The organism is Alteromonas sp. S005 (assembly GCF_036864475.1).
Taxonomy (GTDB): Bacteria; Pseudomonadota; Gammaproteobacteria; order Enterobacterales; family Alteromonadaceae; genus Alteromonas.
Map to the genome: position 1 here is coordinate 1 of NZ_JAZETN010000011.1, position 57,671 is coordinate 57,671.

The following is a 57,671-nucleotide window of genomic DNA, read 5'->3' on the forward strand; positions in this document are numbered from 1 at the left end:
CGAAAGCCCAAGCGGAAGAAGAGGCTCGCTTAAAGGCAGAAGCCGAAGCACAGGCGAAAGCCCAAGCGGAAGAAGAGGCTCGCTTAAAGGCAGAAGCTGAAGCACAGGCGAGAGCGCAAGCGGAAGAGGAGGCTCGCGCAAAGGCGGAAGCTGAAGCACAGGCGAAAGCCCAAGCGGAAGAAGAGGCACGCTTAAAGGCGGAAGCTGAAGCACAGGCGAAAGCCCAAGCGGAAGAAGAGGCTCGCTTAAAGGCAGAGGCCGAAGCACAGGCGAAGGCGCAAGCGGAAGAAGAAGCTCGCTTAAAGGCAGAAGCTGAAGCACAGGCGAAGGCGCAAGCGGAAGAAGAAGCTCGTGCAAAGGCAGAAGCTGAAGCACAGGCGAGGGCGCAAGCGGAAGAAGAAGCGCGCGCAAAGGCAGAAGCTGAAGCACAGGCCAAAGCCCAAGCTGAAGAAAAGCCTAAAGAGAAAAAGTCGTTATTCGCACGCTTAAAGGAAAGTCTATCTCGCACAAAAGAGAATTTGGGCAGCGGCATCGTTAGCTTATTTAAAGGCAAAACCATTGACGATGAGCTGTACGAAGATCTCGAAACACAGCTTTTAGTGGCCGACGTGGGCATGGATACTACACAGAAAATTATTGACCACTTGACTGATAGTGCTTCCCGTAAAGACCTCAAAGACGCGGAAGCGTTACTGGAAATCATGAAGCAGCAAATGTCGGGTATGTTGTCTGAAGTTAATCAGCCTCTTTCAGAAGTGATGAAGGCGCACGATTCAAGTGAAGGCCCCTTTGTTATTTTAATGGTCGGCGTAAATGGTGTGGGTAAAACCACCACTATAGGCAAACTTGCTAAGCAATTTCAGCAAGAAGGCAAGAAAGTGATGCTTGCCGCCGGTGATACCTTTAGAGCGGCAGCCGTCGAACAGCTTCAAGTATGGGGGGAGCGCAACGACATTCCCGTTATCGCGCAGCACACCGGAGCTGACAGTGCATCAGTACTTTACGATGCCTTAGAAGCGGCCAAATCTCGCGGCACAGATATCCTTATTGCTGACACCGCAGGGCGTTTGCAGAACAAGAACAACTTGATGGAAGAGCTAAAGAAAGTGGTTCGCGTGATGAAGAAGATCAACCCCAATGCGCCTCACGAAGTGATGCTTACATTAGACGCTGGTACCGGGCAAAACGCTATTAGCCAAGCTAAGTTGTTTAACGAAGCTGTGGGCTTAACTGGTATCACCCTTACCAAATTAGACGGTACAGCAAAAGGCGGTGTTATATTCTCTATTGCCGATAAGTTTAAAATTCCTATAAGGTATATAGGTGTTGGCGAAAGTATCGATGATTTACGCCAGTTTGACGGACAAGAATTTATTGATGCCTTGTTTAGCGAAATGGACACACCTGAAAGCTAAAATCAGCAAAGCGGTAGGGAAAAATAATGATAAAGTTTGAGCAGGTAAGCAAAACCTATCCAGGCGGGCAACGCGCGCTTAGCAAGGTAAATTTTCATATTGCACCGGGCGAAATGGCCTTTTTAACAGGGCATTCTGGTGCGGGAAAAAGTACGCTTCTCAAACTTATCAGCATTATGGAGCGCCCAACAGTAGGGCGCGTTTTCATAAATGGTCACGACCTTAACACCATCACCCGTCGAGATATTGCCTACATTCGTCGCGATATAGGCATGATTTTTCAAAGCCACCAATTATTAATGGATAAATCAGTTTTTGATAATGTCGCTTTACCGTTGGTGATTGAAGGATATACGCACAAAGAAATTCGCAAACGCGTAGATGCTGCCCTTGAAATGGTGGGTCTTAGAGACAAAGCGCGCTGCTTACCCATTACGTTATCTGGTGGTGAGCAACAGCGCGTAGGTATTGCGCGGGCAGTCGTAAATAAGCCTCCTTTGCTGCTTGCCGACGAGCCAACCGGTAACCTCGACCCTAAACTTTCAATGGAAATTATCCGTTTGTTCGAAGATTTCAATCAAGCGGGGGTATCGGTGCTGATTGCGACTCACGACTTAGGACTAATTGCGCGTATGCGCTACCGCACGCTCACCCTTAAAAACGGGCAGATGATTACTGATGGTCTAACCGATGACATAGGCAATGTGGGTTCAAGTGATGGCGAAGGAGAGTGGTCGTGAGTATTTTATTTAAGGGGCGGGCACAAGGCGCATCCTCATCAAAAGTGGGCATGGTACAAACTATTATCATGTTCTTTGTCAGTCATGTGCGACAAGCCCTGTCTAGCCTTGGTGAGCTTTGGCGACAGCCATTAGCCTCGTTAATGACAATTGGCGTGCTGGGTTTAAGTATAACCTTGCCAAGCACCCTTTATATCATGGTAAAAAACACGGAGAAAATTACCGCAGGCTGGGATCAGGCCTCAGAAATTTCTCTTTTTCTAAAGCCTAATATCAATGCTGCAAGCTCACAACAACTCATAGCTAGACTAAATACTTGGTCTGAAATAGATAGTGTAGTTTACATTCCTGCAGATGACGCACTTAAAGAGTTTCAGCACCTATCTGGCTTAGGTGATGCTATCGCATATCTGGAAAAAAATCCGCTGCCGGATGTCGTACTAGTTACCCCTAATGAAAAGCATGCTTCACCTACTGCTGCTAAAGCACTGTTAGACAAGCTGCGCCAACAGCGAGAAGTAGACATTGGCAAGCTCGACATTGAGTGGTTAGAGCGGTTGTATGCGGTCATTGATATCGCAAGAGACTTAGTTACCTTAATTGGTCTGCTCCTGTTTATCGCTGTGGTGCTTATTATTGGTAACACCATTCGCCTGAATATCTTAAATAAGTACGATGAAATTGTAGTAATGAAGCTAGTAGGGGCGACAGATGCATTCATTCATCGCCCTTTCTTATACACGGGCTTCTGGTATGGCCTACTGGGCGGGTTAATGGCTTGGTTTGCCGTAATCATTATTTTATGGTGGATGGACAGCAGCATCACAACGTTTGCTACCATGTACCAGAAAGAATTTAATATCACTGGGCTCACTGGCACAGCATTATTAACCATGTTGGGGCTTTCTGTGCTGCTAGGTTTACTTGGGTCGCTTATCTCTGTCCAACGTCACGTAAAAGAGATTGAGCCCAAATAAAGGTGGTGACGCAAAATGTCTAGTTATGTGCTAATCGGCCTCTTGGAGTTAGCCTAGCGTAAACGCATCGCCTCTATACATAACTTTTTAAGCAATAGCTCGTGGGTAGTGTGAAGATATAGCGCTGCGCACGCCGTTGCCCCAAGTAATCGCTTGGTTATAAAGCATGTGTAGTTGCTTTTGATCAATGTCTAGCAACTTTGCTTGCTTGATAACGTTCATCCACAGTGCGCTCTCGAATGCGCGGACTAACGTCATATAATTGTTCATTTCCAAGTTCTTACCTAATAAGGCGTCATTCACCTCTTCAGACAACGGAAGCTGTTTCACAATGTCTGTCATAGACTGATCGAGTAAACCTTCAAGTAAAGAAAATAGACCAACTAAGAAAGAGATCGGCGGGTTATTTTTAATGCCTCTGCGCTCAGCAAGCAAATCAAAGAATTTCGCGCGCACAAGTGACATATGTATGATCTCAAGAGGTTTCTCGTCGCCTAAGTTAGTTAAGCTTAGTAGTGCAATAAATTTCTTAATCTCAACTTCACCCATGTAATTAAGGGCGTGCTTTAACGATGTAATCTTATAGCGCTTATTGATGGTTGGGTTATTAATGAATTTTAGCAATAAGAAGCTGAGTGTGGCATCGCGTTCAATAATTTGGCTAATGCGTTCTATGTTAAAGTGAGTACTTGAGCTTTCCCCCATCAAATCAACGATATTCATTTTAGAGGCTGGAAGCTGCTTAAGGATGCGCGCTTCAGGCTGAGAAAAGAAATAACCTTGGAAAAAGTCGAAGCCCAAATCTACGCAGGTGGTGAAGTTGTCTTGGGTATCAACTTGTTCGGCAACTAGCTGAACATTTGCATCATGATAGCGGGGGATGTGCTTTTCAATGGTTTCAAAGCGAGTCTTAGCGACGTCTACTTTTACTATATCAATTAGCGGGAAAATATCATGTGTCGCGCCTACCATCATAGGATCGTCAATAGCGAGCTTAAAACCAAGCTGCTTGATGTGCTGGCATGCTTCGAACAGACCGTTGGCGTTATCGGTAGGATCGGCCAGCTCAACAACAACCGACTCAGGGTTAAGCGAAGTGGGAAAGCGTGAAATAATGGTATCAGATGAGAAAGTGATAAAGGATGTTTTCTCACCGCTTATATCGTCAAGCCCTAGTGGGTGAAAGTGCTCTGAAATATATTTAGTTTTCTGATCACTGTGTTCTGGGTATGCACCAGATTTACCATCCCTAAATAATAGCTCATAAGCAAATACATTTTTGCTTTTGTCTAAAATAGGCTGGCGAGCTATGAACGCAAACATAAACTATTCCTGAGGCAACATGGTTTGACGACGTTTCTATTGGTATTGGGTGGGCTTAGAAAATATGTAGCCACACCCTAGTCTATGATATGTAGGCATAATCTAACAACAAATCAATGATTATTTTGATAACTCATTCTTTTACTGTGCTTATTAGTCATCTTTCAAAGCCGAGCTATGAATGTGCTTTGCCCACTTAATTGCTTCATTGTAGTAGCTGTGTAGTAGACTTTGCTTCATTTCATACTTAGCGGCAAATTGTTTAACGCCAGCCCAGTTAGCTCGCTCGAAATACTGAACAAGCGTCAAGCAATTACGTAGCTTGCTGGGTGTCCCGCAAAGTGCGTCTTTAACATCATCGCTGATCGGAACCTTGCTCACTAGGTCGTCAATACGTTGCTCCATCATGGCGTCAAGTAGAGACAACAGCCCGGTGAGGAAGCCTTTAAGCGGGTTGTCAGAAGCCTCAAGCTGGGTAAACACTAATTCACAAAACTTTGCACGAACCAGTGCCATCTGCATCAACTCACTGGGTTGACCATCGCTTAAGTTGGCAAGAGCAAGTAAAGAGATAAACTTCTTCACTTCTACCTCACCCATAAAGGTTAGCGCATGCTTTAGTGACGTTATTTTATGGCGCTTGTTTACCATAGGGTTATTGATAAAGCGCAGCAGCAGGTAGGTAAGCGATGGATCTCTTCCAATAATACTATTCACATCATCGAAATTAAGCTTGGGTTGGCTACTTAGGGTGAGTAGTTCCATCATAGTTAAGCTGCTTGGCCCCAACTTTCTATGTCTTACAATTTCCGGCTTAGCAAGGAAATAGCCTTGGAAGTAATCAAACCCCATATCTTTAAATTTATGAAACTCTTCATAGGTTTCAATCTTCTCAGCAACTAGCTTGATTTTGTTTGATTTAAAACGCGCCACCAAGGCGGGTATTTCATCGTGAGGAATCTCGGTGATATCAATTTTCACGACACTGGTGAAGGGAATAAAAGCTTCCCATTTTCCCTTCATGTCATAATCATCTAAGGCAATTGGATACCCCAATCCGCGGATGTGCTTACAAGCCGCAACCAAGGCGCCATCTACTTCTACCGTTTCAACGATTTCGATCACAACTTTGTCTGCATCTAGCGACGTGGGAAAGCGAAACATTAGCGTATCTCGATGAAAATTGATGAACGCTTTTTTGTCTCCGGTAATTTCTTCAATGCCCAAACTTAAGTGGGTAGAGGTGAGAATTTTCGAGGTGGCCTCGTCGGGGGGGGATATCTGGAAAACAATTTTCCTCGCCCACGCGAAAAAGTAGTTCATAAGCGTAAACCTCTCGGTTTACATCAAATATGGGCTGTCTAGCGACGTAAGCAAACATCAAATTCCTCTTTGCTTTACTTGCCTTACTCCTTCCTTAAGTATTTCCCTTCCAGTTTTTTATTATTCTTGTCTGGAAAATGCCATGCAGCGGTCGTAGTGCAAAATCGATTGATACAATCTAATATTTTCAATTTCCGAAGAGAAAAGCAAGATATAAAATACTCAATTAGTAAACGTATGGCTCTTCTGTAAGATTTTGAGTACCCGTAATAATGCAGGCTGCCAACATTTATGTTCGCGCTGATGTAGGAAGCGTATAAACGTTAGAATTCATATCAGTGAGATTAGCTTTTAATTCTTGCTATGTAATTAAAGTATAATATCGTTATAGTTAAATGACCTACCCAACTCCTACTTAATACAGGTCAGTCATTGAACGTATGTGACGTTAGTGGAGTATGAAGTCAAGAGAGCTTGCGCCCATAAGAAAGGGCGAGAGGTTTTGATTGAAAGAGTGCTAAATAGATAGTTCTTTCTTAAAGTTGAACTTTTTTTCTTATTCTAGGTCTTGATATTGTAGAAATAGTCACTATACCTACATATCGGTTAGACTTCATATCTTAATTAGGTCTCGCGCAGCTTCAGTTACTTTGCTAATATGAAGCGGCAATAAATGAGGTGAACAATGAGCAACAATTTGCAATCTATGGCCCTGTCAGTGCCACACAGCGGTAGCATCGAAGGCTACATTCAAGCTGTAAGCAGCATTGATATGCTTAGCGCTGAGGAAGAGCGCGAGTTGGCAGTGCGCCTTCGCGAAGACGAAGACTTACAAGCCGCTCGTAAGCTAGTAATGTCACACCTTCGTTTTGTAGTGCACATTGCAAAATCTTACTCAGGTTATGGCTTACCACAAGCCGACTTAATTCAAGAAGGTAACATCGGTCTGATGAAAGCCGTTAAGCGTTTCGACCCAACAGTGGGCGTGCGTTTGGTTTCTTTCGCGGTTCATTGGATCAAAGCAGAAATTCATGAATTTGTACTTAAAAACTGGCGAATAGTAAAAGTTGCGACAACTAAAGCGCAGCGTAAATTATTTTTTAACCTTCGTAAGGCGAAAAAACGTCTTGGTTGGTTTACCCATGCCGAAGTGCAAACCGTTGCAGACGAATTGGGTGTGAGTACGAAAGAAGTGCTTCAAATGGAAGCGCGCATGAGCTCTCAAGACCAGGCGTTTGATCTAACTGCGGATGAAGATGAAACAGGTAATTTTGCACCAGTTCAATATCTAGAAGACAAGTCTTCAGACGTTGAAACCGACGTGATTAACAATGATTGGGATACAGCGGCGAGCAAGCGTTTGTATTCAGCCATTAAAACGCTAGATGAGCGAAGCCAAGACATCATTGAAACCCGTTGGTTGGCAGACAACAAAATCACCCTGCAGGACTTAGCTGATAAGTATCAAGTTTCTGCAGAGCGTGTTCGTCAAATTGAAAAGAACGCGATGAAAAAGCTTCAAGCTGCTATGGTCGCGTAGTAGACGCAGTACATAGCTTACAAATAGCTTAGTTACGAAAAAGCGCCTTAAAGGCGCTTTTTTTATGTGTATATTTTTATCGCAAGTGGTAACGCGTCAGCCCGCAACGCTACTCTTCTTCGTTTTTAGAAGGGGGAAGAACGTAGAATACACCTTCAAATTCCGCTACTGGCGTATCGCCATCTAAAATAGCCACACTTAGCTCAAACCGTGCTTTTTTATCGTTTTCTAGCGGCTTAAACTTACCCGATAAGGTTTCGATATTACAGATGGCCCTTGGCTTCATAGTGATGGGCTTGTGGTAATGGATATCACCATCGCCCAATACAATGTCACCGTCTAATCCACGCTCTTTAAGCTGCAAGTAAATCATGCCCCAGCCCGTTAACGTGGCTAAAGAGAATATACTGCCCGCAAACATAGTGCCGTGTATATTAATGTTTTTATTAAGCGACGCGCGGGTTTCTAGAGTACGCCCGGTATATTGGTGTAGCTTGATACCCATGTGTTCGGTGATAGGTATGGTCTCTGACCACGTCTCTTGCAGTGATTTACACCATTTAGGATGTAATACAAGGGTATTGCTTTCAGTGAATTTCTTGACCATTTGCTGGCGTTTTAGCATACCTAATTCGTTAGGGGCTTCACGCTCAATTTCAAAGCCGCAAGCACTAAAAAAGTCGATGGATATTTCGCGGCTATTTGTTACTGCTCGCTCAGCACCTAAGTCTTTGGCCACGTTTTCTAGCGCGGCCATGATCATTTGACCTAAGCCTTTGCGTTGATGTTCTGGGTTCACAGCGATATGACGAATTTGCGCCTCTTCAGCCGTATTCAAATGTACGCGGCCACAGGCTACGATTTCGTTCTTACGATTGGTAATAACGCGGTGCTCGGCAACCTGTTCATATTCGTCTTTTTCAGAACCAGGTGGAAAATTCCATGGTTGGCGTAAGTGCTCCCATCGAAACTGATAATAGGCTTCAAATTCGACGTCGCTTTTTGGCGTAACTACCTTGTACACAATAAACCGACCTTCTTAAATGAGTGAAAGAGTATTTAAACGTAAGAACCCATGAGGTACAAGCTTAATTATGTAAGCATATATGGGGTGATGAATAAGTGACCCGTAATAGCTTGTTCTGCGCTCACTTAACACTTATTTTAACTAAGTGGGTACAGATACCTGTAAACTTAAATGGTGTGTGATGAACCAAGATGTAAAGTGCGGACACCCTCAATGTAGTGCTTTTAAACGTGAAAGTGAAACGTCACAGGGCCATCGTTTATAAGGCCAACTTGCATGTCGGTACCAAACTTACCGGTAGCTACTTTCATGCCTTTATCTTTAAGGGCTTGTACAAATTGCTCATAGATAGCTTGACCATGTTCTGGGGATGCACCGCGGGAGAAACCTGGACGATTCCCTTTTTGAGTGTCTGCAACAAGCGTGAACTGAGATACCACCAGTATTTCGCCATCGACTTGCTCAATATTTAAATTCATTTTGCCGTTTTCATCGCTAAACATACGATAACGACAGAGTTTATTTGCAAGTTTTTCTATTTGCGCTTCGCCGTCATCCTTTTCAACACCTAACAGCACCAACATGCCTTTGCCGATCTCACCAATAACGTTATCGTCTACAGTTACGTTAGCTTCCGATACCCGTTGGATAAGTCCTATCACTTTGATGACTCCTGAATAAAGCGTGACATGTCGCGAGTAGCGCGGCAAAGGGCGTATCCTATACTGGGTTCGGATGTGCTGTGCCCCGCATCTGGGATGATTTGTAACTGGCTTTGAGGCCATGCTTTGTGAAGTGCTTCAGCAGCTTCTGTTTTACAAATCATATCGTAGCGACCGTGAATAATAGTGCCCGGAATATGACTTATTTTGTCAATGTTTTCAAGGATGTAGTTTTCATCTAGAAAGCATTTGTTAGAAAGGAAGTGGCACTCTAACGTTGCTAGGCAAGTGACCAGTTGCATGGGGTAATTGTCAGTAGAGTCACCTACGCCGGGGGGTAAAGTAATACGCGATAATCGCTCCTCCCACTGATACCAGCGCTTTAAGGCTGCGTGACGCAGTACATCGTTGCTAGAGCGTACCATTGCGCTATAAAAACTGCAGACTGCGCTTGATGTCAACGGTGTAGGCACATCCTTGGTGAATTTGCGGTAGTACTCGGGAAATAGCTGCGCAGCGCATCCATTTGGAGATAAAAACCAATCTCTGTCTTCTTGCCTAGCTAAAAATACGCCACGAAGAATGAGACCTGTTACTCGCGGGGTGTACTTTAGAGCATAAAGTAAGGCAAGCGTAGAGCCCCATGAGCCGCCAAACAATAGGAATTCAGGTATTGAAAGGTGTGTTCGTAATGCTTCTATATCTTCAACATTCGACCACGTGTCGTTGTTTATCGTATCAGCGAGAGGGATAGAGCGGCCGCAACCACGTTGCTCATAACCTATAATGCGATACTTGTTGCTATCAAAAAAGCATTTGTAGTTAGGGGGTAAGCCTGCGCCAGGCCCGCCGTGAATAAAAAGCACGGGGATACCGTTTGGATTGCCACTTTGCTCGAAGTAAAGCGAATGCCCACTTCCCACTTCGATAAATCCGTTTTCATAGTAGGTAACATCGGGGTAAAGTCGTTTCATTTTGTTTCTGCGCGTTGTGTGAGTGCCTGTTTTAGTTTAGTTTATTGTTATACAAACGTTTGCGTGTTGACTGCTTCAACGCTGTTTTTGCTTTTAAAATAAGCGATAACTACTAACTCTATACTATAGAACAAGTGTCATTACGTGCTAGCTAATCATATTATAGTCATAAATGCGAGGATGTTGATATGGCAGGTCAAGGATCGGGCGGTAACGTAATCGCCGCAATTTGTAACTTCTTTATTCCTGGGTTAGGTCACCTGGTACAAGGAAGAATTTTAGGTGCATTGTTCTTTTTCATCACAGTAGGCGTATGTTATGCCTTAGCTGCAACTGTGGTACTAGCCATTGTCTTTTGGCCGTTAGGGGCTCTTTTGCATTTGATTTGTATTATAAGCGCAGCACGTTTTAGAGGTGGAGTAACCGCATGAAGTTAATCGCATCCGCATTTGTTGCTATGCTTGCCCTTAGTGGGTGTCAGTCTGCATATTACGCAGCATGGGAAAAGGTGGGCGTTGAAAAGCGCGATATCTTAGTTGACCGCGTTGAAAACGCTAAAGAATCTCAGGAAGATGCACAAGAGCAGTTTAATTCTGCGTTAGAAGCATTCAGTGCTGCAGTTGCGTTCGATGGCGGAGAGCTAGAAGACGTCTACAATCGCTTGAATGGTCAATACGAAGACAGTGTTGCCGCTTCAGAAGAAGTGAGTTCACGTATTGATAAAGTGGAAAGCGTTGCTGAAGCTTTATTTGATGAGTGGGCAGAAGAGCTTGAAAAATATGAGAACGCATCGTTGAAGCGGGATAGCGCAGCAAAGCTTCGCGAAACCAAGCGTCGCTATTCTTCATTAATGACAGCTATGCGTAAAGCTGAAAGCAAAATGCCACCAGTATTAAGCGCACTTCAAGACAATGTGCTGTACCTTAAGCACAACTTAAATGCCAGCGCCATTGGTGCACTGCAGGGCGAACTTTCTACAATTGAAAACAATGTTGCTCAGCTTATCAGACAAATGAATTCAGCTATCGCTGAGTCTGACGCCTTTATATCTTCAATGAAAAACTAGCCGTTAGTTAGGCATCAATTATAAAGAAGGGAGCTTGCAGCTCCCTTCTTTCGTTTTATACGTTTTTTGAGAGCATCTGTGCACACTGGTTTAAAGCCGCCCCGAAAGGTAAATCATTACTACGCCTGTACCCTTGGTCGACTATTCCTTTGGAACCTTGCGCGGCTCGTTTTCTGCTTTACGGTTTTCAAAAGCTTCGCCTAAGCTGCACGTGAATTCTGCACCGAACAGCACAATTATCCACGACAAATACACCCATAAAAACAGGATAGGTACCACCGCAAGGGCACCATAAATTAACTCATAAGACGGAAAGTTTGTTACATAAAGCGCAAAGCCCGATTTAGTAATTTCAAAAGCTATAGTGGCAACAATTGCGCCTATAAACGCATGGCGGGCAAATACTCTTCTATTTGGCACTACCATGTATAAAATAGTGAATGCAAGCATGGCTGCACCGCTGGGTACAAGGCTGAGTAAGAAGGTACCAAGACCTGGCGTGTATTCTTCAGTGAATGCCGCTAATCCAGTCAAATAGGAACTGACCACTACACTAGAGCCAATCAACATAGGGCCAAGCGTGATTACCATCCAGTAAATAGCGAAGGTATACACAATAGGTCTGTCACTTTGCGTACGCCAAATTCTATTTAAGGTTTTATCCACGTTTGATATCAGCATTAGCGCAACGACCAGTAGTGACAAAATGCCAATGGCGCTCATTTGTGAGGCGTTGCCCACAAAATCAGTCATGTATTTGTGTACCACATCGCTGGCGGTGGGAACAAAGTTACTAAATACAAAATGCTCTAGTTTGCTTCTTACTGATGCGAAGGCAGGAAAGGCCGACATTATAGTGAAGGTCACCATAATAAAGGGTACTAAAGATAACAAAGTTACATAAGCCAAGTGCCCAGCAGAGATAGTAATGTTGTCCTCTCTGCAGCGTTTTATAAAGATGCTGAAGAGTTCCCTTAGTTGAGGGGTAACATTGTTATATAAGGCTTTAACCTTGTCTAAATCCACTCGACTTCTCCTGGCGATACCCTCTGGCCGATAAACAGTGCGATCTCTTGATGGGAGACCTTACGGTATCAATAGTTCAATTCATATTACAGCAAATGGTAACTGGCGTTGGCGTTACTGGCAAAAGGTTAATGTATTCTTTATACAACAAAGGCGCATGAAGTGCGCCTTTAGTCATCTACTCGTGTAGTCTTGTTACCGCTATACAAAATCAATCGCCTGAGCGTACACCCAACATGTGGCAGATAGCATAGCTTAATTCACTGCGATTTAAGGTATAGAAATGGAAGTGCTTAACCCCTTCTTTTGCTAAAACTTTCACTTGGTCCATAGCAATGTTAGCGCCGATTAGATTGCGGGTGGCTTGGTCGTCGGCATCAAGGCCGTCGAACATTTTGTGCAACCATCCCGGTACATGAACATTTGTGAAGCCCGCGAATTTCACAAGTGTTTGGTAGTTGGTTACCGGCAATATACCCGGAACGATATCTAAGTCGACACCAGCTGCGGCAGCGCGGTCTCTAAATCGCAGGTAAACACTTGTGTCGAAGAAGAACTGGGTTATCGCTTCGGTAGCGCCAGCTTCGGCCTTGCGTTTAAGGTTTAGCAAGTCGAATTGCGCATTTGGCGCTTCAGGGTGTTTTTCCGGGTAGGCAGCAACTGAAATATCAAAATCGGCAACGTCTTTTAGTAAGGCAACAAGGTCAGAGGCATACATTTCTGTTTTGTCGACCCCTGGGGGTAAATCGCCACGAAGTGCAACAATACGGCGAATGCCTGAGTCCCAGTAGTCTTTAGCAATTTGCTTCAGTTCGTCACGGCTTGCATCAACACAGGTCAAGTGAGGAACGGCAGCAACACCAGTCTGCTGTTGAATGCGTTTTACAACGTCGTGGGTTCTGTCACGCTCACCGCTGTTGGCACCGTAAGTCACCGACATATAGCTTGGCTTTAACGGCGCTAGACGTTCAACCGACTTCCACAGGGTTTGTTCCATGGCTTCCGTTTTAGGCGGAAAGAATTCAAAAGATACATCAATATCACGCAGTTCCGACAGGGACTGGTTTAATGCATCGATACCTTGTGCGTAAGAAACCATGGTTTATACTCTCAAAAATGTAATCTTATAGACGTTTAGACGTCTAAATTAAAGAATATATGTCTAGACGTCAAGAGGTTTACACTGCTCAATTGACCTTTTCGTGAACTTGTTTAGAATTTCTCTTCATAATATAAAAAGAGTAGACCGAGTTAGTACAATGGCAGAATGGAACGGTAAATATATTCACCCCTACGCAGAGCATGGGAAAAAGAGCGAACAGGTAAAGAAAGTCACTGTCTCTATACCTATTAATGTGCTTAAAGCGCTTACTGATGAGCGTACCCGCCGCCAAATCAACAATTTGCGCCACGCCACTAATTCGGAACTGTTGTGTGAAGCATTTTTACACGCGTTTACCGGGCAACCTTTGCCTAACGACGATGACCTGCGTAAAGACAACCCTAATCGCGTGCCGGCTGAAGCTAGGCGCATTATGGAAGAAATGGGTATTGATCCAAGCTTCGAAAATGATGTGTCTGAAGACGACTGATATCTAGTATTAAAGAGAAACGGCCCTGTGTTGTATGTTAGCGGATGTAAGTGATAATCTTCAACACAGCGCCGTTTTTTATTTACTTTTATTCTTCTGGGCTTTCAGGCACTCGTGCAACGCCCGACTCAATAGCCGCCTTAGATACCGCAGTAGCGATACGTTCACATAAACGCGGGTCCATAGGTTTAGGAATAATGTACTCCTTACCAAATGTCAGGCTATCGCTTTTGCTCGCAGCTAATACTTCTTCTGGAACGGGTTCTTTTGTGATAGAGCGAAGGGCTTCAACCGCCGCCACTTTCATCTCATCATTAATGGCCGTCGCGCGAACATCAAGGGCGCCGCGGAAAATGAACGGAAAGCACAGTACGTTGTTTACCTGATTAGGATAGTCTGAACGTCCAGTTGCCATAATTAGGTCTTTACGTACTTCGTGAGCGAGCTCAGGCTTTATCTCTGGGTCAGGGTTAGAGCATGCAAATACAATTGGGTTTTCAGCCATCAAAGAAAGCGCTTCTGGCGGTAAAACATCAGGGCCTGATACACCGACAAAGATATCTGCGCCTTCCATAACGTCTTCAAGAGTGCGCTTATCGGTATTGTTAGCAAAAAGCTTCTTATGCTCAGTCAAGTCTTCGCGACGAGTGTGGATAACACCTTTTCTATCTAACATGTAGATACGCTCGCGTTGGGCTCCACACTTAATCAATAGCTCCATACAGGCAACCGCTGCTGCGCCAGCACCCATGCAAACGATTTTAGCGCTCTCTATATTTTTGCCCTGAATCTCCAGCGCGTTAAGCATACCTGCTGCGGTTACAATAGCGGTACCGTGCTGATCATCATGAAATACTGGAATTTTACAGCGTTTAATTAGCTCTTGTTCAATCTCAAAGCATTCAGGCGCTTTAATGTCTTCTAAGTTAATGCCGCCAAATGTATCGGCGATATTCGCTACCGTATTAATGAACTCTTCGGTCGTACGATGCTTCACTTCAATGTCAATGGCATCCAGGCCAGCAAAACGTTTAAACAGAAGGGCTTTACCTTCCATAACAGGTTTCGATGCCAGTGGGCCTAGGTTACCCAATCCTAAAATTGCCGTTCCGTTACTAATAACAGCAATAAGGTTGCCTTTACCCGTATACTTATAGGCATTATCTGCATCTTCGGCGATTTCTCTCACCGGTTCGGCTACGCCTGGGCTATAAGCAAGAGCAAGATCGTCGACGCTATCGGCAGGTTTAGATAGCTCTACGCGGATCTTTCCAGGTGTGGGTTTGGCGTGATAATCGAGTGCGCGTTGTCTAAAATCTGACATGTAAAAAGGTATCCTTAGATGTAGGGTTCATCAGTGTTTTCGTTCACGCTCTGTAGCTATTTTATTATTGTTATAGTTATGGGTAGATAAACGTAAGCGCGTTACAACCAACTAATGACAAAAGTGATTATAAATAGTTGTTAGCACTGGTGTGGTATGTTGGAAATTGCAGACCTAGCGTTAACTCTGCGTGATTCTCCTCACATATCGCTGTTGATATTAGGCCTAACATGTAGGCCAAAATTTAAACACAAAAGCGCCACAAGTCTTAGTATTAGAGCATTATTCATAATATTAATGCTCACTATCAAGGTGCCGATCGCAACTCTAACACAGCTAATCACTGTGTACATATCTGATCAGAATTCTCAATTATCAATGTAGGTTAGGCATACTAATTAGACCAGTAAAATAAGCCTATAATTGCCATTCATACAATTTATTTTTAACCCTGTTTTCATTCTGTTGGTGTATTGCAAGGCAGCGTGTTGATAGCGTGTTAGTGTGACTGATAGTCTATTAATCCATACCCGTAAACACAGTTCTTAAAAATATGAATTCTAAAAACCGTCTCTTTATTTTTAGGTTTTATATTTCTGATAAACTAGGATAAAGGCCTCTCAGGATAGCTTTGAAGACAAAGAATATGACAGAAAGAAAACTAATCGCAGTGCTAACTGACGTGTGTGACAACGTAAAATGTGACGATAACGGATTCGTCTGGCTTACTCATCTTGGGTCTTGGAAAACACCTAAAGTTATTGCCGTGTTTAATACGGAGCAGCAGAAGCAGCAAGCGTTGATTAATGGTTGGGATATGGACTTTATAAATCAGGTGAATATTGCGCTTGAATCTATAAAGTCTATTCCCGTTGGTATTTATTTTGATAGTGAAGAAGCGTGTAAAAAACAAAGTAGAGGGGACTGGGATAAACACTTGTCAGGAGTCAAAAAGCTTCATTAAGCATAATGAACGCTTTGCTTTTAAATGTAAGCGATATTGATATGGTCAATTAGCTCTAAATAAGAGGCGTTGCCAGCAAGGGAAGTCATTCAATGTTAGTTTTCTAGCGTAAGTAGTCACCTTCAGGCAAAAAAAAGCGCCATAAAGGCGCTTTTTCGAACTCGATATCAGGCTTACTTTTTGCCCAATGCACCGAAACGCTTCTTGAAGCGATCAACACGACCACCAGTATCAACGTTACGTTGCTTACCAGTGTAGAATGGGTGACATGAAGAACATACGTCTAGGTTGATGTCTTTACCAAGCGTAGAGCGAATCTTCATTACGTTACCACATGAGCAAGTTGCTGTGATTTCTTCGTATTTAGGGTGGATATCTTGTTTCATTGGGTTACCTCAAATAATAAGGCCGTATCGCTATACAACCCGAAGTCGCACACCATACGTTACTTAGTTCAAATGATAAGTCGTTTAAAGAACAACCTATCGCAAAAAGAGCGGCGCATAATATAGGATGGAAGTGCCTCGATCAAGTGGTTTATGCCCAATTGTTAAACAAATTAGCCAGGCAAGAAAACTACCCAAGGGAGCTACACAAACAACATTCCTTTCATGCTTTAACGTAAAGTATGTTTAAATATTTACCTTTCAAGGCTATACCCACGGACTCTAATAGCAAATGATGGAATGCGTGGCCAAATAAGTATTTTCAGTGTTAGCAAAATCAGTACAAAAAGCACACTGTGCCCTGTTAGTTTCAACAAATAAGGTAGAACGTTCGCAATGGCCTATATTCAAGTTGCCGTGCCAGTGCCACTGCGCCAACTTTTCACATATACCCACGAAAAGGAACTCAGCGCGGGTGTAAGAGTGATCGTGCCTTTTGGTCCACGCAAATTGGTGGGTGTGGTCGTTGAAACCCTACAAAAACCTGAAAGTGAAATTGATAATACCGATAAGCTAAAAGCCATTGAGTCGGTAGTTGACGACACTCCGGTTATAGACGGTGTGTTGCTGAAAATGGCCCAGTGGCTATGGCAGTATTATCATCATGCACCTGGTGAAGTGCTGCACGCCATGCTGCCTGTTTTACTGCGCAAAGGCGAGTCGGCGGCCCCCACGCCACAAGACATGCTAATGCTTACCGAAGAAGGTAAACAAACGACCGCAGACACGCTATCGCGGGCGCCTAAGCAACAAGCTTGTTTTACTGCACTGGCTGGTGGTGCCTTAATAGCCTCGCAAGCGCGAAAGCAGTATGGTGCTCCTGCAGTTAAAGCACTTGTCGAAAAGTCATTGGCAAGCATCGAGGACGTCGCGCCTGAATTTAGGCCAGGCAGTTGGCTTGCCTCGTTATCGGTGTCTGAAAAGCCGGTTCCAGACACAGAACAGTCGGTTGCTATTGCCGCGCTTAATCGGCAGCAAGGTAACTTCGCGGTAAGTTTGCTTGAAGGGGTAACCGGTAGCGGTAAAACGGAAGTGTATCTTCAGGCTATTGAACCCTTACTGCGCGACGGAAAACAAGTACTTATACTTGTGCCAGAAATCGGGCTTACGCCCCAGACGGTATCTCGCTTTGAAAAGCGCTTTGGTATTGCGGTTGGCATTTTACACTCTCAGCTCTCTGATAAAGAAAGGTTAAACGTTTGGCAGCGATCTAAAGCTGGCGAACTTGGTATTATTATTGGTACCCGCTCGGCTATTTTCACGCCATTACACAATCCCGGTATGTTGATTGTGGATGAAGAGCACGACGAGTCGTTTAAGCAGCAGGATGGGCTGCGCTACCACGCTCGTGATTTAGCTGCCATGCGTGCCAAGCAGCATAATATTCCTCTTTTGCTAGGCAGCGCCACGCCCGCGCTTGAGACACTTAATAATGCGCTAAACGGTCGCTATGCCCATTTGCAGTTAACTAAGCGAGCGGGAGGTGCGAAAAGCACGCATCAGCATGTGTTGGACGCGCGTGACCAACCCATTCACTACGGTATTTCGCAAGGCTTGCTAACGATAATGCGCCAGCATATCAACGCGGGAAATCAGGTATTAGTGTTTGTGAATCGCAGAGGCTATGCGCCAGCACTGCTGTGTCATCACTGTGGTGAAACCGTAATGTGCAAGCGTTGTGACCGGCCCTATACCGTACATAAAGCGCAGAACCGACTACAGTGTCATCACTGCGGTGGCATGCGCTCAATGCCATCGAACTGCGAGGCTTGCCATCACAATGAATTAGTTACGGCAGGTACGGGAACCGAGCAAGTGGAGCAAGGGCTTGCAAGCTTATTTCCCGGCGTTAAACAAGTACGAATAGACAGCGATACCGTGCGGGGCAAGGACAAACTGCACCAAACACTTGATGCCATTAATCGCCAAGAGTATCAGCTGCTGGTTGGCACTCAGATACTGTCAAAAGGTCACCATTTTCCTCATGTAACCTTAGTGGCGGTGCTCGATTGTGATGGTGCTCTTTTTAGTGCGGATTTCAGAGCTCCAGAAAAGCTTGCCCAGCTTGTAACTCAGCTTGCTGGAAGGGCAGGGCGCGCCAGCAAACCCGGCGAAATGTGGCTTCAAACTCACAATCCACATCACCCATTGCTGCAAGATTTAGTGCACAATGGCTATGGGCATTTCGCACGGCACGCATTAATGGAACGAAAAGCGGCGTGCTTGCCGCCTTTTATTAGCCAATTTGTTATTCGTGCAGAGGCTACCGATGGTAGTTTGGCTTATCGCTTTCTACAGGAAAGTAAGCAGGTGTTTAACGAACGACACGCCATTGATATAAACGGTCCGTTTCCTTGCCTGATTGAAAAGCGGCAAGGCAGGTTTCGGTTTATGCTGGTGTGCAGCCATGAAAAGCGTGCACCGCTTCACAATGCGCTACGTTTGGCGCTGCCATTTTTACAGGCGTTGCCACAGGCAATGAAGGTAAGGTGGTCAATAGATATCGATCCTACCGATTTCAGTTAGCTTGTTGGGGAGCAATACGTTAAAATTTTGGCAGGATTGAAGGTGTAGAAACACTGCTTCTTCATAAGAATTGGTATATGACGTTTTCTTACGCATACAAACAACGATAACAAGTAGGAATATTGCCGACTATGGCTCAACGCGATTATGTCTCTCGTGGACGCTCTCCTCAAAAAAAGAAACCTGCCGGTAAAGGTAAAAAGCCAGCAGGAAACGCGCAAGTTAATGCGTCAGTTGCTGGAAAACTTCCTATTGTGCGTCTTATCGGTGTATTTGCATTGGTTATCGCCTTTGGTGCGTTTTTGTGGTCGATAAAAGACAATGTTGAAGATGACGTAGATGCTCAAACATCACGTCCTGTTGTACCTACCGAAGAGTCTTTACCTGAACTGCCTGAGGAAGAATGGGAGTACATCAAAACCCTGCCAGGATACGAAGTAGAAGTCGAGGTTAAAGAACAAGAAAAGTCTGACAAACGCTATCTAATGCAGTGCGCCTCGTTTAGAACCCGTGCCCAGGCTGAAGAGATGAAAGCCAAAATAGCATTCCAAGGTTTAGAGGCACTTATCAGACACAGCACCGGCAGCAACGGTGATTGGTTCCGTGTTATTTTGGGCCCTTATGAGTCTAAGCGCGATGCGGAGAAAGCCAAGCACAGCCTGCGTAAGGTGAATATTGCCACATGCCAAATTTGGTACTGGAATTTGTAGTTGTTTATTATAGTAATACTTAATGCGCTGCATTCGGCGCGCTGACAGCGCGTAGGGAAAGGATGCGTTTACAAGGAAGTATGAATGAGTATTGCCATCACTGAACAACCAGATTACGCCGCTTATAGCATAGAAGAGCTTGAGGACGTTCTGGAAAATATCGATAAGCAGGCTTTTCCAGAGCGCTACCAAGCAGCAAAGCATGAGCTCGCTTCTAGGCGGGCAACGCAGCCACCTGTCAATGATACGGATAGCACCCATCAAGATGAGCATTTTACTCGACCTAAATGGTCTGAGCTTCATCCAATAACACGTATCAGTAACGTTACTTTTTTACTACTTATTGGCGCTATGTTCGTAAGTGCTTTTACCGATTTTATCGTGATCAATGGATGGCTAGACAATTCGAATTGGGCCATCGTACTTCTCACTTTTGCCTATAGCGCCTTTTATTACCTCGCCATTTTTATCGATAAGCGGCACGCGCAGTTTGTGACTAAAGATTTACGTGGAAAAATGACGTTATTTGGTATGCCGCTATTAGCCTTTTTCTTAAGCTTTAGTTTTGTTGATACGGCATTGCCTTACACGCTTCATTTAGCCTCCGATAAACAAAAGATAGAAAGAAAATTTGCTTATGAAAAAGGAAGCGGCTCTAAGCACTGTCGACATCCACTTTTGCTAAAGGAGAGCGGCCCCCTGTCTGATGGGCGCTTATGCTTAAGGGAAAGCGAGCACAAACGCCTACCGAATAAAGGGTGGGCGTATGTTAAGGGCCACGAAAGTGGTTTTGGTTTTGACATTGAAGGATATCGATTTCGCTAAGCCCATATAATAGGTAGCTCTGAGAGCACATTATTCTATCTTACCCTTGAAATTAAAAAGCCTTCCCCCACTTATTTGTTATTGAATTTTAACGCTGCTGCCTTTGCTAGACGAAAAACGCAGCAGCGCCCAGCTTAACGGGGAAATAACGTGACAACGATTGTATCTGTACGACGTGGGAATCAAGTGGTAATGGCCGGTGACGGACAGGTATCACTGGGCAACACCGTAATGAAAGGGAATGCGCGCAAAGTGCGCCGTTTGTACCACGACAAAATTTTAGCGGGTTTTGCTGGCGGTACTGCAGACGCATTTACGCTATTTGAACGCTTTGAAGCCAAGCTTGAAGCGCACCAAGGCCATTTAACCAAAGCAGCGGTTGAACTTGCCAAAGACTGGCGGACAGATAGGGCGCTACGCAAACTCGAAGCCCTGCTTGCCGTAGCCGACGAAACGGCGTCATTCATCATTACCGGTAACGGTGACGTAGTGCAGCCAGAACAAGATCTTATTGCTATTGGCTCTGGCGGTAACTATGCACAAGCCGCAGCTACCGCACTTTTAAATAATACCGAGTTAAGCGCTAAAGAAATTGCTGAAAAGTCGCTGACCATTGCTGGTGATATTTGCGTATTCACTAACCATAGCCAAACGGTTGATGTACTAGATTACTAAATAATAGCTAAAGCTATTATTGGCTTGTTGTCGCTCGTTTACGTAGCAAGTACAACAAGTATTGTTAGAAAAGGGTTTATTCATGTCTGAGATGACACCAAGAGAAATTGTTCACGAGTTAGACCGACACATTATCGGTCAACAAGATGCCAAGCGCGCTGTATCTATTGCACTTAGAAACCGCTGGCGTCGTATGCAGCTTGAGCCTGAGTTGCGCCAAGAAGTTACGCCAAAAAATATTTTAATGATTGGTCCTACAGGGGTGGGTAAAACCGAAATCGCTCGCCGCTTAGCTAAGCTTGCTAACGCGCCTTTTATTAAGGTTGAAGCGACAAAGTTCACCGAAGTGGGCTATGTGGGTAAAGAAGTTGAAACCATCATTCGTGATCTTGCCGACATCGCGGTAAAAATGACGAAAGAAAACGAAATGAAGAAAGTGAAATTCCGCGCTGAAGAAGCAGCGGAAGAGCGCATTTTAGATGTTTTGCTTCCCCCGCCAGAAGACGCGTGGGGCAACAAAGAAGACGTTGAAGATCGCGGCACACGCCAAGCATTTCGCAAGAAGCTACGTCAGGGCGATTTAGACGACAAAGAAATTGAAATTGACGTAGCACTTCCGCAGATGGGCGTAGAAATCATGGCGCCTCCTGGTATGGAAGAAATGACTAATCAGCTTCAAGGCATGTTCCAAAACTTGTCGGGTTCGCAAAAGAAAAAGAAGAAGCTGAAAATTAAAGAGGCGTTTAAACTGCTTATTGAAGAAGAGGCAGCACGCCTTGTAAATCAAGAAGATTTGAAAGAAAAAGCCATTGAGTCAGTAGAACAGCACGGTATTGTGTTTGTAGACGAAATCGACAAAATTTGTAAGCGTGAAGGCAATACGTCAGGCGATGTGTCTCGTGAAGGCGTACAGCGTGACCTGCTTCCACTAGTGGAAGGTTCAACGGTATCGACAAAACACGGCATGGTTAAAACCGACCATATCTTGTTTATCGCTTCGGGCGCATTCCAAATGAGCAAGCCGTCAGATCTTATTCCAGAGCTTCAGGGTCGTCTACCTATTCGCGTTGAGCTATCTGCACTTAAAGTCGGTGACTTCAAGCGCATTCTGACCGAGCCAAACGCGTCATTAACTCAGCAGTATGTTGCATTAATGAAAACCGAAGGGGTTGATATCAGCTTCGATGACTCGGGCATTCAGCGAATTGCAGAAGCAGCGTGGCAGGTGAATGAGCGCACCGAAAACATTGGCGCACGTCGCTTGCACACAGTGCTAGAGCGCCTTATGGAAGACATCTCGTTTGACGCCTCTGAAAAGAGCGGTGAGTCATTCGTGATTGATGCAGATTACGTTAATAGTCACCTAGAAACCTTGGTAGATAACGAAGATCTGTCGCGTTTCATCCTTTAATTAATCGCTAAGTAAAGGCCTCTTCCTGTAGTTGGGTTGAGAGTCTTCGCTTCTACACAAACAGAAAGTAAAAAGCCGACTCTATGAATGATGTCGGCTTTTTTATTGAAAAAAGTAAGGTTTAGTCTGCTACTTTTTCCCAGTGGTCTTCAATTTCTTCAAGACGAATTATACTTGCAGCTTCTTCAGCCTGAGTATCGGCAAGTAGATCAAGAAAGTAACTAACAGGATTATTCTTTTCTTGGCGTTCCATGTACAGCGCCCTTAAAGCAGCATCTGTTGTCCTTGGAATTTTCGTTTGGCCTTTCTCGTAACGTGCAATGGTCTGTTCGTCGACACCAAAACGAGTCGCGAGTATTTTCTGAGAAATATTTAATTCAATACGTAAGAATTTAAACTCATCGTGTGCAAGAGGCTTGTTGGTGTAAACAATTGTCTGTGCTATCGCGCTATGAAGACCGTTCATGTCGTCAATGCTTGTATATTCTTCGCCATCGACAATCTCAACAGTAACACCATTTTTCAGAAACACATTTGACAACCCACTTTCAGTGTAATGGTACATATAAGCCTCTCAAACTATCCAAACAGTAACAAGCACTGATGTTGGACTATCATGATGATTCTTTAGTGCTATGGTTAGTTCAATGACTTTTCCCGCTGCTAAACCTTTAAGATTAAATTTCCAGTCACCGGTTATATCAAGATATGGCCCTTCCCTAAACACCGAATATTTACTCTTAAGCAAAGTCATCACCTGACCTGTAGTTACCCCTCGCTCATGCATACGCTGCTTTACATGCTTACTCCACCGAATTCTATGAGTATGGTTTTCTGCAAGTTCGCTCATTATTTTCCTTGCTGTTTGCGCTGTAAGAGGGAATTCCTTAACGCCTTTAGGGGACTTTCGGGCCATATTTATTTGTCCGTTACCTATCATGTTGATAGGTTGGGGGTGTGTTGTCAATAAACATTTTTAACAGCTATGTAAATAGCAGCTGAGAGAATATACAAAGCGCTTAGAAGCAAATAGGTTTATTGAAATGTTTAGAAAAACTAAATCTTCACAAGCAGCGCCACCAATTTCTCTGTTATATCTAAGCCAGTATCGTTTTCTACTTTCAAAAAATAAGGGCTGGGGTTCGCCTCTAGAAAAAAGTACTTTCCCTTCGCACTTCTGCGCCAGTCGATTGCGCACCAATACATGCCTAACGCTTGGCAAATTTTAATAGCCATACGCTGCACCTCGTTTGGGATAATAGTCACAGACACACTGGCATTGTCATCGTTTCTATAATCTAGTTCGCTTGAGTCAATTTGTACGCTTAGCACATCATCGCCAAGCACATAGCTACGTACATTTTCGCCCGCAATGTATTTTTGGAAGGTCACAGGGCGCTCACTTAAAAGTGTATTTAGGAGCGGGCGCATATTAGGTTGTTTATTTACAAATTGCGCCGTACGACCTCCGCGCACCGGCTTGTAAACAACTTCGCGCATGTTGTTGCAAAACTGAGAGGCGACTTCGGGCGCATTACCAACAAAGGTGTAGGGTATATATGCTCCTAACTTGCCAGCAACGCGCGATTGATAAGGCTTGCATTGATGACTTCTCACGGCATCGATAGAGTTCACCCATTTGATATCGCTATAGCTAAACCAACAAAGCAAGGTACTTGCCCGTTCTTGCTCGGTCCAAGTAGCACTTGCTATCAGATTAGAAGGCTTATCTTTAGGCTTTACTACCTTACTTTGGTTATTTACTGTGTGGTCGGGATGAGCTTGCTCACTTGACGCTGTCAACGAAGCTCCCGGTAAATATTCATGCCAGTAGGCCGCTTTGGTGTTCGAAAAGGTCACTCTTGGCTGGTCGCACAATGAAGGCGAATTGAAATGAATTAACCCATCATCAAAATCAGGGTCGTAGCTAATGCTCCATGTTGAACCGAACTGTTGTGTATTAGCAATATAAAAAGGGATAGTTGTTTGACTAAGTGCCTTTGCTACGTGTTGAATTTGTGGGTCTTGCTCGCTTCCTAATAGTGCAACGTGCATTCGCATTCCTTGCTAGCGGGTTATGGGTAAATATTTATACTCACTGGTATAAGAGTATCTGGATGTTAAAAGCGCAACACATGGATATGACAGAATTAGTGTCTATCCATATGTTGACGCTAAATCTTTAAAACTAGGACAATATATCCGGTAGCTTTCCGCCGCCTTCACCAATGGCCATAGTTATGTAAACTGGCTCTTTCGGTGTTGGACCTACTACCGGTACGGTATCACTTAAACGAATGCGTAGGCCGCCGGATACTTCAAACAGCTGCGTTTCGGCTAAAGCAACGGGCTCGGTGCTTGCTGGTTGGTTTAGATTTGGTTGGTTGTGGTTTAGTTGATGGTGTTTCATAAAGTACGCTCCTTGTAGTGGCGTGTTGAGTGATGAAGTGGCAGCGCTTAAAGCGACACCACCTCTTGGTAAAGGGTTCTAAAACAGCAGGCGATGAGCGCCGAACGATTAGATATATTGAGCTTTTTATAAATATTGGCGCAGTGAAACTTAACGGTTCGCTCGCTGATAAATAGCTCAGAGGCGATCACTTTGTTAGAGCAGCCTTCCATTATTTTGTGTGCTACCTGTAGCTCGCGTTTCGACAAACAGTCCATTGGAATAACGCTGTCACGAGCGGTAATGCCGCTCGCATCTATTTGCATGCGCTCAGCTGCTGTCATCAATACTGCGGGTTCTCTTACTTCATGGTTTTTCATAGTGTTTCTCCGTGTTTATCTGATGTTGCGCTTCCGGTTACTTCAGTGGGAGAGCATAGGTGTAATGTGCCGTGTTCAAGACGATAAACTTTGTCTGCCACAGCAATAGATTGAGGGCGATGTGCCACAATAATTCGGGTCATATTCAAAGATTTGAGGTGTTGATTTATCTGTTTCTCATTGCCCACATCTAGATGGCTGCTTGCTTCGTCTAAGAACAAAATATCAGGCTCTTGGTATAGCGCTCTTGCTAAAAGCAGGCGCTGTTTCTGGCCACCGCTTAAACTGCTACCCATATCGCCTACTAGCGAGTGGTATTGCATAGGCATGTGCATAATGTCGTGATGAATACAGGCAAGTTGTGCTACATAAACCATCTTTTGAAGGTTAGGGACTTCTTCAAAACAACAGATATTTTGCCCAATCGTGCCGCTTAAGCAGGCGTCTTCTTGAAGAACAGAAGCAATGACAGGGTTGGTCTTGTTAGTGTGCTCTATGCTGCCTTGGGAGGCTGGATAAAGGCCCATTAAGCACTTCAGCAACGTGCTTTTTCCACAGCCGCTGCCACCGATTATGGCTATGATTTCGCCGGCTTTTACTGAAAATGTCAGGTTTTTAAATACCCAATCATTCGTCTCTCCATAGCGGTAGCTGAGTGACCTTACCTTAAGCGCGGTAGTACCTGGCAAAGCGTCATCGTCGAAAGTGCTACTTTCCAGTGTGTCAGCTTTCGGCTGGTTAAGTGGAGTAGGACTAGATGAAATTGAATTCGAAGCAGGGATATCACAGTTATGTGTACTGTGAACGTCAAGTGAACGCTCTACATTATGTAGTGGCTGAGTCTTGGTTTGTTGCGCTGCAGGTGTAAGTAAAATGTCGCTTAAGCGGTTGAAATGAACACCCAGCATGTTGAGCTCAATGAACTTGTTCACTATACCGTCGATAGCGCCTACAAATCTCGACTTATATGCTACAAAGGCCAGCAGCATGCCTATGGAAAGGCTACCTTGCATGACGAGGTTCGCCCCAATATAAACAACAACTAGATTTTCAATACCGAACAACAGTTGGTTTGCCAGCGCGCTACCTATGTTAAATTTCCCTAAAGTGATGTCTTTATTAAGCGTTGCAACTAGCTTGTTTTGCCAAAGGCTGTGACGCTGAATCTCTTGCCCGTAGACCCGAATGGGTAATATCGCTCTTACGCTTTCCATGAAGTGGCTTTGTTCAGAAGCGGCCAGAGCTATGCGCTCAGTGGTATGTCTTTTAATAAACGGCAGAAGTCCAAGACGGATGGTTAAATAGATAACCATAATCACGACGACAACCAATGTGAGCTTAAAGGAATACAGACTCATCACCGCCAAAGTAGCGACTGCCATAACTCCATCTAACATAGCAGTAACGACCCCAGTGGTTAGAAAATCTCGAATGCTTGCCAGAGAGCCAAAGCGCGATACCACATCACCAATGTGGCGCTTATCAAAATAGTCTAAGGGAAGAGCTAAAAGGTGTTTGAATACCGATGCTGACATTTGTAGCTGAAGGCGGGATGAAACTGACAAGATAACGAACTTTCTTATACCGCTTGTAAAAGTTTCTATAATCAGCAATAAGGTAAAGCCAATAGCGAGAGCTTTGAGCAAGGCATCGTTGTTGTAGATTAATACGTCGTCTACCACTGTTTGCATGTAGTAAGGTGCAGCAAGAGCAAAAATCTGCAGCACTATCGATAACGCAAAAAGGGTGAGTAGGTTACGTTTGAAGCCAATGGCGCGGGAGAAAAACTGAGTAAGCCCAAGTTGGGGGGCAGACTTTTTAGGGCTGAAAGTGTTACTTGGTGAGACTTCTAGCGCGATCCCCGTGATGTACTTTGAGGCTTCAGAAAAGCTAAGCTTTCTTTTTCCTAACGCGGGATCATGGACAAAAATATGTTTCCCTGTCACTTTCGTCAAAACAACAAAGTGATTCATATCCCAGTGCAATATGCCCGGGCAAGATAGCTGCGCTAGGTGCTCCATCTCTACTTTAACCGCACGGGTTTGAAAGCCCAAGTCACTGGCAATTCGCATTACGTCTTTTAAGGTCGTACCTCGCAAAGACACAGATATGCTTTGACGCAAAGTATTAAGATCTCGCTTATCGGAGTAGTATTGAGCAATCATTGCTATACAGGCAAGACCACACTCAGCAGCTTCGCTTTGCAAAATAACCGGTACACGCTTGGTTGTATGAAAAAGCTGTACCGAAAGAGGGGGCGTTAAGCTCATCATGATTACAGCTCCCCTTTAATGCTATAAAGTGGTTCCATTAACCATTCCATAAGCGTGCGTTGACTTAATTGAACATCTGCCGAAAATGTCATGCCCGCTTTCAATGAAATACTTTTTCCGTACGCCAGTATTTCATTCGTACTCAAAGTGGCAGTAACTAAATAGGCGGGTTCGCTAATAGAAATAGGTACATCGGTAAGTTCGCCAGGTAAGACTAGTGACGGGGAAATATTCACTATCTCGCCAAACTGTACACCAAACTTTTGATAGGGGAACGCGTCGTATCGTATATGAAGGGCTTGTCCTTCTTGTAAAAAGCCCGCTGAACGCACGGGAACTGCAATGCGTGCTTGAATGTCAGCATTTTGAGGAAGCAGCGTGAGTAGAGGGCGAGAGCTATCAACCGTATACCCCGCTTTAACGTGTAGACCTGATATTACACCACTGCGAGGCGCATAAATTATCTCTTCCATATTACTTTTGTGATTCACAATTTGCTGAGTGAGATCGCTATATGTGTTCTCTATATTTGCGAGCTCGTTGGCTTGTTGCTCAGGCAATGTAGCTAGCGCATGGTTTATCGTTGCTATATTGGCTTGCTCATTACTCCAGTCCTTCTTAGCTAAAGCGAGTTTCTGCTCTGCATTCAAGCGTTGGAGTGTATGTGCTTCAAAGTCAGCACGGCTAATATGCCCTTGCTCGAGTAAGGTTCGTGCTTTTTCCCATTGCTTAGATGCCAGGAACCACTGCGTTTGGGTTAAAGCAATAATGTCACTTAAAGCCGTTGAGGTTTGTTCTGCTTGAGAAAGCTGCTCATCCAACCTCTCTTTTTGGGCTAGGTGCAAGGTGTGCAGGCGCTTTATACTCTGGCGAGTTCTGCTTTGTTTCGCTTCTAATTCCGCAAGTAACTGGGTACTGACTCTATGACCGAACGCATCTTTGCTGCTGTAGCTAATTTTTATTAGCGGCGTTCCTTTTTCAACTAACTGGCCTTCACTGACGATAACGTCGAGTACCTTTCCTCGTCTTGCGTCTGAATAAAGCTTAAATACGCCATGGCTAGGTTCTAGCCATCCAGTTACTGAAGCTTTTCGTGCATAAGTTTCCATATTTAGGTATACGGTAACCGCTAAGATCCATACGGCAAGCAGCCCAGCTACCGCTGAATAGGCTGGCCTAGGCGTCATTAAAAAGCTCCCTTCAACATTATTTGATTGCTCATCAATAACTTCTTTTCTAAACAACCCTGTTCTCATGTTAATCCCTATATATTCTGCTTCTTGCACTGAAGACTTGTTCAAACATCCCTTGTTTTAGCAATAACCTCGCACATAAAGAGTACCTGGCTGCCGCTTCCATATCGGCGATTAATCCTTGGCATCGCAATCCATGACGCCTCCGTTTTGCTACTACCAGATACCTTGTGGTCAACAATACTGCGGTGACGGTGTTTACTTTAGGTGAGGTAAGAAACCAATGAAGGGGGCGGAGGGTCTATTTTTCGGTAGCACGCATTCTCATTGGGCTTGGCGCATTTTTGAAAGCGTTTGGCCTAAATTTAAAAGTTGATATTGCGCAACAAAATGACGAAGAAATGCGAAGAAGTCATAGAAGTGTATAAAGAGTGTGCTATAAAAAACAAAGGAATATGAAAATAACACGGTAAGAATACGTAGAAGGAAGCAAGATGTTTGTACCCAGCATACTTTTAAAGCAACTTTACACACGTGCAAGCCTTACAAAAACAAACAAAGGCTTATCTTTTTCTCTGAAAAACAGATTAAAAGACGCGACAATCAAGGAAGTAAAATGGATTTCCCTTGATGGAGAGAAAATCCCTGAAGAAAAAATTTCACTCCAACTTACTACTGACACTTGTATTTCTGTAGAAGCTTTAAATAAGTCGGACGGGGAGCCGTTTGGCTTACGTCAAACCATTACCGTGCATTTAGACATTGATGAGGCCCCATGCCCTGAAAAGCGCAAATTGGGTATTTGCTTTTCTGCATCACCCTTTGGAAAGCTTAAATTCGAAGTAGAGGATAATATTACGGCACCCGGTCAACGTAGTGCTTTTATCCCCCGTGACGACATGGACGATTACGGTGAAAGCATTATAAAAACACGCCAAGAATATTTTGAAAGCGCTACGGACAAGAAAATTGACCACGTGGGTAAGTACTCAATTGACCCGCAAACGCTTAAAGGCAACATCGAGCATTTTATCGGCGTGGCACAAGTTCCTATTGGTGTCGCTGGGCCGCTCAAAATAAACGGTGAACACGCACAAGGTGAGTTTGTTGTGCCACTCGCGACTACTGAAGGTACATTGGTGGCGTCGTACAACCGCGGCATGAAGTTACTTAATATGAGTGGTGGCGTGACGGCCACGGTTGTTGATGACGCCATGCAGCGAGCCCCTGTTTTTATTTTTGAAAATGCACGGGGTGCCAGAGATTTCGTTAAGTGGATTAAAGCAAACTTTGAGAAGATTAAAGAAGAAGCAGAAGCGACCTCAAGTATTGCTAAGCTGACCTATATCGACCATTTCCTATCGAACAAGTTTGCGTTTTTGCGTTTTAACTTCAAGACCGGTGACGCAGCGGGTCAAAACATGGTTGGCCGTGCTACGTTCGCGGCGTGCGGATGGATAATCGATCACTATGAGGGAATAGAGAATTTCTATCTAGAATCTAACTTTGCCACCGACAAGAAAGCCTCTCAAATAAACATTATGCGTACTCGGGGCAAACGAGTAACAGCTGAAGCCACTATTAAACGCGAACATTTATTAGAGGTAATGCGCGTTGACCCTAAACAAATCGATTATCACGGCCGAGTGGCTGGCGTAGGGTCTTTCTTGTCAGGTGTCAATAATACCGGCCTTCATTCGCCAAATGGTATTACGGCTATGTTCATTGCTACTGGCCAAGACGTAGCAAACGTGTCGGAGTCGTCAGCGGCCATGATGTATTCAGAACTTACCGACGATGGCGACTTATATGTATCTATCACTATTCCTTCGCTTATTGTGGCAACCTATGGCGGTGGTACAGGAATAGGTACACAGCGCGAGTGCTTAGAGTTGCTGGATTGCTACGGGCGAGATCGCGTGTATAAATTTGCAGAAATTGTGGCGTCTGTGGTGTTGGCTGGAGAGATATCGCTAGCATCAGCCATTAGTTCGTCAGACTGGGTGTCGTCACACGAACAGTATGGCCGAAACCGCTAATCTCTCTTACTAACGCCTGATTAAAATAATGGCGTTACACCTATAAAAAAAGCCAGTGAGCTATGCTTCACTGGCTTTTTTATAAGTTTTATACCTAAAGCACTTAAGGCCTAATGCTCCCAATGATAGTGGTGCGCTTTCGCTTCCACTTCATCTGCCGTTTGTTGCGGCATAAAGGTGGCATTGTCCTGCTCAAAGAAAAACGGTTTACGTGTTTCTTTACTGCCTACTTCGTTCATGGTGGCCGACTCGTATACGCGTCCATTTAGTACGGTGTATTCTACGAATTCACTCTTTCTAATGTCGCTAAGCACATCGCCATCAATCACAACTAGGTCAGCAAGTTTACCTTTTTCGATACTGCCAAGATCTTTGCCCATACCTAGGTGTTTAGCGCCATCAATAGTACCGCCGCGTAGCGCTTCCCAAGGCGTGAAGCCGCCTTGTTCCATGATCCACAGTTCCCAGTGAGAAGCTAAGCCTTCACGCTGGCCGTGAGCGCCAATATGTACACTGACCCCATTATCTCGAAGCTCTTTGGCGTAGCTTGCTACGTTTTGGTGGTTGTACTGATTTTCTGGCGCAGTAGGTCTGCGGATCGCACGGCTATCTAGAATAGTCGACGGGGTGTAGCGAAGAAGACGCGGGTTCTTCCACACTTCAGTTTTGTCGTACCAGTACTCTTCACCCATCATGCCGCCGTACGACACAACAAAGGTCGGCGTATAGCCAAACTCTGTGGCTTTCCATAGTTGAGTAACATCACTGTAGCCTTTTTCCACAGGAATGCTGTGCTCAAGACCCGTATGGCCATCTACCAACATAGTCAGGTTCTGCTGAAGCTTACCGCCCCCTTCAGGCACTACCATCATCTCTTGATTTTTAGCCGCCCACAGCACTTGCTGACGCTGATCGCGACGCGGCTGGTTGTAGCTTTTCACTGAAATAGCACCGGCCTCTTTCAAGCGCTCTACGTGGAAATAGGCATCTTCATAATTATTGATAATCGCTTTGTACCCTAGCCCTTCTGCACCGTATAAAATCGTGCCGGTGGAGTAGATACGTGGCGCAACAATATCGCCTTTACGCTGTAATTCTGCCGCAGCAAAAATTTCTGTCGTGTCGTTTGAAGGGTCATGAATGGTTGTTACGCCGAACGACACATTCGAGTACTGACTCCAGTTTTGCTGAGGAATAATCTCATTGCGGCCCTGCGAGCCGTGAGCGTGCGCATCAACAAGCCCTGGGATAATGGTTTTACCCGTTGTGTCTATTTTCATTGCATCATCAGGAATGGTCACATCGCCACGTTTACCTACTGCTTCAATGCGGTTGTCTTTAATCAGCACAACGCCATCTTCAATCACCTCTTGGGTGTTGTCGGCATCGCGCATGGTTACCACTTTACCGCCAACCAAAGCTTTGTAACCAGATGGCTTGTCAGCTTTAGTAGTAAACGACAAGTTCATACCTTCAGCTACTGGCTCAGGTAAGGTTTCCGCTGCGCCATCAACAAAGGCAAAGGCTTCATCGAGTGAACGGCTAAATAGCGTAGGGCCGTTAAACCAGCTAAGGGTTCTATTGTCAGGCGACCACGTTAAGTATTCACCAGCACGGCTCGAAAGCTGCGTTACCGGCAGTGAGGTCATGTTCGGGCCTATGGTAATGCGCTTGCCATTTTCGACAAACGGCGCCACGTACGTTTTGAACTGGTAAACAAACGCAACCCATTTCTTATCGTGTGAAAGTTTGTACTCACTTACCTTATCTGCACCGTAAAGGTGGGTTCGCTTGTCGTTGCCCTTAAGGTTAACGCTTGAAAGCTGGGTTTCGTAGTAAGCTTCGCCGCCCGCTGATTCGGTGAAATATACTCGGTCATCGTTACCCGCGAAATGCGCGTTATAGCCGCCTTCAGAGACTTTTTCTACGGTGTCTTCTTCAAGATCTGCTACGTAAATTCCTGGCTCAACCGAGTATTTAGGGTCTAGTAAGTAGCCGCCCGTAAACTTGCGGAAGACGACTTTCTCGCCATCGGCAGAGAACGACGGCTCAATGAAGTGACCTGGCTGCTGGGTAATAACCTTTCCTTTCCCGCCACGAGCAGAAACCACGCGAACGGTGCCTAGGTCTTGGTCATTCCAGGTGGTATATACAATCGATTTTCCGTCGTTAGAAAAGCGCGGATAGTATTCGTCGTGGTCGTTTTGTTTCGTTAAACGCTTAATTTTGCCAGATTTAACGTCGCGCACATAAAGTTTACCTAACGCTTGGAAGAGTACGGATTTACCGTTGGGCGACATTTGAGACCAGCGGATCATGCGAACGTCAAATTCATCAGGTGCGACATCTACGTCAAAACGTAACGCATCGGCAAATTTCACCGTGCCTTCAACGGTCACGTCCATGGTGCTGGTGGTTTTATCTTTCACGTTGATAGTGTGGAACTTACCGCCTGTCCAATATACGATTTTGCTGCTGTCTGGCATCCAGTCGAAGTAGGCAAAGTAACCCTCTGAGCCAAAACCTTCCTGCATATCTCGCTCTAGTTCCAACGTCAGTGGTGTTTCTACACCTGTCTTGATATCTTTAATGAAAAGCGCGGTTCTATCTTTAACCCTACGTACAAAAGCGATGTATTTCCCGTCAGGTGAAGGCGTAGGAACGACGGCGCCGCCTGTACCGCTAATATAGCGGCTCTCTTCGCCGGTTTCGCGGTCGTAGCGAGTGATAGCAAAAATGCCCTCTAATGGGTCGCGGTTATATTCAAAGCGGGCACCCGGAACCGTATTTTCGGTAAAGTAAATGTACTTGCCGTCATGAGAAAATACAGGGTCGGCAATGTTTTGCTGGTCGCGTTTACCGCTGTTACGGGCTTTAATTTGTAAGCCGTCACCACCTGATTTGTGGTACATCCAAATTTCACCTGCAGGAATACTGCGACTAGACATGATGCCTTTGGTTACTACTAGGTATTCGCCGTCTGGACTCCATTTAGGGGAGTGGATTAGATTGCTTTTCTCTTTGGTTACCTGACGAAGATTACCGCCGTCAATGTCCATAACCCATACGTTGCTTAACCCATCTTTGTCTGAGATAAACGCAACCTGCTTTCCGTCAGGAGAAATAGAAGGGTGAATGTTCCATGCGAAGTCCTGAGTTAGCGGTGTCGCATCACCACCTTTCATGCTGACCTTATATAAGTCACCTAGCATGTCGAAAACCATAAACTTGCCATTTGGAGCAACGTCTAAACTGGACCACGTGGTTTCATTTGTTTTAATGCTAACTTCGTTTAGCGCGTAAGGAGGGTTGCTTACCTCCCACTTATCAAGTTCGGATTCTGTTTTTTCTTCACTGTCGTTTTGGGCGTATGTGGTAGGTACTACACCTAAGCCCAAAGCACTTACTAGAGTGACGGCTAGTAAACGTTTCTTTGTCGTTATCATAATTGTGTATCCAAGTGCTTGTTATTTATTTTCTGTCTACATCAGAGTACATGATTAAACGTAAAACACCGTACTCTTGGGTTGTAAAACTGAAGTTAATATTACTGCAAAATAAGCGAAATTCATTTAGCTAATGCGATTGTGGGCACAAATTTAACGTTCAACGAATGCGCCATCACTTTTAATGATGCTTGTCTATTACGGCAATAATCGCTAATTTCATAACAAGATATTAACAAATGACTCGTGTGGGAACTACTGTGAGCAACGTCGAACAACAATTGCATTATTCTACCTGTACGCTTTGTGAAGCCATGTGTGGCATTGAGGTAGCAACAAAAGGCCGTCAGATACTGTCAATAAAAGGGGATAAAGATAACCCTTTTAGCCAAGGCTATAGTTGCCCTAAAGCCAGTGCATTGAAAGATTTGTACGACGACCCTGACCGTTTGAAGCAGCCTGTTAAAAGAGTAAGTCTTGAAGGAGGCGAGAGCGAGTGGGAAGAAATCACTTGGGATGAGGCATTTGATTTAGTAGCGAATAATTTGCATAGCATCCAGCAAGCTCATGGCAACAATGCGGTAGGGGTATATTTAGGCAACCCTAATGCACACAATATGGGGTCGATATTGTTCGGGCCGTATTTCTACAGAGCGCTTAAATCGCATAACCGGTATTCCGCCACATCAGTTGACCAGTTACCACATCATATTGTCAGCAGAAGGCTGTTTGGTCATATTTCACAAATTCCTATTCCCGATATCGATCACACGCAACATTTTATGATTATTGGCGGAAACCCGCTGGCATCGAACGGCAGCATTATGACAGTGCCAAACGTGAAAAAGCGTTTAAAAGCCATTCAAAAGCGGGATGGGAAAGTGGTAGTTATCGACCCCAAGCGAAGCGAAACTGCCGATATTAGCTGCGAGCACCATTTCATTCGCCCGGGAAGCGATGTGTTGCTATTACTGGCAATGCTGCATGTGTTGTTTGAAAAACAGCTACATAAAATGGATGCAATATTGCCTTATGCCGAAGATATCAAAGAGGTAGAAAATTACGTTAAGGATTATTCGCCGCAAAAAGTGAGTGAGGCCACGGGTATTTCAGCGTCACACATTACTCAGCTAGTTACCGATTTCTGTGATGCCGACTCCGCCGTTTGCTATGGCAGAATGGGGGCAAGCGTGCAGGCATTTGGCACGCTAACGCAGTACTTAATTATGCTGTTTAACATGCTTACCGGAAACTTAGATAAGCGAGGCGGTATGATGTTCACGCAGCCTGCCGCCGACGTGCTTCCAGTATCAGGTAAAGGCAGTATGGGTGGGTTTACCTCTCGTGTAAGAGGGCTTCCGGCATTTGCCGGCGAGTATCCGGTGGCCTGCTTGGCCGAAGAGATACTTACGCCCGGTGAAGGTCAGATTAAAGCCATGGTGATTGGTGCGGGAAACCCAGTGGTTACTACACCTAATGCGGAACAGCTCGACAAGGCATTCTCTGAGCTCGACTTTATGGTGGCGGTAGATTTCTATGTTACCGAAACTTCTCGCCATGCCGATGTAATACTTCCTCCGGTGACTGCACTAGAGCGCGACCATTACGACATTGTATTTCACAACTTTGCGGTGCGTAATTTTGCTACCTACTCTGAAGCGGCAGTGGAAATAGATGAAGATCAGCTGACTGATTGGCAAATTTACTTGTCTTTAGCCGAGCGGTTAGATGCTTTAAATGGAAAAAATACAGCACACTATGCTGCACTTTGGGATAAGCAACCAAAAGGTGTGGTCGACGATTTATTAAAAGCTGGATTGTATGGCGGTAAACCAAGAAGTGCCGACGAAGAGGCTTTTGCTTATTCAAATTTCGCAGCTGATGAAAGCCAAGTGCGAGGACTTTCGCTTGAGGCGCTAAAAGCACATCCCCACGGTATTGATTTAGGGCCGCTTCAACCGTCTTTGCCTGAAGCCTTGTTCCATGAAGATAAGAAAATACACTTAGATTTTGATTACTTTATGTCGGACTTAGACAGAGTGAATAAGTACTTCTTTGACGTTGAAAATCAAGAAAAATCAATGGTCTTAATAGGGCGCAGGCATATTAAAACTAATAACTCGTGGCTGCATAACAGCCCGCGTATGGTTAAAGGCAATAATCGTTGTACGCTACAGCTTCACCCTGACGATGCCAAAGCACACGGTATTGAAGATGGTGATAAGGTGAGCGTGAAATCGCGAGTAGGGCAACTGACGGTCGAGGCAGAAATTACCGACGCAATTATGCCTAGCGTGGTTTCTATACCTCATGGTTGGGGGCACAACAAGAAAGGTATAAAGCTTTCGGTGGCAAGCCAAACCCCAGGGGTAAATACCAATATTCTTACCGACGATTTACAGGTTGATGAACTGTCTGGAAATGCAGTGCTAAACGGCGTACCCGTTGAGTTAGAAAAAGCTGAATAGCGAGAAACATCATTGATTAAGGGAAGACGACCAAGAGCTTGTCAGGATAGATGCACTGTTAACTGCAATTTCAGAGCAGTTAAAAGTTCGAGTAGAAGAGTTCTCGCACGCTGAGATAGAAGAGGAAGAGTACTTGGATGTTGAGTTTTTCTAAAACACTTATGTGGCATCCCTTCAAATGACAACCCCATCATATGATGGGGTTGTCATTGATAATTATAGCCAGCCTGGCAACTCGTTTATACAAGTTAACCTTCAACTTCCATATCTATCATGTCATCGTAACAAATTCTTCACCACTGGTAGGGTGAATTGCAACGCACGCATCAAAGTCAGCTTTGGTCGCGCCCATTTTTATGGCAACGGCGAAACCTTGCAGAATTTCATCCATACCGTGACCAATACCGTGTAGACCTACCACTTTCTCGTCCTTACCAGCACACACTAGCTTCATCTTTGTCATTTGGCGATGGCGGGTTACCGCCGTGTACATAGACGCAAAGCTCGAAGTGTAAACCTTGATGTTGTCTTCGCCGTATTCTTCGACAGCTTCTGGCTCGGTTAGGCCAATTGTGCCGATAGGCGGATGACTAAACACCACGGTTGGAATCATCGAGTAATCCATGTGAGCATCTTTTTGGCCGTTAAACAAGCGTTCGCTTAGCAAGCGGCCCGCCTTTATCGCGACAGGCGTTAATTCTGCCTCACCAGTAATATCACCTACAGCGTACACGTTTTTGGCTGTGGTGTTTTGATACTTATCTACTTTAACTGTACCGTCATCACTCAACTCGACATCGGTATTTTCAATATCGATTTTGTCGGTAGATGGCTTGCGTCCAATCGCCCAAATTAAGCAGTCAGCCTTAAGTACCTCGCCATTGGTTAAGTGTACTGATAGCTCGCCATTATCAGCTTTTTCAACTTTTTCCACGCTAGCATGATCGTGCAACTTACAGCCTTCAGCATGGATCATATCCACTAAGGTTTCGTGAATAATGGGGTCGAAGTTTCTAAGTGGCGCGTGTTTGCGAACGACTAAATGTGACTCTGTTCCTAGCGCATGAAGTACGCCAGCTAGTTCAACGCCAATGTATCCTGCGCCAACTACTACAGCGCGCTTTGGTTGTTCTTTAAGTGCAAAGAAACCATCAGAGTCAATACCGTATTCGGCACCTTCAATATCTGGAATTATCGGATGGCCGCCAACGGCAATGGTTATATGATCGGCGGTATACCGCTCACCATTAACTTCCACAGTGTTATTATCGATAAACTTCGCAAAGCCGCGAATAAGTGTTACATCGTTTGCAGTAAGTACGCGATCGTAAGAGGCGTGGATACGCTCAATATATGCCTGGCGGCTGGCAATAAGGCTGTCCCAGCTAAAGTGGTTTACCGACAAATCGAATCCGTATTCAGGGGCGTAACGGTGAATGGCTTCAGCAATCTGAGCGCCGTACCACATGGCTTTTTTCGGTACGCATCCCACGTTCACACAGGTACCGCCAATATCTTTTGCCTCAATGATAGCGGCCTTCTTTCCGTGCTTTGCCGCCCGGTTCGCAGATGCGATACCGCCACTGCCACCACCAATACAAATATAATCAAAATGTGTCATTCAAAAAGCCTTCTTTATCGGATTTACGATCGTGAACACAAGCATAAACGCTTAACCACGTTCGCTCAGCAAATCATTTTTAAACGGTTCTGTTTGTAAGATTAATTAAAAGACCGAAGTTTGCTCAATAGCGTTTCAATTAGTTAATCAATGGGGACAATGCATGTAAATAAAAAGGGCAAGGCGTAAACCACTGTAATTTGTGTTGCGCTAGCCCTATTTAAACCTAATGCCTTCAAAACTTACTCACTTATAGTAGCAGAAAGCTCTTCTGGTTCTATTTGAATACTAAACGCTTTTCCGCGCTCTTCTTCAAACTGAACGAGTTTTTGAATGGTAGCGTCACTAAATATGTGACCTTCAGGAAGGATAAGGATATGGCTATCGTTATATAAATTTTGGGCAAGCACCATACCTGATTTAAGCTGTGAAGCCTTCAGTGATGTCGAAAGTAGCTTTGACGTTGTCACATCTTCTGCTTCTAGCAAGAGATCTAAAAATTCGCCGTCATAGCGCGTGTTTCTGTGCTTTTTCATTTCTAATTTGGCATCGCGAGGGCTCATTTCAACACCGCTCATTCTGCCTGTAACTAAGCGCCAGTAATCTCTAGCAATTGCTAAGATACGTGCGCCAGCAGGGATTTCTTTCGCTACTTTGTTATACAAACCAGAGCCGTTGTAGTGTTCGAACTGAAACTCTATGATATCTGAAACTTGGTGAAGTTCGTGCGCCGGAGCAAGTATCAATGCTGCTTGCTTAGTTTGCGATAAGTAGTTTTGTTGTTGCTGATATTTAAGCTTTGAAAACGGTGCTTTAAAGTCTTCTGTTTCAAGCCCTAAGAGACCAAGTTCACAAATAAGACCTGCGTAGCGAACCTGTTTTATTTCGTCTTTCTCCAAACGTGCAATACGCGCAAGCTTCGAAGACAATTCACTTACCTCAATGGCAAATTTCCCGTTTATATTCGGGTTAATGCTAATCACATTAAATAGCACTTGTTCCATGGCAATATTGTGCTTCTCAATTTTGTTCAGCGCAGCTTTAATTTGACGAGTACGCTTATGTACCACTTGTTCTAGTGATGTATTTATATCTCTTAGTTTTCTGTTTTGAAGGCGTGTAAGTTTTTGAAGACGTGCATTTTCAGCCTTTAATTTAACTCGTTCTAGCCCTTCCTCAACTACCGATATTAACTCTTGGTTGTCCCATGGCTTCTGGAGGTAACGATGAATTTTGCCTTGGTTAACCGCTTTAATGGTGGATTCGATATCTGCATATCCAGTGAGCACTACTCTAAACGTGTCAGGATAATTAATAGCAACTTGTTCAAGAAGCTCAGCGCCAGACATTTGAGGCATCTTCATGTCTGAGATGACAACGTGTACCTCGTTTTTACTCATCAGTTCCAGTGCTTTAGCACCGCTATCTGCAAGTAGGAGAGTAATATCCATAGTGAAGAGCGCACGTTTAATTGCACGAAGAATATTAGGTTCGTCGTCGACAAACAGCACAGTATAGGTTGTAGCTTGCTCAGTAGCCTCTGTCATAAAAAATTATCCTTATATGCGACGTAACAACTATCACATGCAATGGCACTATTTGATACCGTTTCTTTATGCATGATCAGCTTCACCGTTATTTTGTGAGTCTTTGGAAACGGAATTGATAGGAAGAGCTAAAGTAAAGGTACTGCCGTCTCCTTCCGTACTGGTGGCCGATAGCATTCCGCCGTGTTCTTGCGCAATACCAAATGAAATTGAAAGGCCTAGCCCAGTCCCTTGTCCTTCTGGTTTAGTGGTAAAGAACGGGTTGAAAAGTTTATCAAGATGACTAGGCGGTATTCCGCAGCCTGAATCTTCTACCCGTAACTCTACAAACTCACCAACAGTGCAGGTGGTGATAATTATCCTTCCGTTTTTGCCGGTGGCTTCGATAGCTTGTCCAGCATTAATGAGCAGATTGGTAATGACCTGAGATATTTTACCAACGTTCATTTCTACATCTGGGATCCTTCCTAAATGAGTTTCTACCGTACAGATATACTTCAGTTGATTGTTTACCATAGCCAAAGTGGTACGCACACAATCATTGATATTGTGTTTCTGCATTTGGTCGCTATCAACCCGTGAAAACAGTTTAAGACCTTTAACAATTTCTGCAACGCGCTGCAAACCTTCGCGAGAGTCACTTAGTAAGTCCGAAATATCTTCATTAATGAAGGCCATATCTTGATTGCCCAGCATATTTTTTAATTCAACCAGTGATGCTGCACGTTTGTTTTCATCTTTCTGGTCTATAACAACTTGGATTTGTGAGAATATCATTTGGTAAGTAGCAACGTATTCGCTAAGTGTTGATATATTGCTGCTTACAAAACCCACAGGGTTGTTAATTTCGTGCGCAACGCCTGCGGCAAGCTGGCCTACAGATGCCATTTTTTCAGCCTGCAGAAGTTGGACTTGCGCTTCTTTTAAGTCTTTGTTTGTTTCTTCTAGCTGATAATTTTTTTGATTGAGTAAAGACGTTCTATCTTGCACTTTTTCTTCGAGAAGTGTGTTTAATTCCTTGAGCTCATCTTGTGCACGTTGACGCTGTTCGTACTCTTCTTTCAAACGCTCTACTAACTGATTAAATGCTTCAGCTAGTTCGCTTAATTCATCTTTACCTCTAACAGGAACAAAGACTTCTTTGTAATCTTTGTTCTTAACCGCTTCTCCTAAATGCTTTGCGCCTTGCAAAAGCTGCTGAAGCTGAGACATTAAAAACGAACCGAGTAAATACGAACACAAACCTACTAGCACGAACTCCATCAGAGCAAGGGTAACCGTCCAGTTTCTCACCCTAGAGATCGAGTCAGTGACTGAGGCGATGTTTAGGCCAATTTCCACATAGCCATAAAGCGTACTGCCTACCATAATAGGGGCGCGAGTGTCGTATACACCATCATCAGCTTCTGACACAGACAAGTCTGCTTCAAAGGGACGACTAAGCGCGGCTTCACTTCCTTTCTCTACAAATATATTGTTGGTTTTGTCTTTTACTCTCACGTAAGAAATATTAGGGTTGGTTAATATCTCGGATACATCAGCATCAAGTGAAGCTAAGTCATAGCTTAAAAAAGCATTCTTTGTTGTAGATACAAAAAGTGCAACCGTGGTGTCTGCAGATTTTTTGATGTTGCTGTCGACAAGATCATTTAATAATTGGAACACGGTCACAATTAGCACCAACAGCAACAGTGCCGCAATGCTGGCTATGCCTGTTATTGTTTTAAATCGTAACGAAAGCTTCATTTCTGCATTTCTCAAAGGTGTGGTCGTGAAAGCGACGCAATACCTAGTGCTCTAACGTCGTCCCAATCACTGTCGCTAGATGCAACAAACCCGCTGAATCCGATTCTACTTAAAATGGATGCCTTGCTGCTGTCATTAGATAACGCAATCAGTGCGTTAAGAATAGCTTGTCTATCGACTTCTGCCATTTTTGGGTGTGTAGCTATAGCGTGAGGCGTGTAGCCTTTGCTTTCCCATAGCACACGGAGATCACTTTTTACTGAGTCAGGGGAGATGTTGAGCGTGCGAAGAATACCGCCACCGGCTTTGAAAAAATTACGCTGAACCGACAAGTACACAGAATCATGTGATTTAACGTAGCGCGGAATAAACGCAATACCTTGTTTGCGCAAATGCGCGCTGGTGATTATCGTCGCCGCAAATGCCGCGGGCGCGGGGAAGGCTATTTCAGCACCGTTTAAATCTGCGAGCGACTGAACAGGACTGTCCTGATGTACGACGATCAACCCTCGAATCTTCTTGTCTCGTTGATGTGCAAGAGAACGATACCCTACTGAATCGTTGAAAACCACAAAGTGGTAAGGATTCATATATGCAATGTCGTAAAGCCCTGCACTCACGTTCGCCTCGAAAGTTGGGATATCTTTCGCTGTCCTAAACTCGATGGTATGCCCGGTGTATTTACTTAAATAATCGATAAGCGGTTGCCACTTCTGAGCCATTTTCTTTGCAGACTGCTGAGGAACAACAGCGAAAGTCAGTGTTTTTGCATTAGATGGGGATGTAATGAAAATGAGACATAGCAATATCAAAATGCGCTTTGTTAACTCAGACATAGTAGAACCTCTCCCATTAGAATTACATCGACATGAATTGCTCTAGGACATTCGTAAGATCATGGTTTGAGAAAGGCTTTTGAAGCGTTGCATCAGCACCAATTTCCAGTGCACGCTCAAGGCTTATATCGTCTAAGGCTGAGATAACAACAATTTTTAAATCTTTGTGTTTACTTTGTTGGCGGGTGAACTCGATAACACTGTAGCCATCCATGCCAGGCATACTGAGGTCTAGGGTCATCACTTTAGGCTCATACTGACTTAACATGATCCCGGCTTGAAAACCGCCAGTCGCAATATATGAATCAAATCCTGCACGTCTAGCCACGCGTTGGATAGATTTCGCTACCGGCATTTCGTCGTCAACAATAAGAATAGATGGCGATGCAATGCCTTTGAGCGCGTCTGGAATGGGCATGTCATGACGTTCAAGGAACTCAATAAAGTCCTCAACAAGAATACGGTTGTTACCACGCCCTGGAAGCTTAAACCCTTTAAGTTTCCCGCTTTCAATCCATCGAATTACAGTGCGAAGGTTCACATCGCAATACGACGCTATTTCGCCAGAGGTTAAGGTTTTCATATCTAAGCCCTGTAGATTTATTAACCAGAATTATAGCTGCTGTACTACATGGAGACAAAGTAGACAAAAGGATGAAATGTGACATTTGTGACAGGGTGTTTGCGAGGCCACAAGTTACTAACTTCTGTACTTCTATTCACCAAGTATACGTTTCAAGCACAATAACCTCATCAAATCTTCGTGATCCTTACTTTCAAACTAGAAGTAACTTCAAGATAGGTCAACTGCGGCTTAAACAATAGCTTGCTTTTAGTCAACGAAACCCCATCATTATTCTATCAACGTGTTAAGAGTGAAAAAGATTATGACAACCCCTGCAATTGAGATGGTAGACGGCCTACCAATTTTTTCTGCTATTGAGCCTGCCTCTATTAAGCCTGCTATCGAAAAAGCCATTGAAGCTTGTAAAAATGAAATAGAAGAAGTGGTAGCGTCGAATGATTACTCTTACAAGAATTTAGTATTACGCCTTGAAGAGGTAGACGACCGCTTAAGCAAAATGTTCTCACCTGTGTCTCATATGAACAGCGTAGTAAGCAGCGATGAATTGCGAGAGGCGCATGATGCGTGTTTGCCGCTTTTATCTGAATACGGTACTTGGGTAGGTCAGCACGAAGGCCTTTATAATGCTTATGCTTCACTAAAAGCGTCTGACGAGTTTGAAACCTTGAGCGAAGAACAACAGAAAGTTATTGAGAACGCGGTACGTGACTTTACGCTTTCAGGTGTTGCGCTGCCTGCACAACAGAAGAAGCGTTTCGCAGAAATACAGGCAAAGCTTAGCGAATTATCGTCAACTTTCTCAAACAATGTGATGGACGCCACCATGGGGTGGACCAAACACATTACCGATGAATCTCAGCTTGCAGGTATGCCAGAGTCAGCCCTAGAGGCTGCTGCGCAAGCGGCGCACCAAAAAGACTTGCAGGGCTGGTTATTTACCCTAGATATTCCGTCTTACTTGCCGGTTATGCTTTACGCGGATAACCGTGAGCTTCGCGAAGAAATGTATCGTGCTTATTCAACCAAAGCGTCTGACCAAGGACCAAATGCCGGTAAGTGGGATAACACCGACATTATTAAAGAGACCTTAACGCTGCGCACAGAGCTCGCTGAATTGTTAGGGTTTGCTAGCTATGCAGAGCGTTCACTGGCTACCAAAATGGCAGACTCTACCGATCAGGTTATCGGCTTCTTACGCGATTTGGCGGCTAAGTCTAAACCTCAAGCGGAAAAAGAGCTTGAAGAAGTACGAGCGTACGCCAAAGATAAACATGGTGTTACTGAGCTAGCAGCATGGGATTTGCCGTATTACAGCGAAAAATTGAAGCAAGAGAAGTACACCATTTCTGATGAAATGCTGCGCCCTTATTTCCCAGAAGACAAGGTGCTATCAGGGCTTTTTGAAGTAGTGCATCGCTTATATGGCTTGAAGATTATTGAGCAGCCTGGCATCGATACCTGGCATAAAGATGTGCGTTATTTCACTATAACCGACGATGCAGACGCATTGCGCGGTAGCTTTTACCTAGACCTGTACGCACGCGCTAAAAAACGTGGCGGGGCGTGGATGGATGAATGCCGAGTACGCCGTGAAATGACAGACGGTGAACTTCAACTACCGGTGGCCTACCTGACGTGTAACTTCAATGCCCCTGTAGGCGATAAGCCTGCGCTGTTTACTCACGATGAAGTCGTCACCCTTTTCCATGAGTTTGGTCATGGAATCCATCACATGCTTACAAAAATGAGCGTGGCTGGCGTATCGGGCATTAACGGTGTGCCGTGGGATGCGGTTGAACTACCAAGTCAGTTCTTAGAGAACTGGTGCTGGGAAGAAGACGCCCTTAATTTTATATCTGGTCATTATGAGACTGGAGAGCCGCTTCCAGCAGATTTGCTCGACCGTATGCTTGCCGCTCGTGATTACCAGTCTGCTATGCAGATGGTTCGTCAACTTGAATTTAGTTTATTTGATTTCTTACTGCACAGTGAAAAGGGCAGTGAAGTAGACGTGCAGGGCACGTTAGACAAAGTGCGCGAAGAAGTTGCCGTCGTTATTCCGCCATCGTTTAATCGCTTCCAAAACGGTTTCGGCCACATTTTTGCAGGTGGATATGCAGCGGGCTATTACAGCTATAAGTGGGCTGAAGTCCTTTCTGCTGATGCTTACAGCAAGTTTGAAGAAGATGGCATCTTCAACCGCGATACAGGCAAAGCCTTTTTGGAAAACATTTTAGAAATGGGCGGTAGTAAGCCTCCTATGGATTTGTTTGTTGCCTTTAGAGGGCGCGAGCCAAATGTGGATGCTTTGCTTAGACACAGCGGCATCAAAGGCTAAGCGGCTATGTCTGAATCTAGGGCTGAGTCTTTTGAATCTATCTACCGCCGAGCGTGCGAGCGCAAAGGCGGTGAAAGGGTGCTTGAAGCCATGCTTCAAGCACCGCTTTCTAAAGCGCAAATTGAAACTATTAGTGATGATCGTTTTTTAGCGGCCATGACTAAGCAAGTGTTCAAATCTGGCTTTGTATGGCGAGTCATCGAGCAGAAATGGCCAGATTTCGAAACCGTATTTTTCGGTTTCAACGTGGATAAAGTGTTGCTGATGCCAGATGAGATGCTAGAACAAAAATCGTCGGATAAGCGCATTGTTCGCAACTATAAAAAAGTGATGACAGTGCGCGACAACGCCATGATGATTAAAGACGTGGCTATGGAGCACGGCAGCTTTGGCAAGTTTGTCGCTAGCTTCGATAAAGACAACATCACCGAACTATGGGCGTTTTTGAAAAAACGCGGCGCGCGGTTAGGTGGCAATACAGGCCCGTACATGCTTCGAGCGTTGGGTATTGATACTTTCTTGTTTTCTCGTGACGTTGAAGATTACTTGCGAAAAAACGAGATCATAGATGGCGGGTTAACATCAAAAAAGTCCTTATCGGCAGCAAATGCAGCGTTTGCCCAGTGGCATAAAGAAAGTGGCCGTTCGCTGCAAGAAATCAGTGCTATTGTGGCATTTAGCTGGGGCACGAATAATCTTGCGGCGTAGCACATATTAGGGATTGTATATTGTATTGCGCGGTCCAGAGTATCAGGTAGACAGGGACGTACGTTGCGGACTTAAACAAAGACCAAGCTAATAGATTATTTTTTTAGTATAAGGCTCAGGCAGGCATAAAGCTTTTGCTTGAGCACACAATCCTATACACTTCGGCATTAATAACAATATTCAAATTACAGGACTGTCATGAGCGACAATCAAACTCCCGCTACGCAAGCAGACTCTGCAATCGACAATGCTAGCGAGCATACGACACACTTCGGTTTTAAGCAGGTAGATAAAGGACAAAAAGCCTCTTTAGTTGCCAATGTTTTTGATTCTGTTGCTGCGAAGTACGACGTAATGAACGACTTTATGTCGATGGGAGTGCATCGTTTATGGAAGCGATTTACCATTGACTGCAGCGGTGTGCGCGCGGGCAATAAAGTGTTGGATATCGCGGGTGGCACTGGTGATTTAACGGCAAAGTTCTCTCGTTTGGTTGGTCCCACAGGCCGTGTAACCTTAGCTGACATTAACCTGTCAATGCTCAAGGTAGGTCGTGATAAATTGCGCGACCGCGGTTTGGTTAGCAATATCGATTATGTGCAAGCCGACGCAGAAGCGCTGCCGTTTCCTGACAACCATTTCGATGTGGTGACCATGGCGTTTGGTCTTCGAAACGTGACGGAAAAGCAAAACGCGCTAAATTCTATTTTTCGTGTGCTAAAACCCGGTGGTCGCTTGTTGGTTTTAGAGTTTTCAAAGCCAACGTCAGAGCAGCTAAGTAAACTTTACGATATGTATTCTTTTCATATTTTGCCCAAAATGGGTCAGCTAGTAGCGAACGATGCAGAAAGCTATCAGTACTTAGCAGAAAGCATTCGTATGCACCCAGATCAAGAAACCCTAAAAGGCATGTTTGAACAGGCTGGCTTTGAACAGTGTGACTACCAGAATTTAACTGGCGGTATTGTGGCTCTGCACAGAGGCTACAAGTTTTAATGCCTACTTCAGCGCTTGTTACCGCTACGGTTGAATCGGCTCTAAACAAACTGCTGTCTTTAGATGAAGACAGCGAAAAAAGGTTAAAAGCCCTCAACGGCGCCAGACTAACCGCGTTTGTCTCGCCGCTGCCTTACGGTATCACCTTGTCTTTTTCTGACCGTGTCGACGTACTCAGCGAGCAAGGCTCGTTTGAGGACGCCGTAGCATCGCTAGGAGCAAAAGACTGCTGTATTAAAACGTCGCTACAGACTCTGCCAGAATTAAAAGAAACCAGTCAGCTTACCCGCCTTATTCAACAAAAAGCACTCTTTTTAGAAGGGGAACTGAACGTTGCCCAGCAAGTCAGTGCTTTGTTTCAGCAGCTCGACATCGACGTTGAAGAGTTGATTGCTCAAAAGACCAATGACGTTATTGCACATCAAACTGTGAAAACGGTAAAAACAGTGCATGAAAAATCGATGACGGCGTTAGCGTCTATGGCTAAGGTCTTCGGCAATGCCGTGGTAGAAGAAAAACAGTTGGCTGCACATAAGCTTGCGGTAATGCACTTTAGTGATGAAGTGAATGCGCTTCGCGACAGGGCTGAAAGTGCCGATGCGCGACTGCGCCGGTTAGAAGAAAAATTTAAGTAAGATTGAGAGAAGCAGGCTCATAAATGCGTATTGTTAGGTTATACCGAATTAACAAGGTATTGTTGGAACACGGCTTAGATGAACTTATTCCAGCAAAGTGGTTACCCTGGTACGCGCGAATTATGCGCCATGCCATTTTTTGGGTGCGCAATAAGCATAAAGGAAAATCACCTGGCGAGCGCATCACTCTGGCATTGCAAAACCTTGGTCCAGTCTTTATCAAGTTTGGACAAATGCTTTCTACACGCCGGGACCTACTTCCCCCAGCCATTGCAAATGAGCTGGCCCGCTTACAAGACAAAGTACCACCTTTCTCGTCAGACGCTGCGCAAGACATCGTTAAGCAAGCGCTAGGGCTGTCTGATTTAAATGAACTGTTTAGCGAGTTTGAAACCGCGCCACTCGCGTCTGCCTCTATTGCGCAAGTTCACGCAGCAAAGTTAAAACACAACAACGAAGATGTTGTAGTTAAGGTATTAAGGCCAGATATTCGCGATACCATAGTAGCGGATATGGAACTTTTATTCAGCTTGGCGAATGTCTTACAGCGTTGGCTACCGGACGGCAAGCGCTTACGGCCGGTAGAGGTGGTAGTAGAATACCGAAAAACCATTGTCGATGAGCTAGATCTGCTGCGTGAGTCAGCTAACGGTATTCAACTAGGACGTAACTTTGAAGGCTCAGACGCCCTATACGTACCTAAGATTTACAGCGACTACTGTCGCAGTAATGTACTGGTTATGGAGCGCATTTACGGCCTGCCTATTTCTAATATCGACGCTTTGTTGACCCAAAATACTAATATGAAAAAGCTGGCAGAGCGCGGGGTTGAAGTGTTTTTCACCCAAGTATTCCGCGATAGCTTTTTCCATGCGGATATGCACCCAGGCAACATTTTTGTATCTACGGAACACCCTGAGAATCCAAAATATATCGCAATCGATTTTGGCATTGTCGGTACGCTTAATCGAGAAGATAAGCGCTATTTGGCCGAAAACTTTATCGCCTTTTTTAACCGAGACTATCGCAAAGTGGCGCAGCTTCACGCTGACTCTGGTTGGGTGCCGCAAGATACCAACATCGATGAGTTCGAAATGGCCATTCGCACCGTATGTGAACCGATTTTCCAAAAGCCACTAGCTGAAATATCCTTTGGTAACGTGCTGCTACAGCTATTTAATACGGCACGACGTTTCAATATGGTAGTGCAGCCGCAGCTTGTGCTACTGCAAAAGACGTTACTGTATATCGAAGGCTTGGGGCGTCAGCTATACCCCCAGCTTGATTTGTGGAAAACCGCCAAGCCGTTTCTTGAAAACTGGATGAAAGAGCAAATCGGCTTTACGGCTATGATGGGGAAGGTGAAGGACAACTTACCATTCTGGTCAGAAAAGCTCCCAGAAATGCCAGATTTGCTATACGACAGTCTGCAACAAATGAAGCGCTTGCCTTTGCAACAGCAACGAGCACACTTAGCACTGCTCCAAGAGCAAAAGAAAACAACTCAGACCACTCATCTAAGCCTTGTAGGGGCGACATTTGTGCTTCTGTCAGCAATATTGCCAATTTACGATTTATCGTGGCATTTTCCCGCCAGTACAGCGGGGATTGGCGCAATTTGTTGGTACTTGGCGTGGCGAAAAGGACTGTGATTTTTGTTACGCTGCGGTGAAATATTTATGAAATCCGTAGTTAATTAATTAATTTGTATAGTAATCGTCCCGAAGAGTGTTATAGTGAATACGGCTCTAAGCCAAAGTCTTTAAATAGACGCGATTTTGTATTATTTGCTATATGTAAAACCACTCGAGTTACCCGGTAATTTGTTGTAAGTTGTTTGTCCATTCGTAAGTAAGACCCAATACTCCGCCAATTTAAAGACTCTAAAGAACTTTGTTACACGCGCTTATGCGCAATTTAATACGATATTTGAGGTCTATACGACATGTCTAAAGTTACAGGCACAGTTAAGTGGTTCAACGCTGATAAAGGTTACGGTTTCCTAACTCAAGATAACGGCGGCAAGGACGTTTTCGTTCATTTCCGTGCGATCATCTCTGACGGTTACAAAACGCTTCCAGAAGGTCAGCGAGTAGAATTTGAAGTTGAAGAAGGTCAAAAAGGTCTTCAAGCTGCTAACGTGCAAGCTATCTAAGAATTCAAAAACGGCGGTCATTTGACCGCCGTTTTTCTTTCTATCGTCTACACCACCCGAACTAATCGTTTATCCCACCTATATTTGATGCTGACAGCATAATTCTAATATCAGTGCTCTGCGGTATTGCGAAGTCATGGCGTTTAATGCTTTACTCGTCGTTATGACCATGAATACATTTTCAGGGAGTGCTTTATGCGCATGACATCAATTATTCGATTCACAATGGCCGCAGTGCTACTTCTTCTTTGCTCAAGCCCTATCTATGCAGCTCAATCAAATGAACAAGTCGCTGGCCAGAAAGTGCTGGCAACAGTACTTAATGCCGAAATTAGTATGGCGGACGTTATGCCCAGCGAAGAAGAGAGAAAAAACATAAAGGAGCAGGCGAAAGATAACTACGCCGAAATGCTCGAATATGTTGCACGTGTAAACGCGTCTAACAAAATCTATGAACTTGTACTAGAGGATTACGCGAAGGAAAAAGGTATCACTCTTAATCAGGCTCTCGTGAACAAGTTTACCGATAAATTCGCAAGTCAGGTATCCAGTGATACGGCATCCAAACCTATCGAAGAAATAGCGGTTAAGCAGGTGATACAATTTCAAGCAGAAAGAGCCATGTTTGAAGAGTTTGGCGGTCGTGTTATTTTTCGACAGTCTAACCCACAAATGCCCATTGAAGCCTACAGCAAGCTGCTTTCTCGATATCGCGATGCGGGTAAGATTAACATAGTAGACGGGGAGCTGCACGAAGCGTTTTGGGCGGCCTTTAAGCCACCTTATCAATACGAAATTGCGCCGGAAAATGTCGACTTTACGCAGCCTTGGTGGCTTTAACTACATACTCAATAAAGTATGAGTATCGAACAAAAACAAAACTAAAAATGTTGGAAATGAAGGGCTAGGTTCCGCTATGGGTAGTGACAAAATAGGCGGTATAGACGCAATAGATAAAGCCATTTTGGCTATGCTTCAGAATAGCGCTGATACGCCCGTCGCGGAAATTGCCGAGCACGTCGGGCTTACGGTTACACCTTGCTGGCGTCGAATTCAAAAGTTAGAAGAAAAGGGCGTGATTTCTAAGCGTGTGGCACTATTGCAAGGAAAACAGCTGGGCCTTGCAATGACAGTATTCGTTCAGGTGAAAGCAGGAAGGCACGATGGGAAGTGGCTGGCAAGCTTTGCCAAACACGCGGCGTCATTTGATGAAGTTGTTGAATGTTATCGTATGTCAGGAGAGTATGATTACTTGCTAAAAGTACTCGTCACCGATATGGATTGCTTCGACCACTTTTATAAGCGATTGGTAAACGGTATAGAATTTTCAGACGTTACCTCTAGCTTTGCAATGGAGCAGATTAAATATACGACCTCGGTACCGTTAAACCATATTTAAGAACAAAAAAATGGGGCCGGTTTGACGGGCCCCATATAAATTAATGATTTTGTTCTTCAACGTGCTGGTCGGCATATATCTTGGATTTCTTTTTGATTTTACATCCTAAGATACGCTGCGCATTTTTACGGCCGATATAATGAGCGACTGTATAGGGGTGCGCGCGTTTGAAGAACCGTGAAAACGAATGGAATACATTTTCCATAGTATTGGCTCCTTCTAGTAAAAAATGCCCCAAATAAAATATAGTAATATTACAGTTTGATGTCAACAAAATATTCACCATTGTTTAATGTAGATATTTTGTTTTTACACGTAGTGTAGGCAAGAAATATTTTACGTCCTTCTATTTATTGATATTTATCGTTCAATAGAAAGGATCATTTTGATCGCGGGTTTTTGTCCACACTGCAAAAAGCAAATGACCTACGCAAGATGCCAGATTCAAAACGGAACAAAATGAAAAGTGCAGCAAACAGTATAGCTCTGGATAGAAAGTGAACACCATTGACTTTCAATAATGTTCACTATTGTTTTGAGTAATTGGGATCGCCAGCGATCCCATCAACGACTTGCTAGTAGTAAGACAGCTTTTCAGACTTGCCAGAGAAAATTTTATACACCATGGCCGTATAGGCTAAAATAATGGGCACAACAATGACTACACCCACAAGCAAAAAGCGTAGTGAGTTAGCGTCACTGAGCGCATCCATTACCGTCATCTGCCCAGGTATAATAAATGGGTAGTAGCTTATGCCAAATGCGGTAAAGCAAAGCAAAAATACAAGCAAGGCTATAAAGAACGGAAGCCATTCGCCTTTACCTTGAGCGTCAGGCAGCTTCTTAAGCAATACCCCGCACAATGCTAAAAGCGCAAAACATGCTACGGGTATAGCAAACAGCACATAGCCCCAAGGCGCCGATAGCCATAAATCTCGCACATCATCATGTAAGGTAAGGTTAGTAATACTTACCGCTGTAATTCCCACAGCCAGTACAATTAAACCACGGCGTGCCCAATAATAAGCTTTTTCTTGAAGCTCCCCTTCGCTTTTAAGTATTAACCAGCATGAGCCAATAAATGCATAAGCTGCCGTTACTCCAAATGCTGCAAGTAGAGCAAAACCTTGAGCCCAAATGTCAGTGCGAAGCCCAGTTACATAAATACCTAGCATGTAACCCTGCGCCAGCGTGGTTAGCAAAGAACCGTATTTAAACACTAAATCCCACTTACGTTTTTGCACTTGTACAACTTTAGCGCGAAAATCGAATGCCACACCGCGCAAAATAAGACCTAACAACATGAAAGTTGCAGGCAAATACAGAGTTTGCAAAAACTCACTATGAGCTTCAGGGAAAGCGATAAGCAGCAAACCGATAGCAAGCACAAGCCAAGTCTCATTGGCATCCCAGTAAGGGCCAATCGAGGCTATCATATCGTCGCGAAACGCCTCTGTTCTAGGCGGAATCAATACACCTACGCCTAAATCATAGCCGTCCAAGATGGCATAAAGTAATACAGATAAACCAAGTAAGCCCACATAAATATTTCCGAGCATCTCTGCTGATATATTTTCAAACATTTTTGCTCTCCTTAGACCGTGCTTGGGTCAGGTTCAGAAGGTTGCATCTTCGCTTTGGCGACTTCCCGCTCTTCTGTCGTGATCTCTTCGATCTCTACCGCTTTTCTGCACATCAACATAAGGGTTCCCATGTATGCAATCAAAAGCACGGTGTAGATAACGAGGTAGAGCGTGAATGACAATGCAATATTGGCCGGCGGCAGTTGAGTAACTGCGTCTGCAGTTTTCAACACACCACTCACTAAATAGGGCTGACGACCTATTTCTGTTACGTACCAGCCAGCGAGCGTGGCTATCCAGCCGCTAAATGCCATGCCTGCGAACGTGCGTTTTAGCCAAACAGGAAAGTCTTTGTTTCGCATAAGGTAAAGACTGCCAAGCCATGAAACGGCAAGCATCAACATGCCCATTCCCACCATAACTCTGAAGCCGAAGAACACAGGGGCTACTGGCGGGTGTTCACCTTCGAATTCATTTAATCCTTTAATCTCGCCCTTAAGTTCATGGGTAAGAATTAAACTTGCACCATAGGGAATGGGAATTTCAAAGTGGTTCTCCTTGCTTTCTTCGTCAGGAACTGCAAAAAGCAATAAAGGCGCGCCTTCAGTGGTTTCCCATAAACCCTCCATCGCAGCTACTTTTTGAGGTTGATGCTCTAGGGTATTTAAACCGTGCATGTCGCCTGCAAAAATCTGCAGAGGAATAAGCACGGCCGCCGTATAGGTAGCCGTTTTAAGCGCTAATTTTGGGGCGAGTTTATCGTCACCTTTCAACATACGGTATGCTGAAAGCCCAGCAATAAGGAAACTCGCCGTAAGGCCTGACGCCAACATCATATGAGCAAAGCGATAAGGGAAAGACGGATTAAAAATGATTTCTTTCCAGTTGGTGGCGTAGACCACACCATCGACCACTTCAAAGCCCTGTGGAGTTTGCATCCAGCTATTAAGGGCCAGTATCCAGAACGCGGAGGTGGTGGTACCAAGGGCAACGATAAGGGTAGATGCTGTATGCAGCCAGTTAGGAACACGGCGAATACCAAATAGCATGATACCTAAAAACGTGGCTTCTAAGAAGAAGGCGGTCAGTACCTCATAACCTAAGAGCGGGCCGGCCACGTTGCCCACTTTCTCCATAAACCCCGGCCAGTTGGTGCCAAACTGAAATGACATGGTCACACCGCTAACCACGCCTAGTGCAAAGCTTAGGGCAAAAACACGGACCCAAAAACGATACATGCGCATCCAAACAGGGTGACCTGAAATGTTTGAGCGCAGTTTAAAATAAAAAAGAAACCAGCCCATCGCCATGGTGATGGTTGGAAACAAAATATGAAAACTAATATTTAACGCAAATTGTAAACGAGACAGCAAGAATGCATCCACAGAAAGCCCCCTTAGTTAACGCTGTTTTTCCCTGGAAGTAGCTTGTCCTTGAGTTCAAGCATACGGCCCACGCCAGAACCTAATTTCATCAACGTGTTTAGCTTTTCAGGTCCAAGATTCTGAAGCTCTTCAGACCATGCCGTAATTGATTCGAGTAAATCATGAATTTCGTTCAGTTTGTGTTGGGCGTTTGCCTCCTTTTCATTAGCAGGTGCATCAAGGAGCAAATCCCGAAGCAGGCTCATGGTTGGGTCTATTTCGCGCTTTCTACGCTCTTCAAAAACCCGGTTTGCCAGCGTCCAGATATCGCCAGCGGGAATAAAAAACTCTTTCCTTTCCCCAGGAACATGGTGCTGTTTAACTAAGCGCCATGACTGAAGCTCTTTTAAGCCCATGCTGGTGTTGCCTCTGGAGATATTGAGCGCATCGGCAACCTCTTGGGCCGAAATAGGCTCTTCGTTTAAAACGATAAGCGCAAGAATTTGTCCAACTGTTCTGTTGAAACCCCAGCGGCTTCCCATTTCGCCAAAGTGCATAACCGCAGATGTAATTAGAGGCGTCATTTTCATTTTAATATTCCAGAAGTTTCAGAAATTACTGAAAGTTTATTGCGTCAAATCAAAAAAAGCAACAATAAAGCATTTTATTAGCAAGATTTAATTGATTATTTAATGAATGTGAACTGAACAAATCTCTTCGATATTACATGCTTTATTCAAGATAAGTTGTTATCGTGACAACAATTACTGTTCTAATCATGAAAGCTCGCTTTCCAAATTTCTCGGCGCAAGGTAATGCAACAAAATCAATACTCACAGCCTTCACTTCAAAATTGTGAAGACGAGGCCATTCATTTAATCGAAAGCGTTCAGAGCTTTGGATATGTTATCGCGATAAACCCCGACACTAAAAAGATTCACGTATTCAGTGAAAACATTAAAGAGCTATTTAAAGTCAATATAGTGGCGGGTGAAACGCCGGTCACAGATCTGATTGACGTGCCTTCACCAGACGCGCCTACATTCAAAACTATTTATGAGTCGGTTAAAGGTGGAGGGGTGCGCCATGCCTATCAATGGAAGTTTGCAAAAAATGCGCTTTGGCTCGATAACTGGGAAAAAGAAGGTAGCGGCGTTGCCTTTGATTCAAATGGTTTACTGGTAATAGAGTTAGAACCCACGCCTCAGCTAAGTTATGAAGCGGCTCAGCGCTGGGTACCAATGGATGTAGACATTCGCGCCCTACTACCCAATGTAGATGATAAGGAATCGATTAACGATGTCGCAGATGCGATAGCAAAGGTGTTTCAAGAATATATCGACTTCGATTCAGTAATGGTCTATCAATTTGATGATAAATATTGCGGCAATGTCATTGGTGAAGCAACTCAGCCAGACTCACGTTCATTTAAAGGGTTGAAATTTCCCGCGTCGGATATTCCCAAACAAGCCCGAGAGCTATACCTTAAAAACCGTGTCCGCTGTGTATTTGATGTCGAAGAGCAACCTATACCTTTACAGCCGTCTTTAATCGAGGCTGAACGCGCGCCAATAGATCTCTCAATGTCGATGGTACGTTCGGTATCACCTATACATATCAATTATTTAAAAAACATGGGTATTCGTTCGTCGTTTTCGGTGTCGCTTGTGTTTGAAGGGAAACTGTGGGGACTACTCGCTTGCCACAATAGTGAGCCTAAATATATCGACCAGAAAAAGCGTTTAGTGTGCGAATCACTTGGGCACCTTTACGCTTGGCAAATGCATACAAAAGCGCTTCATACAAAGAAAGAACAGTTTCAACAACGCCAGCGTAAGCTGAATAATATTGTCCATCAACTTACTTCTTACTCAAATCCATTGGAGGCTATTTCGAACAAAGAGACCCCTCTGCTGGAGGTTGCTAATGGTTGTGGCATGGCGGTTATCACGCCCACGGGTAATTACCTTGTTGGTAAAACCCCCTCAGAAGAAACGTTAACATTATTGTTAGGTAAATTTTCTGTCAGTGATTCAGAACAGTCGATAGCCATCAATAGATTAGCAGATGAGGTTTCTGAAGACTGTTCGCTTAACGGTATACGCGGTATGTACATTTCTTGTGTATCTGCCAAGTTGGGCTACTTCACCGTATGGTTTCGGGAGCAGCGTGACAAAACAATTCGCTGGGCAGGCCGAGAAGCAGCTAAAAAGGATATCGGTAAGTCATTAACCCCCCGTAATTCTTTTGATTTGTACTTACAAAGTGTGGCTGATGAGTCGGTAGAGTGGAGTGAGGACGACAAGCTAATTATTGATGGGTTCGACCACTTGTTTATCCCCTATGCCCTCAGTCTGAAAGCGTCTTCAGATCAACAAATTAGCAAGTTAGAAGAGTTGGATAAAGCTAAAGACCAGTTTCTAGCAAGTATCTCACATGAGCTTCGCTCACCGCTTAATTCAATAGTTGGGTGGACAGATTTAGCCCTTATGGATGTGGAAAATGTAGATAGAATGAAAGATGCGCTGGGGGTAATCAAACGCGCCGCATCTACTCAAGCCGCCTTGATAAACGACATCTTAGATTTATCTCGTATTATATCGGGCACCATGAAATTGAGTACCCATTCGCTAAATATTGCATCATCTATTTCCGAGGTAGCCAAGTCATTTGAAGCTGGGTTTGCAAGTAAAAATATTCAGCTTTCAATAAGTTGCGAAGACGAATATACCCAGATATTAGGCGATAATTTACGCATAAAGCAGGTTATAAATAACTTATTAAGCAATGCACTTAAATTTACGTCAAAAGGCGGTACTGTGCATGTTCGAGGCAAAAGAGAGCATTCAAACTACCTGTTTCGTGTTAAAGATAACGGAAAAGGTATGACACGTGAGCAAATAGCCCATGTGTTTGAGCGTTTTTATCAAGGCAATGATTCCCACAATAAAATTGGACTTGGGTTAGGTTTGTCCATTGTAAAAAGCTTGGTTGAAATGCACGGTGGTGAAATTTACGCAGAAAGCGATGGGCCTAATACGGGTACTACGTTTTACGTTACATTGCCTATCGCTCCATTGAGCTTGCATGATGAAATAATCGAAACTAAAAATAGTGAAATTAGTGACTTAACAGAGTCTTTGCGTTTAAGTGGTTTGCGAATTTTGGTAGCGGAAGATGAACAGGACGCACGCAATTTTATAAAACTATTTTTGGAGTCTAACGGAGCTCGCGTCAATGTGGTTAAAAATGGCTTGCTAGCGTGGAAAGAGCTCAACGATATGCCTGAGGCTTTCGATTTACTGCTCTCAGATATAGGTATGCCGGAATTAGATGGATTAGGTTTGATGCTTAAAATGAGGGCTAGTCAAAACCCTGAAATCGCCAAGCTTAGTGCCGTTGCGCTTACTGCTTATGCTTACA

The 57,671-nt window shown here is 44.4% G+C and carries 48 protein-coding genes and 1 pseudogene (1 of these 49 running past the window's edge); 24 read left to right on the forward strand and 25 right to left on the reverse strand.

Going from position 1 to position 57,671, the window contains the following annotated elements; translation table 11 throughout:
• From ftsY to ftsX, 3 genes are all read left to right on the forward strand, one after another.
• Nucleotides 1–1,415, forward strand: a 1,415-nt coding sequence (gene ftsY / locus V7R55_RS13080) for a signal recognition particle-docking protein FtsY (RefSeq protein ID WP_334059853.1), incomplete at its 5' end; no start/stop codon positions are given.
• Between the two features lie 26 nt (nt 1,416–1,441).
• Nucleotides 1,442–2,155 (forward strand): cell division ATP-binding protein FtsE, encoded by a 714-nt coding sequence (gene ftsE / locus V7R55_RS13085; protein WP_334059854.1) that lies wholly within the window; start codon nt 1,442–1,444, stop codon nt 2,153–2,155.
• Nucleotides 2,152–3,132, forward strand: coding sequence for a permease-like cell division protein FtsX (gene ftsX, locus V7R55_RS13090; RefSeq protein WP_334059855.1), 981 nt, complete (start codon nt 2,152–2,154; stop codon nt 3,130–3,132). The genes ftsE and ftsX overlap by 4 nt, the downstream gene beginning before the upstream one ends.
• A gap of 87 nt (nt 3,133–3,219) precedes the next feature.
• Here ftsX and V7R55_RS13095 read toward each other — a convergent pair whose 3' ends face one another.
• Entirely contained in the window at nt 3,220–4,455 is a 1,236-nt protein-coding gene (locus V7R55_RS13095) for an EAL and HDOD domain-containing protein (protein WP_334059856.1), read from the reverse strand.
• Between the two features lie 153 nt (nt 4,456–4,608).
• A pseudogene (locus V7R55_RS13100) lies at nt 4,609–5,836 on the reverse strand (EAL and HDOD domain-containing protein).
• 627 nt (nt 5,837–6,463) lie between these two features.
• Here V7R55_RS13100 and rpoH point away from each other — a divergent pair.
• Entirely contained in the window at nt 6,464–7,318 is an 855-nt protein-coding gene (rpoH, locus tag V7R55_RS13105; RefSeq protein ID WP_179984771.1) for an RNA polymerase sigma factor RpoH, read from the forward strand.
• Nucleotides 7,319–7,427: 109 nt separating this feature from the next.
• On the opposite strand, the gene V7R55_RS13110 is transcribed toward rpoH, so the two are convergent.
• The 3 genes from V7R55_RS13110 to pip all read right to left on the reverse strand — a co-directional run bounded on the left by V7R55_RS13110 (nt 7,428) and on the right by pip (nt 9,981).
• Nucleotides 7,428–8,342, reverse strand: coding sequence for a bifunctional GNAT family N-acetyltransferase/hotdog fold thioesterase (locus tag V7R55_RS13110; protein WP_334059857.1), 915 nt, complete (start codon nt 8,340–8,342; stop codon nt 7,428–7,430).
• Nucleotides 8,343–8,569: 227 nt separating this feature from the next.
• On the reverse strand, nt 8,570–9,007 hold the full coding sequence (dtd, locus tag V7R55_RS13115) for a D-aminoacyl-tRNA deacylase (RefSeq protein ID WP_334059858.1): 438 nt from the start codon (nt 9,005–9,007) through the stop codon (nt 8,570–8,572).
• Nucleotides 9,004–9,981 carry a prolyl aminopeptidase gene (pip, locus tag V7R55_RS13120; RefSeq protein ID WP_334059859.1) on the reverse strand — a complete coding sequence of 326 codons (978 nt, stop codon included), beginning with the start codon at nt 9,979–9,981 and terminating at the stop codon, nt 9,004–9,006. Before pip ends, dtd begins: the two co-directional genes overlap by 4 nt.
• Nucleotides 9,982–10,169: 188 nt before the next feature.
• Between pip and V7R55_RS13125 the strand changes: the two genes are divergently transcribed.
• Complete coding sequence (locus tag V7R55_RS13125; protein ID WP_025257569.1) at nt 10,170–10,412, forward strand: hypothetical protein; 243 nt, start codon at nt 10,170–10,172, stop codon at nt 10,410–10,412.
• Nucleotides 10,409–11,047: a DUF2959 domain-containing protein gene (locus V7R55_RS13130; protein WP_179984767.1), complete on the forward strand. Its 639-nt coding sequence runs from the start codon at nt 10,409–10,411 to the stop codon at nt 11,045–11,047. The genes V7R55_RS13125 and V7R55_RS13130 overlap by 4 nt, the downstream gene beginning before the upstream one ends.
• A gap of 141 nt (nt 11,048–11,188) precedes the next feature.
• Here the strand turns inward: V7R55_RS13130 and V7R55_RS13135 are convergent, their stop codons facing one another.
• Nucleotides 11,189–12,073 carry a virulence factor BrkB family protein gene (locus V7R55_RS13135; protein ID WP_334059860.1) on the reverse strand — a complete coding sequence of 295 codons (885 nt, stop codon included), beginning with the start codon at nt 12,071–12,073 and terminating at the stop codon, nt 11,189–11,191.
• A gap of 211 nt (nt 12,074–12,284) precedes the next feature.
• Nucleotides 12,285–13,172 (reverse strand): methylenetetrahydrofolate reductase, encoded by an 888-nt coding sequence (gene metF, locus V7R55_RS13140; protein ID WP_334059861.1) that lies wholly within the window; start codon nt 13,170–13,172, stop codon nt 12,285–12,287.
• A gap of 160 nt (nt 13,173–13,332) precedes the next feature.
• On the opposite strand from metF, the gene metJ reads away from it, so the two are divergent.
• Entirely contained in the window at nt 13,333–13,665 is a 333-nt protein-coding gene (gene metJ / locus V7R55_RS13145) for a met regulon transcriptional regulator MetJ (protein WP_014950979.1), read from the forward strand.
• An 88-nt stretch (nt 13,666–13,753) separates the two neighbouring features.
• Here the strand turns inward: metJ and V7R55_RS13150 are convergent, their stop codons facing one another.
• Nucleotides 13,754–14,989, reverse strand: coding sequence for a malic enzyme-like NAD(P)-binding protein (locus V7R55_RS13150; RefSeq protein WP_334059862.1), 1,236 nt, complete (start codon nt 14,987–14,989; stop codon nt 13,754–13,756).
• A gap of 646 nt (nt 14,990–15,635) precedes the next feature.
• On the opposite strand from V7R55_RS13150, the gene V7R55_RS13155 reads away from it, so the two are divergent.
• Nucleotides 15,636–15,953, forward strand: coding sequence for a hypothetical protein (locus tag V7R55_RS13155; RefSeq protein ID WP_334059863.1), 318 nt, complete (start codon nt 15,636–15,638; stop codon nt 15,951–15,953).
• A 173-nt stretch (nt 15,954–16,126) separates the two neighbouring features.
• On the opposite strand, the gene rpmE is transcribed toward V7R55_RS13155, so the two are convergent.
• A complete protein-coding gene (rpmE, locus tag V7R55_RS13160; RefSeq protein ID WP_012519872.1) occupies nt 16,127–16,339 on the reverse strand; it encodes a 50S ribosomal protein L31 in 213 nt (70 codons plus the stop codon).
• 396 nt (nt 16,340–16,735) lie between these two features.
• Here rpmE and priA point away from each other — a divergent pair, with 396 nt between their 5' ends.
• The 5 genes from priA (at nt 16,736) to hslU (ending at nt 22,546) form a co-directional block, all read left to right on the forward strand.
• On the forward strand, nt 16,736–18,925 hold the full coding sequence (priA, locus tag V7R55_RS13165; protein WP_334059864.1) for a primosomal protein N': 2,190 nt from the start codon (nt 16,736–16,738) through the stop codon (nt 18,923–18,925).
• A gap of 131 nt (nt 18,926–19,056) precedes the next feature.
• Entirely contained in the window at nt 19,057–19,635 is a 579-nt protein-coding gene (locus V7R55_RS13170; protein WP_334059865.1) for an SPOR domain-containing protein, read from the forward strand.
• Nucleotides 19,636–19,719: 84 nt separating this feature from the next.
• Entirely contained in the window at nt 19,720–20,460 is a 741-nt protein-coding gene (locus V7R55_RS13175; RefSeq protein WP_334059866.1) for a hypothetical protein, read from the forward strand.
• A 150-nt stretch (nt 20,461–20,610) separates the two neighbouring features.
• Nucleotides 20,611–21,135 carry an ATP-dependent protease subunit HslV gene (gene hslV, locus V7R55_RS13180; RefSeq protein ID WP_334059867.1) on the forward strand — a complete coding sequence of 175 codons (525 nt, stop codon included), beginning with the start codon at nt 20,611–20,613 and terminating at the stop codon, nt 21,133–21,135.
• An 82-nt stretch (nt 21,136–21,217) separates the two neighbouring features.
• The gene (gene hslU, locus V7R55_RS13185) at nt 21,218–22,546 is read left to right on the forward strand and encodes an HslU--HslV peptidase ATPase subunit (protein WP_334059868.1); all 1,329 of its coding nucleotides are present in this window, start codon (nt 21,218–21,220) and stop codon (nt 22,544–22,546) included.
• Nucleotides 22,547–22,667: 121 nt separating this feature from the next.
• On the opposite strand, the gene V7R55_RS13190 is transcribed toward hslU, so the two are convergent.
• From V7R55_RS13190 to V7R55_RS13220, 7 genes are all read right to left on the reverse strand, one after another.
• Nucleotides 22,668–23,111 carry a helix-turn-helix domain-containing protein gene (locus tag V7R55_RS13190; RefSeq protein ID WP_334059869.1) on the reverse strand — a complete coding sequence of 148 codons (444 nt, stop codon included), beginning with the start codon at nt 23,109–23,111 and terminating at the stop codon, nt 22,668–22,670.
• Nucleotides 23,112–23,120: 9 nt separating this feature from the next.
• Complete coding sequence (locus V7R55_RS13195; RefSeq protein ID WP_334059870.1) at nt 23,121–23,462, reverse strand: DUF4258 domain-containing protein; 342 nt, start codon at nt 23,460–23,462, stop codon at nt 23,121–23,123.
• A gap of 140 nt (nt 23,463–23,602) precedes the next feature.
• The gene (locus V7R55_RS13200) at nt 23,603–24,601 is read right to left on the reverse strand and encodes an ATP-grasp domain-containing protein (RefSeq protein ID WP_334059871.1); all 999 of its coding nucleotides are present in this window, start codon (nt 24,599–24,601) and stop codon (nt 23,603–23,605) included.
• A 133-nt stretch (nt 24,602–24,734) separates the two neighbouring features.
• Nucleotides 24,735–24,956, reverse strand: coding sequence for a hypothetical protein (locus V7R55_RS13205; protein WP_334059872.1), 222 nt, complete (start codon nt 24,954–24,956; stop codon nt 24,735–24,737).
• A gap of 47 nt (nt 24,957–25,003) precedes the next feature.
• A complete protein-coding gene (locus V7R55_RS13210; protein ID WP_334059873.1) occupies nt 25,004–25,315 on the reverse strand; it encodes a helix-turn-helix domain-containing protein in 312 nt (103 codons plus the stop codon).
• Nucleotides 25,312–27,588: a peptidase domain-containing ABC transporter gene (locus tag V7R55_RS13215; protein ID WP_334059874.1), complete on the reverse strand. Its 2,277-nt coding sequence runs from the start codon at nt 27,586–27,588 to the stop codon at nt 25,312–25,314. Before V7R55_RS13215 ends, V7R55_RS13210 begins: the two co-directional genes overlap by 4 nt.
• Before the next feature lie 2 nt (nt 27,589–27,590).
• A complete protein-coding gene (locus V7R55_RS13220; protein WP_334059875.1) occupies nt 27,591–28,844 on the reverse strand; it encodes an HlyD family secretion protein in 1,254 nt (417 codons plus the stop codon).
• A gap of 431 nt (nt 28,845–29,275) precedes the next feature.
• Here V7R55_RS13220 and V7R55_RS13225 point away from each other — a divergent pair, with 431 nt between their 5' ends.
• The gene (locus tag V7R55_RS13225) at nt 29,276–30,820 is read left to right on the forward strand and encodes a hydroxymethylglutaryl-CoA reductase (protein WP_334059876.1); all 1,545 of its coding nucleotides are present in this window, start codon (nt 29,276–29,278) and stop codon (nt 30,818–30,820) included.
• A gap of 110 nt (nt 30,821–30,930) precedes the next feature.
• Here V7R55_RS13225 and V7R55_RS13230 read toward each other — a convergent pair whose 3' ends face one another.
• Nucleotides 30,931–34,266, reverse strand: coding sequence for an amidohydrolase family protein (locus tag V7R55_RS13230; RefSeq protein ID WP_334059877.1), 3,336 nt, complete (start codon nt 34,264–34,266; stop codon nt 30,931–30,933).
• A gap of 260 nt (nt 34,267–34,526) precedes the next feature.
• Here V7R55_RS13230 and V7R55_RS13235 point away from each other — a divergent pair, with 260 nt between their 5' ends.
• Entirely contained in the window at nt 34,527–36,734 is a 2,208-nt protein-coding gene (locus V7R55_RS13235) for a molybdopterin oxidoreductase family protein (RefSeq protein ID WP_334059878.1), read from the forward strand.
• A gap of 271 nt (nt 36,735–37,005) precedes the next feature.
• On the opposite strand, the gene gorA is transcribed toward V7R55_RS13235, so the two are convergent.
• The 5 genes from gorA to V7R55_RS13260 form a co-directional block, all read right to left on the reverse strand.
• Nucleotides 37,006–38,355 carry a glutathione-disulfide reductase gene (gene gorA / locus V7R55_RS13240; protein ID WP_334059879.1) on the reverse strand — a complete coding sequence of 450 codons (1,350 nt, stop codon included), beginning with the start codon at nt 38,353–38,355 and terminating at the stop codon, nt 37,006–37,008.
• Between the two features lie 242 nt (nt 38,356–38,597).
• Nucleotides 38,598–39,902 (reverse strand): response regulator, encoded by a 1,305-nt coding sequence (locus V7R55_RS13245; protein WP_334059880.1) that lies wholly within the window; start codon nt 39,900–39,902, stop codon nt 38,598–38,600.
• A gap of 66 nt (nt 39,903–39,968) precedes the next feature.
• Nucleotides 39,969–41,648, reverse strand: coding sequence for a sensor histidine kinase (locus tag V7R55_RS13250; protein ID WP_334059881.1), 1,680 nt, complete (start codon nt 41,646–41,648; stop codon nt 39,969–39,971).
• Between the two features lie 11 nt (nt 41,649–41,659).
• Nucleotides 41,660–42,484 carry a phosphate/phosphite/phosphonate ABC transporter substrate-binding protein gene (locus tag V7R55_RS13255; protein ID WP_334059882.1) on the reverse strand — a complete coding sequence of 275 codons (825 nt, stop codon included), beginning with the start codon at nt 42,482–42,484 and terminating at the stop codon, nt 41,660–41,662.
• Nucleotides 42,485–42,506: 22 nt separating this feature from the next.
• Nucleotides 42,507–43,067 (reverse strand): response regulator, encoded by a 561-nt coding sequence (locus V7R55_RS13260; RefSeq protein ID WP_334059883.1) that lies wholly within the window; start codon nt 43,065–43,067, stop codon nt 42,507–42,509.
• Nucleotides 43,068–43,371: 304 nt separating this feature from the next.
• Here V7R55_RS13260 and prlC point away from each other — a divergent pair, with 304 nt between their 5' ends.
• The 8 genes from prlC to V7R55_RS13300 all read left to right on the forward strand — a co-directional run bounded on the left by prlC (nt 43,372) and on the right by V7R55_RS13300 (nt 51,301).
• Nucleotides 43,372–45,408 carry an oligopeptidase A gene (prlC, locus tag V7R55_RS13265; RefSeq protein ID WP_334059884.1) on the forward strand — a complete coding sequence of 679 codons (2,037 nt, stop codon included), beginning with the start codon at nt 43,372–43,374 and terminating at the stop codon, nt 45,406–45,408.
• A gap of 6 nt (nt 45,409–45,414) precedes the next feature.
• Nucleotides 45,415–46,116, forward strand: a complete 702-nt coding sequence (locus V7R55_RS13270) for a DNA-3-methyladenine glycosylase I (protein WP_334059885.1) — start codon at nt 45,415–45,417, stop codon at nt 46,114–46,116.
• A gap of 198 nt (nt 46,117–46,314) precedes the next feature.
• Nucleotides 46,315–47,112: a bifunctional demethylmenaquinone methyltransferase/2-methoxy-6-polyprenyl-1,4-benzoquinol methylase UbiE gene (ubiE, locus tag V7R55_RS13275; RefSeq protein WP_269918560.1), complete on the forward strand. Its 798-nt coding sequence runs from the start codon at nt 46,315–46,317 to the stop codon at nt 47,110–47,112.
• Entirely contained in the window at nt 47,112–47,747 is a 636-nt protein-coding gene (locus tag V7R55_RS13280) for a ubiquinone biosynthesis accessory factor UbiJ (protein WP_334059886.1), read from the forward strand. Before ubiE ends, V7R55_RS13280 begins: the two co-directional genes overlap by 1 nt.
• Before the next feature lie 23 nt (nt 47,748–47,770).
• The gene (gene ubiB, locus V7R55_RS13285) at nt 47,771–49,399 is read left to right on the forward strand and encodes a ubiquinone biosynthesis regulatory protein kinase UbiB (protein ID WP_334059887.1); all 1,629 of its coding nucleotides are present in this window, start codon (nt 47,771–47,773) and stop codon (nt 49,397–49,399) included.
• A 293-nt stretch (nt 49,400–49,692) separates the two neighbouring features.
• Nucleotides 49,693–49,902, forward strand: coding sequence for a transcription antiterminator/RNA stability regulator CspE (gene cspE, locus V7R55_RS13290; protein WP_012519905.1), 210 nt, complete (start codon nt 49,693–49,695; stop codon nt 49,900–49,902).
• 195 nt (nt 49,903–50,097) lie between these two features.
• The gene (locus tag V7R55_RS13295; RefSeq protein WP_334059888.1) at nt 50,098–50,742 is read left to right on the forward strand and encodes a hypothetical protein; all 645 of its coding nucleotides are present in this window, start codon (nt 50,098–50,100) and stop codon (nt 50,740–50,742) included.
• 76 nt (nt 50,743–50,818) lie between these two features.
• Entirely contained in the window at nt 50,819–51,301 is a 483-nt protein-coding gene (locus V7R55_RS13300) for an Lrp/AsnC family transcriptional regulator (protein ID WP_334059889.1), read from the forward strand.
• A gap of 575 nt (nt 51,302–51,876) precedes the next feature.
• Here V7R55_RS13300 and V7R55_RS13305 read toward each other — a convergent pair.
• The 3 genes from V7R55_RS13305 to V7R55_RS13315 are packed head-to-tail and all read right to left on the reverse strand — an operon-like array spanning nt 51,877 to nt 54,838.
• Nucleotides 51,877–52,884 (reverse strand): cytochrome d ubiquinol oxidase subunit II, encoded by a 1,008-nt coding sequence (locus tag V7R55_RS13305; protein WP_334059890.1) that lies wholly within the window; start codon nt 52,882–52,884, stop codon nt 51,877–51,879.
• An 11-nt stretch (nt 52,885–52,895) separates the two neighbouring features.
• Nucleotides 52,896–54,269, reverse strand: coding sequence for a cytochrome ubiquinol oxidase subunit I (locus V7R55_RS13310; RefSeq protein WP_334059891.1), 1,374 nt, complete (start codon nt 54,267–54,269; stop codon nt 52,896–52,898).
• 11 nt (nt 54,270–54,280) lie between these two features.
• Entirely contained in the window at nt 54,281–54,838 is a 558-nt protein-coding gene (locus V7R55_RS13315; protein ID WP_136783374.1) for a GbsR/MarR family transcriptional regulator, read from the reverse strand.
• Between the two features lie 225 nt (nt 54,839–55,063).
• On the opposite strand from V7R55_RS13315, the gene V7R55_RS13320 reads away from it, so the two are divergent.
• Nucleotides 55,064–57,671 carry the 5' portion of an ATP-binding protein gene (locus V7R55_RS13320; RefSeq protein ID WP_334059892.1) on the forward strand. 116 nt of this gene lie beyond the right edge of the window, so 2,608 of the gene's 2,724 nt are visible here — the first part of the coding sequence; the start codon lies at nt 55,064–55,066; its stop codon lies off the right edge, out of view.

Coding starts and splice junctions, on each gene's coding strand:
- ftsE (WP_334059854.1), top strand. CDS start 1,442: ATGATAAAGTTTGAGCAGGTAAGCAAAACCTATCCAGGCGGGCAACGC.
- V7R55_RS13095 (WP_334059856.1), bottom strand. CDS start 4,455: ATGTTTGCGTTCATAGCTCGCCAGCCTATTTTAGACAAAAGCAAAAAT.
- rpoH (WP_179984771.1), top strand. CDS start 6,464: ATGAGCAACAATTTGCAATCTATGGCCCTGTCAGTGCCACACAGCGGT.
- pip (WP_334059859.1), bottom strand. CDS start 9,981: ATGAAACGACTTTACCCCGATGTTACCTACTATGAAAACGGATTTATC.
- V7R55_RS13125 (WP_025257569.1), top strand. CDS start 10,170: ATGGCAGGTCAAGGATCGGGCGGTAACGTAATCGCCGCAATTTGTAAC.
- V7R55_RS13130 (WP_179984767.1), top strand. CDS start 10,409: ATGAAGTTAATCGCATCCGCATTTGTTGCTATGCTTGCCCTTAGTGGG.
- metF (WP_334059861.1), bottom strand. CDS start 13,172: ATGGTTTCTTACGCACAAGGTATCGATGCATTAAACCAGTCCCTGTCG.
- metJ (WP_014950979.1), top strand. CDS start 13,333: ATGGCAGAATGGAACGGTAAATATATTCACCCCTACGCAGAGCATGGG.
- V7R55_RS13150 (WP_334059862.1), bottom strand. CDS start 14,989: ATGTCAGATTTTAGACAACGCGCACTCGATTATCACGCCAAACCCACA.
- V7R55_RS13155 (WP_334059863.1), top strand. CDS start 15,636: ATGACAGAAAGAAAACTAATCGCAGTGCTAACTGACGTGTGTGACAAC.
- rpmE (WP_012519872.1), bottom strand. CDS start 16,339: ATGAAACAAGATATCCACCCTAAATACGAAGAAATCACAGCAACTTGC.
- priA (WP_334059864.1), top strand. CDS start 16,736: ATGGCCTATATTCAAGTTGCCGTGCCAGTGCCACTGCGCCAACTTTTC.
- V7R55_RS13170 (WP_334059865.1), top strand. CDS start 19,057: ATGGCTCAACGCGATTATGTCTCTCGTGGACGCTCTCCTCAAAAAAAG.
- V7R55_RS13175 (WP_334059866.1), top strand. CDS start 19,720: ATGAGTATTGCCATCACTGAACAACCAGATTACGCCGCTTATAGCATA.
- hslU (WP_334059868.1), top strand. CDS start 21,218: ATGTCTGAGATGACACCAAGAGAAATTGTTCACGAGTTAGACCGACAC.
- V7R55_RS13190 (WP_334059869.1), bottom strand. CDS start 23,111: ATGTACCATTACACTGAAAGTGGGTTGTCAAATGTGTTTCTGAAAAAT.
- V7R55_RS13195 (WP_334059870.1), bottom strand. CDS start 23,462: ATGGCCCGAAAGTCCCCTAAAGGCGTTAAGGAATTCCCTCTTACAGCG.
- V7R55_RS13200 (WP_334059871.1), bottom strand. CDS start 24,601: ATGCACGTTGCACTATTAGGAAGCGAGCAAGACCCACAAATTCAACAC.
- V7R55_RS13205 (WP_334059872.1), bottom strand. CDS start 24,956: ATGAAACACCATCAACTAAACCACAACCAACCAAATCTAAACCAACCA.
- V7R55_RS13210 (WP_334059873.1), bottom strand. CDS start 25,315: ATGAAAAACCATGAAGTAAGAGAACCCGCAGTATTGATGACAGCAGCT.
- V7R55_RS13215 (WP_334059874.1), bottom strand. CDS start 27,588: ATGATGAGCTTAACGCCCCCTCTTTCGGTACAGCTTTTTCATACAACC.
- V7R55_RS13220 (WP_334059875.1), bottom strand. CDS start 28,844: ATGAGAACAGGGTTGTTTAGAAAAGAAGTTATTGATGAGCAATCAAAT.
- V7R55_RS13225 (WP_334059876.1), top strand. CDS start 29,276: ATGTTTGTACCCAGCATACTTTTAAAGCAACTTTACACACGTGCAAGC.
- V7R55_RS13230 (WP_334059877.1), bottom strand. CDS start 34,266: ATGATAACGACAAAGAAACGTTTACTAGCCGTCACTCTAGTAAGTGCT.
- gorA (WP_334059879.1), bottom strand. CDS start 38,355: ATGACACATTTTGATTATATTTGTATTGGTGGTGGCAGTGGCGGTATC.
- V7R55_RS13245 (WP_334059880.1), bottom strand. CDS start 39,902: ATGACAGAGGCTACTGAGCAAGCTACAACCTATACTGTGCTGTTTGTC.
- V7R55_RS13250 (WP_334059881.1), bottom strand. CDS start 41,648: ATGAAGCTTTCGTTACGATTTAAAACAATAACAGGCATAGCCAGCATT.
- V7R55_RS13255 (WP_334059882.1), bottom strand. CDS start 42,484: ATGTCTGAGTTAACAAAGCGCATTTTGATATTGCTATGTCTCATTTTC.
- V7R55_RS13260 (WP_334059883.1), bottom strand. CDS start 43,067: ATGAAAACCTTAACCTCTGGCGAAATAGCGTCGTATTGCGATGTGAAC.
- prlC (WP_334059884.1), top strand. CDS start 43,372: ATGACAACCCCTGCAATTGAGATGGTAGACGGCCTACCAATTTTTTCT.
- V7R55_RS13270 (WP_334059885.1), top strand. CDS start 45,415: ATGTCTGAATCTAGGGCTGAGTCTTTTGAATCTATCTACCGCCGAGCG.
- ubiE (WP_269918560.1), top strand. CDS start 46,315: ATGAGCGACAATCAAACTCCCGCTACGCAAGCAGACTCTGCAATCGAC.
- V7R55_RS13280 (WP_334059886.1), top strand. CDS start 47,112: ATGCCTACTTCAGCGCTTGTTACCGCTACGGTTGAATCGGCTCTAAAC.
- ubiB (WP_334059887.1), top strand. CDS start 47,771: ATGCGTATTGTTAGGTTATACCGAATTAACAAGGTATTGTTGGAACAC.
- cspE (WP_012519905.1), top strand. CDS start 49,693: ATGTCTAAAGTTACAGGCACAGTTAAGTGGTTCAACGCTGATAAAGGT.
- V7R55_RS13295 (WP_334059888.1), top strand. CDS start 50,098: ATGCGCATGACATCAATTATTCGATTCACAATGGCCGCAGTGCTACTT.
- V7R55_RS13300 (WP_334059889.1), top strand. CDS start 50,819: ATGGGTAGTGACAAAATAGGCGGTATAGACGCAATAGATAAAGCCATT.
- V7R55_RS13305 (WP_334059890.1), bottom strand. CDS start 52,884: ATGTTTGAAAATATATCAGCAGAGATGCTCGGAAATATTTATGTGGGC.
- V7R55_RS13315 (WP_136783374.1), bottom strand. CDS start 54,838: ATGAAAATGACGCCTCTAATTACATCTGCGGTTATGCACTTTGGCGAA.